The 56,255-nt window shown below is 73.1% G+C and carries 56 protein-coding genes (1 of these 56 running past the window's edge); 12 read left to right on the forward strand and 44 right to left on the reverse strand.

Translation table 11 applies throughout. The annotated features are described in order from the left end of the window. Nucleotides 1-86 precede the first annotated feature (86 nt). The 5 genes from AB0O91_RS15075 to hisI form a co-directional block, all read right to left on the reverse strand. A complete protein-coding gene (locus AB0O91_RS15075) occupies nt 87-362 on the reverse strand; it encodes an HGxxPAAW family protein (RefSeq protein ID WP_363432223.1) in 276 nt (91 codons plus the stop codon). A gap of 147 nt (nt 363-509) precedes the next feature. Continuing rightward, the gene (locus AB0O91_RS15080) at nt 510-1,121 is read right to left on the reverse strand and encodes a TIGR02234 family membrane protein (RefSeq protein ID WP_363432226.1); all 612 of its coding nucleotides are present in this window, start codon (nt 1,119-1,121) and stop codon (nt 510-512) included. A 26-nt stretch (nt 1,122-1,147) separates the two neighbouring features. Next, nucleotides 1,148-1,609 (reverse strand): Uma2 family endonuclease, encoded by a 462-nt coding sequence (locus AB0O91_RS15085; RefSeq protein ID WP_363432229.1) that lies wholly within the window; start codon nt 1,607-1,609, stop codon nt 1,148-1,150. 20 nt (nt 1,610-1,629) lie between these two features. Further along, nucleotides 1,630-3,150: an anthranilate synthase component I gene (locus AB0O91_RS15090; RefSeq protein WP_363432232.1), complete on the reverse strand. Its 1,521-nt coding sequence runs from the start codon at nt 3,148-3,150 to the stop codon at nt 1,630-1,632. Nucleotides 3,151-3,236: 86 nt separating this feature from the next. Then, entirely contained in the window at nt 3,237-3,611 is a 375-nt protein-coding gene (gene hisI / locus AB0O91_RS15095) for a phosphoribosyl-AMP cyclohydrolase (protein ID WP_363432235.1), read from the reverse strand. Nucleotides 3,612-3,706: 95 nt separating this feature from the next. Here hisI and AB0O91_RS15100 point away from each other — a divergent pair, with 95 nt between their 5' ends. Further along, entirely contained in the window at nt 3,707-4,279 is a 573-nt protein-coding gene (locus AB0O91_RS15100; protein ID WP_363432238.1) for a hypothetical protein, read from the forward strand. A 96-nt stretch (nt 4,280-4,375) separates the two neighbouring features. After that, nucleotides 4,376-5,020 carry a TIGR03085 family metal-binding protein gene (locus AB0O91_RS15105; RefSeq protein ID WP_363432240.1) on the forward strand — a complete coding sequence of 215 codons (645 nt, stop codon included), beginning with the start codon at nt 4,376-4,378 and terminating at the stop codon, nt 5,018-5,020. A gap of 63 nt (nt 5,021-5,083) precedes the next feature. Here the strand turns inward: AB0O91_RS15105 and AB0O91_RS15110 are convergent, their stop codons facing one another. From AB0O91_RS15110 to AB0O91_RS15120, 3 genes are all read right to left on the reverse strand, one after another. Continuing rightward, nucleotides 5,084-5,926, reverse strand: a complete 843-nt coding sequence (locus AB0O91_RS15110) for a hypothetical protein (RefSeq protein ID WP_363432243.1) — start codon at nt 5,924-5,926, stop codon at nt 5,084-5,086. Nucleotides 5,927-6,091: 165 nt separating this feature from the next. Further along, nucleotides 6,092-6,652, reverse strand: coding sequence for a hypothetical protein (locus tag AB0O91_RS15115; RefSeq protein WP_363432246.1), 561 nt, complete (start codon nt 6,650-6,652; stop codon nt 6,092-6,094). Nucleotides 6,653-6,836: 184 nt separating this feature from the next. Next, the gene (locus AB0O91_RS15120; RefSeq protein ID WP_363432249.1) at nt 6,837-7,718 is read right to left on the reverse strand and encodes an arylamine N-acetyltransferase; all 882 of its coding nucleotides are present in this window, start codon (nt 7,716-7,718) and stop codon (nt 6,837-6,839) included. Between the two features lie 209 nt (nt 7,719-7,927). Here AB0O91_RS15120 and AB0O91_RS15125 point away from each other — a divergent pair, with 209 nt between their 5' ends. Next, nucleotides 7,928-8,707 (forward strand): VOC family protein, encoded by a 780-nt coding sequence (locus tag AB0O91_RS15125; protein ID WP_363432251.1) that lies wholly within the window; start codon nt 7,928-7,930, stop codon nt 8,705-8,707. A 122-nt stretch (nt 8,708-8,829) separates the two neighbouring features. Here AB0O91_RS15125 and hisF read toward each other — a convergent pair whose 3' ends face one another. From hisF to hisD, 8 genes are read right to left on the reverse strand one after another with little or no spacing between them, the layout of a single operon-like run. Then, complete coding sequence (gene hisF / locus AB0O91_RS15130) at nt 8,830-9,600, reverse strand: imidazole glycerol phosphate synthase subunit HisF (protein WP_363432253.1); 771 nt, start codon at nt 9,598-9,600, stop codon at nt 8,830-8,832. Next, entirely contained in the window at nt 9,597-10,028 is a 432-nt protein-coding gene (locus AB0O91_RS15135; RefSeq protein WP_363432256.1) for a Rid family hydrolase, read from the reverse strand. The genes hisF and AB0O91_RS15135 overlap by 4 nt, the downstream gene beginning before the upstream one ends. Further along, a complete protein-coding gene (priA, locus tag AB0O91_RS15140) occupies nt 10,025-10,750 on the reverse strand; it encodes a bifunctional 1-(5-phosphoribosyl)-5-((5-phosphoribosylamino)methylideneamino)imidazole-4-carboxamide isomerase/phosphoribosylanthranilate isomerase PriA (protein WP_363432399.1) in 726 nt (241 codons plus the stop codon). The genes AB0O91_RS15135 and priA overlap by 4 nt, the downstream gene beginning before the upstream one ends. A 17-nt stretch (nt 10,751-10,767) precedes the next feature. Then, on the reverse strand, nt 10,768-11,403 hold the full coding sequence (gene hisH / locus AB0O91_RS15145; protein ID WP_363432258.1) for an imidazole glycerol phosphate synthase subunit HisH: 636 nt from the start codon (nt 11,401-11,403) through the stop codon (nt 10,768-10,770). A gap of 30 nt (nt 11,404-11,433) precedes the next feature. Next, on the reverse strand, nt 11,434-11,586 hold the full coding sequence (locus AB0O91_RS15150) for a hypothetical protein (RefSeq protein ID WP_188302392.1): 153 nt from the start codon (nt 11,584-11,586) through the stop codon (nt 11,434-11,436). Continuing rightward, nucleotides 11,583-12,176 carry an imidazoleglycerol-phosphate dehydratase HisB gene (hisB, locus tag AB0O91_RS15155; protein WP_363432261.1) on the reverse strand — a complete coding sequence of 198 codons (594 nt, stop codon included), beginning with the start codon at nt 12,174-12,176 and terminating at the stop codon, nt 11,583-11,585. Before hisB ends, AB0O91_RS15150 begins: the two co-directional genes overlap by 4 nt. A gap of 6 nt (nt 12,177-12,182) precedes the next feature. After that, nucleotides 12,183-13,346, reverse strand: a complete 1,164-nt coding sequence (locus AB0O91_RS15160) for a histidinol-phosphate transaminase (protein WP_363432264.1) — start codon at nt 13,344-13,346, stop codon at nt 12,183-12,185. After that, the gene (hisD, locus tag AB0O91_RS15165; RefSeq protein ID WP_363432267.1) at nt 13,343-14,650 is read right to left on the reverse strand and encodes a histidinol dehydrogenase; all 1,308 of its coding nucleotides are present in this window, start codon (nt 14,648-14,650) and stop codon (nt 13,343-13,345) included. The genes AB0O91_RS15160 and hisD overlap by 4 nt, the downstream gene beginning before the upstream one ends. Before the next feature lie 91 nt (nt 14,651-14,741). Here hisD and AB0O91_RS15170 point away from each other — a divergent pair, with 91 nt between their 5' ends. Continuing rightward, nucleotides 14,742-16,319 carry an oxidoreductase gene (locus tag AB0O91_RS15170; RefSeq protein ID WP_363432269.1) on the forward strand — a complete coding sequence of 526 codons (1,578 nt, stop codon included), beginning with the start codon at nt 14,742-14,744 and terminating at the stop codon, nt 16,317-16,319. 201 nt (nt 16,320-16,520) lie between these two features. Here the strand turns inward: AB0O91_RS15170 and AB0O91_RS15175 are convergent, their stop codons facing one another. Continuing rightward, nucleotides 16,521-17,345 (reverse strand): class I SAM-dependent methyltransferase, encoded by an 825-nt coding sequence (locus tag AB0O91_RS15175; protein WP_363432272.1) that lies wholly within the window; start codon nt 17,343-17,345, stop codon nt 16,521-16,523. Nucleotides 17,346-17,528: 183 nt separating this feature from the next. Further along, nucleotides 17,529-17,831 carry a hypothetical protein gene (locus tag AB0O91_RS15180; RefSeq protein WP_363432274.1) on the reverse strand — a complete coding sequence of 101 codons (303 nt, stop codon included), beginning with the start codon at nt 17,829-17,831 and terminating at the stop codon, nt 17,529-17,531. Between the two features lie 328 nt (nt 17,832-18,159). Between AB0O91_RS15180 and AB0O91_RS15185 the strand changes: the two genes are divergently transcribed. From AB0O91_RS15185 to ybaK, 3 genes are all read left to right on the forward strand, one after another. Then, nucleotides 18,160-18,981, forward strand: coding sequence for a hypothetical protein (locus tag AB0O91_RS15185; RefSeq protein ID WP_363432277.1), 822 nt, complete (start codon nt 18,160-18,162; stop codon nt 18,979-18,981). 77 nt (nt 18,982-19,058) lie between these two features. Beyond that, nucleotides 19,059-19,790, forward strand: coding sequence for an LON peptidase substrate-binding domain-containing protein (locus tag AB0O91_RS15190; protein WP_363432280.1), 732 nt, complete (start codon nt 19,059-19,061; stop codon nt 19,788-19,790). Between the two features lie 17 nt (nt 19,791-19,807). Further along, the gene (ybaK, locus tag AB0O91_RS15195; RefSeq protein ID WP_363432283.1) at nt 19,808-20,302 is read left to right on the forward strand and encodes a Cys-tRNA(Pro) deacylase; all 495 of its coding nucleotides are present in this window, start codon (nt 19,808-19,810) and stop codon (nt 20,300-20,302) included. 110 nt (nt 20,303-20,412) lie between these two features. Here the strand turns inward: ybaK and AB0O91_RS15200 are convergent, their stop codons facing one another. The 6 genes from AB0O91_RS15200 to AB0O91_RS15225 all read right to left on the reverse strand — a co-directional run bounded on the left by AB0O91_RS15200 (nt 20,413) and on the right by AB0O91_RS15225 (nt 26,762). Further along, complete coding sequence (locus AB0O91_RS15200; RefSeq protein WP_363432286.1) at nt 20,413-21,186, reverse strand: DUF2567 domain-containing protein; 774 nt, start codon at nt 21,184-21,186, stop codon at nt 20,413-20,415. A gap of 113 nt (nt 21,187-21,299) precedes the next feature. Further along, nucleotides 21,300-22,109: an ABC transporter permease gene (locus tag AB0O91_RS15205; protein ID WP_363432289.1), complete on the reverse strand. Its 810-nt coding sequence runs from the start codon at nt 22,107-22,109 to the stop codon at nt 21,300-21,302. Next, entirely contained in the window at nt 22,106-23,104 is a 999-nt protein-coding gene (locus tag AB0O91_RS15210) for an ABC transporter ATP-binding protein (RefSeq protein WP_363432292.1), read from the reverse strand. The genes AB0O91_RS15205 and AB0O91_RS15210 overlap by 4 nt, the downstream gene beginning before the upstream one ends. Nucleotides 23,105-23,177: 73 nt before the next feature. Continuing rightward, on the reverse strand, nt 23,178-24,452 hold the full coding sequence (locus tag AB0O91_RS15215) for an NYN domain-containing protein (protein ID WP_363432295.1): 1,275 nt from the start codon (nt 24,450-24,452) through the stop codon (nt 23,178-23,180). 278 nt (nt 24,453-24,730) lie between these two features. After that, nucleotides 24,731-25,759, reverse strand: coding sequence for an aspartate-semialdehyde dehydrogenase (locus AB0O91_RS15220; RefSeq protein ID WP_363432298.1), 1,029 nt, complete (start codon nt 25,757-25,759; stop codon nt 24,731-24,733). A gap of 100 nt (nt 25,760-25,859) precedes the next feature. Beyond that, nucleotides 25,860-26,762 (reverse strand): dihydrodipicolinate synthase family protein, encoded by a 903-nt coding sequence (locus AB0O91_RS15225; RefSeq protein ID WP_363432300.1) that lies wholly within the window; start codon nt 26,760-26,762, stop codon nt 25,860-25,862. Nucleotides 26,763-26,903: 141 nt separating this feature from the next. Here AB0O91_RS15225 and AB0O91_RS15230 point away from each other — a divergent pair, with 141 nt between their 5' ends. After that, a complete protein-coding gene (locus tag AB0O91_RS15230) occupies nt 26,904-27,791 on the forward strand; it encodes a LysR substrate-binding domain-containing protein (protein WP_363432303.1) in 888 nt (295 codons plus the stop codon). 78 nt (nt 27,792-27,869) lie between these two features. On the opposite strand, the gene dnaE is transcribed toward AB0O91_RS15230, so the two are convergent. The 5 genes from dnaE to AB0O91_RS15255 all read right to left on the reverse strand — a co-directional run bounded on the left by dnaE (nt 27,870) and on the right by AB0O91_RS15255 (nt 34,396). Beyond that, nucleotides 27,870-31,403 carry a DNA polymerase III subunit alpha gene (gene dnaE, locus AB0O91_RS15235; RefSeq protein WP_363432306.1) on the reverse strand — a complete coding sequence of 1,178 codons (3,534 nt, stop codon included), beginning with the start codon at nt 31,401-31,403 and terminating at the stop codon, nt 27,870-27,872. A 139-nt stretch (nt 31,404-31,542) separates the two neighbouring features. Further along, entirely contained in the window at nt 31,543-32,412 is an 870-nt protein-coding gene (locus AB0O91_RS15240) for a hypothetical protein (RefSeq protein ID WP_363432309.1), read from the reverse strand. An 88-nt stretch (nt 32,413-32,500) separates the two neighbouring features. Beyond that, nucleotides 32,501-33,268, reverse strand: coding sequence for an HAD family hydrolase (locus AB0O91_RS15245; RefSeq protein ID WP_363432311.1), 768 nt, complete (start codon nt 33,266-33,268; stop codon nt 32,501-32,503). 55 nt (nt 33,269-33,323) lie between these two features. Beyond that, nucleotides 33,324-33,902 carry a dienelactone hydrolase family protein gene (locus AB0O91_RS15250; protein WP_363432314.1) on the reverse strand — a complete coding sequence of 193 codons (579 nt, stop codon included), beginning with the start codon at nt 33,900-33,902 and terminating at the stop codon, nt 33,324-33,326. Nucleotides 33,903-34,018: 116 nt separating this feature from the next. Further along, nucleotides 34,019-34,396, reverse strand: a complete 378-nt coding sequence (locus AB0O91_RS15255) for a helix-turn-helix transcriptional regulator (RefSeq protein ID WP_363432317.1) — start codon at nt 34,394-34,396, stop codon at nt 34,019-34,021. A gap of 137 nt (nt 34,397-34,533) precedes the next feature. On the opposite strand from AB0O91_RS15255, the gene AB0O91_RS15260 reads away from it, so the two are divergent. Both AB0O91_RS15260 and AB0O91_RS15265 read left to right on the forward strand, forming a co-directional pair. Continuing rightward, nucleotides 34,534-35,823, forward strand: a complete 1,290-nt coding sequence (locus tag AB0O91_RS15260) for an MFS transporter (RefSeq protein WP_363432320.1) — start codon at nt 34,534-34,536, stop codon at nt 35,821-35,823. A 176-nt stretch (nt 35,824-35,999) separates the two neighbouring features. Next, a complete protein-coding gene (locus AB0O91_RS15265) occupies nt 36,000-36,626 on the forward strand; it encodes a TetR/AcrR family transcriptional regulator (RefSeq protein ID WP_363432323.1) in 627 nt (208 codons plus the stop codon). Between the two features lie 48 nt (nt 36,627-36,674). Here AB0O91_RS15265 and AB0O91_RS15270 read toward each other — a convergent pair whose 3' ends face one another. Together AB0O91_RS15270 and AB0O91_RS15275 are read right to left on the reverse strand one after the other, a co-directional pair. After that, a complete protein-coding gene (locus AB0O91_RS15270; protein WP_363432402.1) occupies nt 36,675-37,478 on the reverse strand; it encodes an ABC transporter permease in 804 nt (267 codons plus the stop codon). Between the two features lie 92 nt (nt 37,479-37,570). Further along, nucleotides 37,571-40,408 (reverse strand): alpha/beta fold hydrolase, encoded by a 2,838-nt coding sequence (locus tag AB0O91_RS15275; RefSeq protein WP_363432325.1) that lies wholly within the window; start codon nt 40,406-40,408, stop codon nt 37,571-37,573. 149 nt (nt 40,409-40,557) lie between these two features. Here AB0O91_RS15275 and AB0O91_RS15280 point away from each other — a divergent pair, with 149 nt between their 5' ends. Next, entirely contained in the window at nt 40,558-41,577 is a 1,020-nt protein-coding gene (locus AB0O91_RS15280) for a mechanosensitive ion channel domain-containing protein (RefSeq protein ID WP_363432329.1), read from the forward strand. A 95-nt stretch (nt 41,578-41,672) separates the two neighbouring features. Here the strand turns inward: AB0O91_RS15280 and AB0O91_RS15285 are convergent, their stop codons facing one another. The 4 genes from AB0O91_RS15285 to AB0O91_RS15300 all read right to left on the reverse strand — a co-directional run bounded on the left by AB0O91_RS15285 (nt 41,673) and on the right by AB0O91_RS15300 (nt 44,395). After that, complete coding sequence (locus AB0O91_RS15285) at nt 41,673-42,137, reverse strand: GNAT family N-acetyltransferase (protein WP_363432331.1); 465 nt, start codon at nt 42,135-42,137, stop codon at nt 41,673-41,675. Between the two features lies 1 nt (nt 42,138). Next, nucleotides 42,139-43,077, reverse strand: a complete 939-nt coding sequence (locus AB0O91_RS15290; protein ID WP_363432333.1) for an RluA family pseudouridine synthase — start codon at nt 43,075-43,077, stop codon at nt 42,139-42,141. A gap of 67 nt (nt 43,078-43,144) precedes the next feature. Then, on the reverse strand, nt 43,145-43,693 hold the full coding sequence (gene lspA / locus AB0O91_RS15295; RefSeq protein ID WP_363432336.1) for a signal peptidase II: 549 nt from the start codon (nt 43,691-43,693) through the stop codon (nt 43,145-43,147). A gap of 234 nt (nt 43,694-43,927) precedes the next feature. Further along, nucleotides 43,928-44,395 carry a TraR/DksA family transcriptional regulator gene (locus tag AB0O91_RS15300; protein ID WP_363432339.1) on the reverse strand — a complete coding sequence of 156 codons (468 nt, stop codon included), beginning with the start codon at nt 44,393-44,395 and terminating at the stop codon, nt 43,928-43,930. 639 nt (nt 44,396-45,034) lie between these two features. Here AB0O91_RS15300 and ileS point away from each other — a divergent pair. Then, a complete protein-coding gene (gene ileS / locus AB0O91_RS15305) occupies nt 45,035-48,163 on the forward strand; it encodes an isoleucine--tRNA ligase (protein WP_363432342.1) in 3,129 nt (1,042 codons plus the stop codon). A gap of 185 nt (nt 48,164-48,348) precedes the next feature. On the opposite strand, the gene AB0O91_RS15310 is transcribed toward ileS, so the two are convergent. The 9 genes from AB0O91_RS15310 to ftsW form a co-directional block, all read right to left on the reverse strand. Further along, nucleotides 48,349-49,728: a DivIVA domain-containing protein gene (locus AB0O91_RS15310; protein WP_363432344.1), complete on the reverse strand. Its 1,380-nt coding sequence runs from the start codon at nt 49,726-49,728 to the stop codon at nt 48,349-48,351. 59 nt (nt 49,729-49,787) lie between these two features. Further along, entirely contained in the window at nt 49,788-50,069 is a 282-nt protein-coding gene (locus AB0O91_RS15315) for a YggT family protein (protein ID WP_030282903.1), read from the reverse strand. Nucleotides 50,070-50,168: 99 nt separating this feature from the next. After that, nucleotides 50,169-50,777, reverse strand: coding sequence for a cell division protein SepF (gene sepF, locus AB0O91_RS15320; protein ID WP_030282899.1), 609 nt, complete (start codon nt 50,775-50,777; stop codon nt 50,169-50,171). A 229-nt stretch (nt 50,778-51,006) separates the two neighbouring features. Further along, complete coding sequence (locus AB0O91_RS15325; protein WP_363432347.1) at nt 51,007-51,795, reverse strand: YggS family pyridoxal phosphate-dependent enzyme; 789 nt, start codon at nt 51,793-51,795, stop codon at nt 51,007-51,009. Next, a complete protein-coding gene (pgeF, locus tag AB0O91_RS15330) occupies nt 51,795-52,526 on the reverse strand; it encodes a peptidoglycan editing factor PgeF (RefSeq protein ID WP_363432350.1) in 732 nt (243 codons plus the stop codon). The genes AB0O91_RS15325 and pgeF overlap by 1 nt, the downstream gene beginning before the upstream one ends. Further along, nucleotides 52,523-53,749 carry a cell division protein FtsZ gene (gene ftsZ / locus AB0O91_RS15335; protein ID WP_363432353.1) on the reverse strand — a complete coding sequence of 409 codons (1,227 nt, stop codon included), beginning with the start codon at nt 53,747-53,749 and terminating at the stop codon, nt 52,523-52,525. Before ftsZ ends, pgeF begins: the two co-directional genes overlap by 4 nt. 361 nt (nt 53,750-54,110) lie before the next feature. Then, nucleotides 54,111-54,884, reverse strand: a complete 774-nt coding sequence (locus AB0O91_RS15340; RefSeq protein WP_363432355.1) for an FtsQ-type POTRA domain-containing protein — start codon at nt 54,882-54,884, stop codon at nt 54,111-54,113. Beyond that, the gene (gene murG / locus AB0O91_RS15345; protein ID WP_363432357.1) at nt 54,877-55,983 is read right to left on the reverse strand and encodes an undecaprenyldiphospho-muramoylpentapeptide beta-N-acetylglucosaminyltransferase; all 1,107 of its coding nucleotides are present in this window, start codon (nt 55,981-55,983) and stop codon (nt 54,877-54,879) included. The genes AB0O91_RS15340 and murG overlap by 8 nt, the downstream gene beginning before the upstream one ends. 6 nt (nt 55,984-55,989) lie before the next feature. After that, nucleotides 55,990-56,255, reverse strand: partial view of a putative lipid II flippase FtsW gene (gene ftsW, locus AB0O91_RS15350; RefSeq protein WP_363432404.1) — the end only. Its footprint extends 1,000 nt past the window's final position; 266 of the gene's 1,266 nt are visible here — the last part of the coding sequence; its start codon lies off the right edge, out of view; it ends in the stop codon at nt 55,990-55,992.

Here is a 56,255-nt window from a genome sequence, read left to right on the forward strand (position 1 = left end):
CGGCCAGGCTGCCGCGTTCCAAGCGCACGTAGTAGTCGACGGACACCCCCGCCAGGTCGTGCGGCCCGGGCCGCACGGGCCGGTGGTCAGGCGGCGACGGCCTCGCGGGACTCCAGGGCCGCCTTGCGGGCCGCGGACTGCTCCTCGACCGACTTGTAGACGTTGGTGCTGGGCTGCGCGCCCATGCCGGCCATCGACATGGCCTTGCCGACGACGCCGCCCGCCAGGACGACCGCCAGACCGGCCCAGACCAGCAGCGGGGACGGCAGGATCATCGCGACGCCCGCGATGCCGAAGCCGACGAACGAGATGACGACGCCGGTCCAGGCGGCGGGGTTGTGGCCGTGCGCTGCTGCTGACATCGATGGTGCTCCTAGGCTCTCGGGGCCCGGCCGGGCCTGCGGGGCCGCCGGCGGGTCTGTCGGCTCCCATTGTGCCGGGCCACACACGGGCGGCCCAAAGCGGGTGGCAGGTCTATCGCGTCACACCCGCCGGCCGGCCCGGACCGCTCAGACCGCGGTCGGGTCCTCGCCCCGGTCCAGCGCCTTCCACAGGTCACCGGGCGTGTCGGCCTTCACCGGGGCCTTGCGGGTGGGCGCCTCGTAGCGGCTGCCCATGGCGGGCCAGCCGCGCCCGTACCGCAGGGTGATCAGCCCGGCCACGGCCAGCAGCAGCCCGCCGAGCACGGCGACCCACGGCCAGCCGGTGTGCGAGACCTCGGTGGCGGTCGAGCCGGCCAGCGCCAGCTTGCCGGAGGCCGCGGAGTCCAGGGCGGCGGTGTCCGAGGAGCCGGCCACCGCGGCGGCGGCCGCGCCCAGCCCGGCCAGCAGGGTCAGCGCGCCGACCGCGAGCCGGCCGACGCCGCGCACCGCGAACACCGCGACGGCCGCGGCCAGGCCCACCAGGGCCAGCCCGCCGGGCAGTTCGGAGATCTTGCCGCCGGTGACGGACACCTCCAGGGTGCCCGCCCGGCCCTCGGACCAGACCCGCCCGGCCGCGGTCAGCACCAGCACGGCGCTCAGCACGGTCAGCAGCAGCATCACGCCGAGGGTGCGGCGGCCGGCCCTGGCCGGAGCGGGGGCGGGAGCGGGGGTGGCGGGGGTCTGGTCTGCGGCGGTCACCCGTCCACTATCCCCCGGCTCACCCGCTACGCCGTACCCGGGGTGGGGAACCCGTCCGTCCGCAGCACCACCGTGCGCCCGCCCAGCGGCAGGAACAGGTCGTTGCCGAAGGGCACCCGCTCGGCCTCCCGGTACGACCCGCCGGGGGACGGCGCGGTGTGCACGGTGCAGCAGGCGGCCGCCGGGTCGACCACCACGTACAGCGGCACGCCGCTCTGCGCGCAGGCCCGCGCCCAGGCGTGGTCGCGGCCCGGGTGCGACACCTCCAGCACCGCCTCCAGGTCGGCGGCGGCGCAGCGGCCCCGGGCATCCCGGACGGCGTCCGCGGCGACCACCACCAGGTCCGGCGCGAGCGGCCCGTGCGCGGCCGGGAAGTCGACCAGGACGCGGGACAACACCCGCCCCCGGCTCCCGAGTTCGTCACTGAGCCGGACGGCGGCGGCGAGCACGACCTCCCAGCGCAGCTCGTCGTACGGCACCTCGGGCATCCCGGCCGCCTCCTCACGCCTCAGGACAGTTCCGGCCTCCGCAGCGTATTGGCGGTGGCGACGGCCCGCAGCACGGCGGCCGCCTTGTTGCGGCACTCGGTGTCCTCGCCGTGCGGGTCGGAGTCGGCGACCACGCCGGCGCCCGCCTGCACGTAGGCCGTGCCGTCGCGCAGCACCGCGGTGCGGATCGCGATCGCGGTGTCGGAGGCCCCGGCGAAGTCCAGGTAGCCGACGCAGCCGCCGTACAGACCGCGCCGGGTGGGCTCCAGTTCCTCGATGATCCGCATCGCCCGGGGCTTGGGCGCGCCGGACAGCGTCCCGGCCGGGAAGCAGGCGGTCAGCACGTCGAAGGCGCTCCGGCCGGGGGCGACCCGGCCGGTCACCGTCGAGACGATGTGCATCACGTGGCTGTAGCGCTCGATCTGCATGAAGTCGACCACCTCGACGGTGCCCGGCTCGCAGACCCGCCCCAGGTCGTTGCGGCCGAGGTCGACCAGCATCAGGTGCTCGGCCCGCTCCTTGGGATCGGCGAGCAGCTCGGCCGCCAGCGCCGCGTCCTCGTGCGGGGTGGCGCCGCGGTGCCGGGTGCCCGCGATCGGGTGCAGCATCGCCTCGCCGCCGGTGACCTTGACCAGCGCCTCCGGGCTGGAGCCGACCACGTCGAACCCGCCCTCGGCGCCGCCGTCCGGGCCGGGGAAGCGGAAGAGGTACATGTACGGGCTGGGGTTGGTGGTGCGCAGCACCCGGTAGACGTCCAGCGCGGAGGCCGGGCAGGGCGCCTCGAAGCGCTGCGAGGGCACCACCTGGAAGGCCTCGCCGGCCCGGATGCGCTCCTTGACCTCCTCCACCGCGGCCCGGTACGGCGCCCCGCCGAACGGCGAGTGCACCTCGCCGGGGCCGGCCGGGGTGAAGGTCGCCAGGCCCGGGTCGACCGGCTTGAGCAGGCCGGCCTCCATCGCGTCCAGACGGGCCACCGCGTCCGCGTGGGCCTCGTCCACGCCGCTGGCCAGGTCGTTGTGGTTGACGGCGTTGGCGATCAGCAGCACCGTGCCGTCCAGGTGGTCCAGCACCGCGAGGTCAGTGGCCAGCAGCATGGTCAGCTCGGGCAGGCCGAGGTCGTCCGGGTTGAGGTCGGGCAGCTTCTCCAGCCGCCGGACGACGTCGTACCCGAGGTAGCCGACCAGGCCGCCGGTCAGCGGCGGCAGGCCGTCGTCGGCGCGGCGCGGGGTGTGCAGCGCCTCCAGGGCGGCGCGCAGCACCTCCAGCGGGTCGCCGCCGGTCGGGATGCCGACCGGCGGGGTGCCCAGCCAGCGGGCGCCGCCGTCCGCGCCGACGGTCAGCACGGCGGCGCTGCGCACGCCCACGAAGGAGTAGCGCGACCAGGTGCCCTGCTCGGCGGACTCCAGCAGGAAGGTGCCGGGCCGCTCCTCGGCGAGGCTGCGGTAGAGGCCGATCGGGGTGAGGCCGTCCGCGAGGAGCCTGCGGGTGACGGGGATGACCCGGGTGTCGACGGCGAGCTTGCGGAAGGCTTCGAGGTCCATGCGGGGCGGCACCTTCTGGGGTCTGGAGTTCCGGGGGTCCGGACTTCTGGAGTTCTGGACTTCTGGACTTCTGGGCGGGGGGGGTGTCAGGACGCCGGGAACAGCACGTCGGCGTCGAAGCAGGTCCGGTCGCCGGTGTGGCAGGCCGCGCCGGTCTGGTCGACCTTCACCAGCAGGGTGTCGCCGTCGCAGTCCAGGGCCACCGACCTGACCGCCTGGACGTGGCCGGAGGTGTCCCCCTTCACCCAGTACTCGCGGCGGCTGCGGCTCCAGTAGGTGCACCGGCCGGTGGTGAGCGTGCGGTGCAGCGCCTCGTCGTCCATCCAGCCCAGCATCAGCACCTCGCCGGTGTCGTACTGCTGCGCGACGGCCGGGAGCAGCCCGTCCTCGGTGCGCTTGAGGCGGGCGGCGATCGCCGGGTCGAGAGCGGTGGTGCCGGGGGCGGCGGGTGTGGTGGACATGGGGCCATTGTGTCAGCCCGGCCGGGACGGCCCGTTCGGGGTCACTTCCGTCAACCGCCTGCCGACCGCCGCCCCGGTGGGCCATCCTCATGGCCATGACCTCCGAGCAGCAGCCGCCCGAAGCCGCCGCCTCCCGTCCGTCCCGGGGCCTGGTGACCGCCGTCGCCGCCGTCCTGGCCGTGCTGCTCGCGGTGGTGGCCACCGTGCTGCTCTGGCCGGAGGACGCCCCCGAGCCCGCCGCCGCCCCGCCCCCGCCGTCGGCGACCCCCACCCCCACCCCGACTCCCACCCCCACGCCCACCAAGCCGCAACCCCCGTACGCCTACTTCCCGGTGGGCACCTGCTTCGACCACCCCCAGCTGAGCCCCGTCATCACCAAGGCCGAACAGCGCCCCTGCACCGCCGACCACGACGGCGAGTCCGTCGCCACCCTCAAGCTCCCCGACAACCTCACCGGCGAACTCCCCATCGCCCTCGCCATGCGCGACGGCTGCAAGGACGCCGAAACCGCGGCCAAGACCCACCAGGCCGACGGAAAGCCCTACTACCCCCGCGAGTTCGGCCCCGCCCTCGTCAACTACAAGGAGGGCTGGCGCGACTACACCTGCACCCTCACCGCGAGCAACAAACAGGGCGGCCCCAAACTCACCGCCCAACTCCACCCCTGAGCCCCACCGGCCCTTCCCAGGAAGTCGACGCCGCCGACTTCCTGCGCCGGTGACGGCCCGGTGCCCCGAGCGGGTGCGGAGGCCTAGGCTGGCGGCATGTCGAACCATGCGCTCGCCGAACGTCACCGTCTCGCCGAACTGCTCCTCGCCGCGGGGCCGGAGGCGCCCACGCTGTGCGCCGGGTGGACGACCCGGGATCTGGCCGCCCATCTGGTGATCCGGGAGCGGCGGGCCGACGCGGCGCCCGGGATCCGGGTCGGGGCGCTGGCCGGGTGGACGAAGCGGGTGCAGGACGGCTACGCGGAGCGCCCGTACGAGGAGTTGGTGGGGCTGTTCCGGGCCGGGCCGCCGGTGCTCTCGCTGTTCGCGCTGCCCGGGGCGGACGAGGTGGCGAACACCGTCGAGTACTTCGTGCACGCCGAGGACGTCGCGCGGGCGGGCGAGGAGTGGACGGCGCAGCCGGTGCCGGCCGGGCGGGCCGAGGCGCTGTGGCGGCGGCTGCCGATGATCGCCCGCTTCGAGGCGGGCCGCCGCTCCCCGGTGCGGCTGGTGCTGGCCCGTCCGGACGGGCAGTCGCTGACGGTCGGTCCGGCCGGCTCCGCGACGGTGCGGGTCACCGGCGAGCCGGGCGAGCTGGTGCTGTTCGCGTTCGGCCGCGGGGCCCGGACCGCGCTGACGGTCGACGGCGCCGCGGACGCCGTCGAGGCCCTGCGGCACGCCCTGCCGCTGCCCGCGCAGTAGTCGTGTGGCGACGGCCCCTCCTCCCGGTCGGGGGCGGAGGGGCCGGTCGCGGGCGCGCGGGGGCTACCCGGTCGCGCCCGAGGAGACGACGGAGTAGCCGCCGGGGGTGCTCGCCGCCGAGACGGTGTAGTCCGACACGTCGCCGCAGGTGTAGATCCCGCTGCCCGGCTTGTCGGTGGCCTGGTGCGAGATCGGCTTGAACGCCACCGGCTTCCCGTCGGCCCGGACGCCGGTGTACGAGACCTTCACCGCCGGGATGTCCGCGCAGGTCTTGATGCCGGAGAACTTCTCGATGAACGCGTTCGCGGTGTCCCGGAAGCCCGCGTAGTCGGCCGGGACGCGCCAGGCCCCGATCGTCCGGACCGTTCCGGTCGTGTCGTCCTTGATCGTCCCGGTGTAGGACACGCCCGCGGTGTCGACCGTCTTCTTCGTCGCGATGGTGTACTTCCGGCCGACCTGGTACGCCAGGTCGTCGATCCCGCAGGTCACCCCGTTGCCGCCGTCCGCGCCGGACCGGCAGTTGGCGTTCAGGGGCGTCGCGCCCTTGCCGAAGAAGGAGAACCGCACCCCTGCCAGGCCGTTCGGGTGCGGTTGCAGCCCGGAGTAGTAGCCGGTGCCGCTGTCCTTCCCGAACAGGTAGTGCGCGTAGTAGATGTCGTCGGTGGCCGCCGGGGTCTCGACCTTGATCGAGTAGACGTACTCGGTCAAGTCCCCCGGCAGGCCGAAGTTGAAGTTGATGAAGTGCTGCGGGTTACCGGCGGTGATCGACGACGGGGCGTCGGCGTGCGCGGCGCCCGGTGGGACGGCGAGCACGAGGGCCAACGCCGCGGCGGCCGTGGCAGCGAGGCGGCCGCGCTGCTCGGAGCGGGTGCGGTGCGGGGCGCGTTTCGGGGAGCGGATGCGCATGGGCGGGCTCCGGTTCCTTCCGGTGGGGTACGGGGGCGACCACTGCCCTTCCCGCGGCCCGCTCCCGCGCCGACGCCCGGTCATCCGGATTCGCCCGGGCGGACGGCTCCGGGCCTTCCAACGGCGGCGCCGTCCGCCCCTCCCCGGAGCCCGGGGGCAGGTGGGTCAGCGCCGTCCGGCCGGCCCGGTGCCGCACTCCGGGTGGCGGACCAGCCACTCCCCCTCGCCGCCCGGCTCGGCCTCGGTGGCGCCGGCGAAGCCGTAGTGGATCGCCCCGCCGTCGCGGTCGCCCAGCCAGCGGGCGTCGGCGAGCTGGACCGAGAGGGCGGTCGGGCGGTGCGGGGCGGGCTGCTCCAGGACCAGTTCGTGGGCGGTCTCGCCGGGGCGGAAGGTCACCGTGGTCTCGGTGCCGGGCCGGCGGTGGAAGGTGCCGTCCGGGTCCGACCAGTACGCGGCGACCGTGACGGCGAGCGTGCCGTCCAGGCTGCCGGTGCCGGGCCGGACGTACTCCTCCTCGGGGATCCAGCGCGCGTGGTGGCGGAGCTCCTCGCCCGCCCTGCGCTCGTCCCAGCGCACCCAGTAGCCCGCGACCCGCTTGACCGTCATGCCCTCACGGACGGCCCGGACGGCGGTCCGCGCCGGGCCGACCGGGGCGCAGGCCCCGAGGGAGACCACCGTCACCTGCTCGTAGGTGATCCCGCCGTCGTCGGCGTACTGCTCCATCACCGGTGAACCACCTTGCCGGATAGTCGAGTTGGTGCGCGGCTGCGGCCGCGTGGAACGAGCGTAGGACGGCGGGGGCACCGCCCGGACGATTGCGCCGTTCCGGCCCCGGGCGCCCGCGCGCCCGGCTACCCTGCCCACCGTCAGACCGTCGGCCCGGCCGTCGACCCGGCCGACGGGCCGACCGTCAGACCGGCAGGGCGGCCGACGCGGCCTGCGCGGGCACGGCCGGCCGGGACGGCAGCCGGTCGAGTGCGATCCCGAAGTGCTCGCGGTAGGCGGCCAGCGCCTCGGCGTCGGCGAGCCGCAGCTCGTCGCGGGTGCCGTCGGGGGCGGTGCGGATGAGCCGGTCGCCGCTGAGGGTGGTGCGGCCGCCGTCCGCCGCCGGCAGGGTGCAGGTGGCCCCCCGGGCGAACGGGGACTGCGGCGAGGTGCTGTGCCACCAGCAGGTGGGGGCGAAGTCGGCCAGCGGATACGGGCGCGGGTCGATCCGGTACTGCGGCACACCGTCCATCAGGACGTCCAGCTCCCAGTGGGTGCCGCCGGGCCGGATCGTGAACGTGCCCTGCGGGTCGGCCTGTTCACCCCGCTCCTCCAGCCGCAGCGGGCGCAGGGCGAACCGGCCGAAGCCCACGTCGACCAGCCAGGGCCCGGCCGCATCGTCCCCATCGGCCCCATCGGCCGCCCCGTCTGCCCCGCCCGTCCCGACCCGCAGCGCGAGGTGGTCGAACGGCGGCCCGAGCCGCTCACCGTCGAAGACCCGGGCGGACAGCAGGCTCACCCGGTACCCCAGCGAGCGCAGCAACTCGGCGAAGGCGCCGTTGAGTTCGTAGCAGAACCCGCCGCGCCGACGGTCCACCACCTTGGCCACCAGCGCCGCCGGGTCCAGCACGACCGGCTCCCCGAGGTGGATGCTCAGGTTCTCGAACGGCACCGCCCGCAGGTGGGCGGACTGCAACCGCGCGAGGTTCGCCGCCGAGGGCGCCCCGGGCTCCGGCACCCCGATCCGTTCCAGGTACGCCGCCCGTACCGCCGGTGCCAGTGCCTCGTCCGCCCGCTCGTCGTCCATCCGCCCATTCCACCCCGGGGCGGCCGCGGCGGACCATCGGTCCTTGGACCTAGGCATCCACGGCCGGGGCCGCCCGGCCCGGGCCCGCCCAGCCGCGCCCCGGCTGCGGATGTCAGAGGCCGGGTGCAGACTCGCAGGTGGCCGGGGAGGGGCGTGTGCGCCCCCGACGGAACCGCTCCGGTCACTCTCCGTCGAAGGGGCACCACCTCATGATCACCACCGACTTCCCCATCGGCTCGCCCTGCTGGATCGACCTCGGCAGCCCGGACATCCCCGCCACCGCGGCGTTCTACGGCGCGGTCTTCGGCTGGACGTTCCAGGAGCTCCCGGAGGCGATGGGCTACGGCTTCCTCCAGCTGAACGGCCGCACGGTCGGGGCGATCGGCCCGCTCGACCCGGGCGACCGGTCCTCCTGGACGACGTACTTCCGCACCGCCGACGTGGAGGCCACCGCCCGGGCCGCCGAGCAGGCCGGCGGCACGGTGCTGGTCCCGCCCTCGGACGTCATGCAGGAGGGCCGGTTCGCCCAGCTCGCCGACCCGCAGGGCGCCCGGTTCGCGGCCTGGCAGGCCGGGGACACGGTCGGCCTGGACACCGTCTCCGAGGACGGCACGCTGGTCTGGGCCGAGCTGCACACCCGGGACCAGGACGGCGGATTCGCCTTCTACCGCGGCCTGTTCGGCTGGCGGGTGGAGAACTTCGAGCCGTCCCCGGGCATGGACTACCGGGTGCTCTCGACCGCCGCGGGCGACCAGCAGCAGGCCGCCTTCGGCGGCGTCGCCCCGACCATGCAGGACGACCAGCCGTCCGCCTGGACGCCGTACTTCGCCGCCGCCGACGTGGACGCGCTGGTGACCAGGGCGACGGCGGCCGGCGGCACGGTGCTGATGCCGGCCGCGGACGTACCGAACGTCGGCCGGATCGCCTGGCTGGCGGACCCGAACGGCGCCCCGTTCGCGCTGATCAAGGGCGAGCCGCAGGCGTCCTGACCCCCCGCGAGGGCCACCCGACGACGGCCGCCCGACGAGGAGCGCCGGACGAGGGACACCGGACGAGGGCCCGCTGCCCGCACGGCAGCGGGCAGCGGGCAGCAGACCCTCGTCACGCAGCGTCACCGCACCGGGTGCCCGGCCTCCCGCAGCGCGTTCTTGACCTCGCCGATCCGCAGGTCCCCGAAGTGGAAGACGCTGGCGGCCAGCACCGCGTCCGCGCCCGCCTCCACGGCCGGCGCGAAGTCGGCGAGCCGCCCCGCCCCGCCGGAGGCGATCACCGGCACCGAGACGGCCTTGCGCACCGCCCGGATCATCTCCAGGTCGTAGCCGTCCTTGGTGCCGTCCGCGTCCATCGAGTTGAGCAGGATCTCCCCCGCGCCCAGCTCGGCCGCCCGGCCCGCCCACTCGACCGCATCCAGGCCGGTTCCCTGGCGCCCGCCGTGGGTGGTGACCTCGTACCCGGAGGGGGTCTCGACGCCGTCCGGGCAGCGCCGGGCGTCCACCGACAGCACCAGCACCTGGCGCCCGAACCGCTGGGCGATCTCGCGGACCAGCTCCGGTCGGGCGATGGCGGCGGTGTTGACGCCGACCTTGTCGGCGCCGGCCCGCAGCAGCTTGTCGACGTCCTCGACGGCCCGGATGCCGCCGCCGACGGTGAGCGGGATGAACACCTGCTCGGCGGTGCGGCGGACCACGTCGTAGGTGGTCTCGCGGTCGCCGGAGGAGGCGGTGATGTCGAGGAAGGTCAGCTCGTCGGCGCCCTCGGCGTCGTAGAGCTTGGCCATCTCGACCGGGTCGCCGGCGTCGCGCAGGTTCTGGAAGTTGACGCCCTTGACCACCCGCCCGGCGTCCACGTCCAGGCAGGGGATGACACGTACTGCGAGGGTCACGGCTGTTGGCCTTCCGAAGTGCTGGCGAACCCGGCCCGGTGGGCGTCGACCTCGACCTCGACGAGCAGGCGGGAGTCGACCAGGCTCTCGACCACCACCAGGGTGGCCACCGGGCGTACGGAGTCGAAGAGTTCGCGGTGGGCGCGGCCCACCGCGTCCACGTCGCGGGCGTGGGTGAGGAACATCCGGGTGCGGACCACGTCGTCCGCCGTCAGGCCGTACGCGGCCAGCGCCTCCAGCGCGTTGGCGAACGCGGCGCGGGCCTGCTCGTAGGGGTCGCCCTCGCCGTGGAGGACGCCGTCCACCAGCGGGCGGGCGCCCGCCACGTGCACCCGGTCGCCGGCGGCGACCGCCTGCGCCGAGCCGAGCACGTCCTCCCAGGGGGAGAACCCGGTGACCCGACCGCGTACGACCTGACGTTCCGTCATCCTGAAACCGCCTCCAGGGCCTCTTCGAGGGTGAACTTCTGCTCGTAGAGGGCCTTGCCCACGATGGCGCCCTCGACACCCTCGCCGGTCAGCGAGGCGATGGCGCGCAGGTCGTCCAGCGAGGAGACGCCGCCGGAGGCGACCACCGGGCGGTCGGTGGCGGCGCAGACGTCGCGCAGCAGCTGCAGGTTGGGGCCGGTCAGGGTGCCGTCCCGGTTGACGTCGGTGACGACGTAGCGGGCGCAGCCCTCCGCGTTCAGCCGGGCCAGCACGTCGAAGAGCTGGCCGCCGTCGCGGGTCCAGCCGCGGCCGCGCAGGGTGGTGCCGACCACGTCCAGGCCGACGGCGATCTTGTCACCGTGCTCGGCGATGGCCTTGGCGACCCACTCGGGGGCCTCCAGGGCGGCGGTGCCGAGGTTGACCCGGGTGCAGCCGGTGGCGAGCGCGCGGGCGAGCGACTCGTCGTCGCGGATGCCGCCGGACAGCTCGACCTTGATGTCCAGCTGACCGGTGACCTCGCGCAGCAGCTCGTAGTTGGTGCCGGTCCCGAAGGCGGCGTCCAGGTCGACCAGGTGCAGCCACTCGGCGCCGGCGTGCTGCCAGGCGAGGGCGGCGGCCAGCGGCTCGCCGAAGGAGGTCTCGGTGCCGGAGGCGCCCTTGACCAGGCGGACGGCCTGGCCGTCCCGGACGTCGACGGCAGGCAGCAGCTCAAGGCTCATCAGAAACAACTCTCAGACGGTCAGAGGGTGTTGACCCAGTTGGTCAGCAGGGCGGCGCCGGCGTCGCCGGACTTCTCGGGGTGGAACTGGGTGGCCCACAGCGGGCCGTTCTCGACGGCGGCGACGAACGGCTGCCCGTGCGTGGCCCAGGTGACCAGCGGCGGGTTGATCCGCGCGCTGTGGGTCTCCAGCTCCCAGTGCCGCACCCCGTAGGAGTGCACGAAGTAGAAGCGGGTCTGCGGGTCCAGGCCGGCGAACATCCGGCTGTCCGCGGCGGCGTCCACCGTGTTCCAGCCCATGTGCGGGACGACCGGGGCGTCCAGCGGCTCCACGGTGCCCGGCCACTCGTCGCAGCCGGGCGTCTCCACGCCGTGCTCGACCCCCTTCTCGAAGAGGATCTGCATGCCGACGCAGATGCCCATGACCGGGCGCCCGCCGGAGAGCCGGCGGCCGATGATCCAGTCGCCGCGGACGGACTTCAGCCCGCGCATGCAGGCCTCGAAGGCGCCCACGCCGGGGACGAGCAGGCCGTCCGCGGCCATCGCGGTGTCGTAGTCGGAGCTGACCGTGACGTTCGCCCCGGTCCGCTCCAGGGCGCGCTGCGCGGAGCGCAGGTTGCCGGAGCCGTAGTCGAGGACGACGACGTTCTTGCCCATGTTCAGGTGTCCAGTCTCTCTACGGCGGGTCTAGAGGCGCATGAGGCCGGAGCCCAGGCACATCACGGCACCGATCGCCAGCACCAGGATGACGCCCTTCGGCAGCTTCTGCTTCCAGAAGGAGATCACTCCGCCGGCCAGGAAGAGGCCGACGAAGAGGAGGATCGTCGCGGTCTTGTTCACAGCGCACCCTTGGTGGACGGGAGGATGCCGGCCGCGCGCGGGTCGTGCTCGGCGGCGTAGCGCAGCGCCCGGGCCAGCGCCTTGAACTGGCACTCCACGATGTGGTGCGCGTTGCGCCCGTACGGAACGTGCACGTGCAGCGCGATCTGGGCCTGGGCGACGAAGGACTCCAGGATGTGCCGGGTCATCGTGGTGTCGTAGCTGCCGATCATCGGCGCCATGCCCTCGGGCTCGGTGTGCACCAGGTAGGGCCGGCCGGAGAGGTCGACGGTGACCTGGGCGAGCGACTCGTCCAGCGGCACCGTGCAGTTGCCGAAGCGGTAGATGCCGACCTTGTCGCCGAGCGCCTGCTTGAAGGCGGCGCCGAGCGCGAGGGCGGTGTCCTCGATGGTGTGGTGGGTGTCGATGTGCAGGTCGCCGTCGGTCTTGACGGTGAGGTCGAACAGACCGTGGCGGCCGAGCTGGTCGAGCATGTGGTCGTAGAAGCCGACGCCGGTGGAGATGTCGGTCCGGCCGGTGCCGTCGAGGTCTATCTCGACCAGGACGGAGGTCTCCTTGGTGGTGCGCTCGACGCGTCCGATGCGGGACATGAGGGGTTACAGCTCCTGACTGGCAGCGCGCGCGGAGCGTGCTCGATCAAGGGTGGGGGTGGGCGACGGGAGGGCGGTGCGGACGGCGTCCAGGAAGGCGTCGTTCTCGGCGGGCGTGCCGGCGGTGACGCGCAGCCACCCGGGTACGCCGTTGTCACGGACCAGGACACCCTGGTCGAGGATGGCCTGCCAGACGGCGTGGGTGTCGGCGAAGCGGCCGAACTGGACGAAGTTGGCGTCCGAGTCGGTCACCTCCAGGCCCATCGCGCGCAGCGCGCCGACCAGCCGGTCGCGCTCCTCCTTGAGCCGTCCGACGTACCCCAGCAGGGTGTCGGTGTGCTCCAGGCAGGCCAGCGCGGTGGCCTGGGTGACGGCCGACAGGTGGTACGGCAGGCGCACCAGCTGGACGGCGTCCACCACGGCGGCGTCGGCGGCCAGGTAGCCCAGCCGCAGCCCGGCGGCGCCGAAGGCCTTGGACATGGTCCGGCTGACCACCAGGTTGGGGCGGCCCTCGATCAGCGGCAGCAGCGAGGCGCGGTGCGAGAACTCGACGTACGCCTCGTCCACCACCACCAGGCTGGGCCGGGCGGCCTGCGCGGCCTCGTACAGCCGCAGCACGGTGTCGGCCGTGACGGCCGTCCCGGTGGGGTTGTTCGGCGAGCAGACGAACACCACGTTCGGCCGCTGCTCGGCGATGACCTCGACCGCGGCGTCCACGTCGATGGTGAAGTCGTCGCGCCGCGGGCCGGAGATCCAGGCGGTGCCGGTGCCCCGGGAGATCAGCGCGTGCATCGAGTAGGAGGGCTCGAAGCCGAGCGCGCTGCGGCCGGGGCCGCCGAAGGTCTGCAGCAGCTGCTGGAGCACCTCGTTGGAGCCGTTGGCGGCCCACACCTGCTCGCGGCCCACGGCGAAGCCGGTGGTGCGCGTCAGGTAGGCCGCGAGGCCCTCGCGCAGCTCGACCGCGTCCCGGTCCGGGTAGCGGTTGAGGCCGCGCGCGGCCTCGGCGACCCGCTCCGCGATCCGGGCCACCAGCTCCTCGGGCAGCGGGTACGGGTTCTCGTTGGTGTTCAGCTGGACGGGTACGTCCAACTGCGGTGCGCCGTAAGGGGACTGGCCGCGGAGCTCGTCCCGGACGGGCAGGTCGTCGATGCGGGTGGTACGTGTGGTCACGAGCCGGGAACCGTCCAATCGAAGCGAGCCTTGATCGCGTCGCCGTGCCCCGGCAGGTCCTCGGCGTCGGCCAGGTTCACCACGTGCGCGGCGACGTCCGCCAGCGCCTCCCGGTCGTACTCGACGACCTGGATCCCGCGCAGGAAGGTCTGCACCGACAGCCCGGAGGAGTGGCAGGCGCAGCCGCCGGTCGGCAGCACGTGGTTGGAGCCGGCCGCGTAGTCGCCCAGCGAGACCGGGGTCCAGCGGCCGATGAAGACCGCCCCGGCGTTGACCACCCGCGCCGCCACCGCGTGCGGGTCGCGGGTCTGGATCTCCAGGTGCTCGGCCGCGTAGGCGTTGACCACGGCGAGGCCCTGGTCCAGGTCGTCGACCAGGATGATGCCGGACTGCCGGCCGCCGAGCGCCTCGGCGACCCGCTCGCTGTGCTTGGTCCGGCCGACCTGGGCGACCAGCTCGACCTCGACCGCGTCGGCCAGCGCCACGGAGTCGGTGACCAGCACCGAGCCGGAGGTCGGGCCGTGCTCGGCCTGGCTGATCAGGTCGGCGGCGACGTCGCCCGGCAGCGCGCTGTCGTCGGCGAGGACGGCGATCTCGGTCGGGCCGGCCTCGGAGTCGATGCCGATCCGGCCGGCGAACAGCCGCTTGGCGGCGGCCACGTAGATGTTGCCGGGGCCGGTGACCATGTTCACCGGCGCGCACTCCTCGGTGCCGAGGGCGAACATCGCGACCGCCTGGGCGCCGCCGACGGAGTAGACCTCGTCCACGCCGAGCAGCGCGCAGGCCGCCAGGATGGTCGGGTGCACCCGGCCGCCGAACTCCTTCTGCGGCGGCGAGGTCACCGCGATGCCCGGCACGCCCGCCGCCTGGGCCGGCACCACGTTCATCACCACGGAGGACGGGTAGACCGCCAGCCCGCCCGGCACGTACAGCCCGACCCGCTCGACCGGCACCCAGCGCTGGGTGACCGTGCCGCCCGGCACCACCTGGGTGGTGTGGCCGGTCCGGCGCTGGTCGGCGTGCACGGCGCGGGCCCGGCGGATCGACTCCTCCAGCGCGGCCCGCACCTTCGGGTCCAGCGTCTCCAGCGCCTCGGTGAGCTGCTCGGCCGGGACGCGGGTCGACTCCAGCCGGACGCCGTCGAAGCGCTCGGTGATCTCGATCAGCGCCGCGACCCCGCGATGGCGTACGTCCTCGGCGATCGGCCGCACCTTCTCCAGGGCGGCCGCCACGTCGAACTCGGCACGGGGCAGCAGGTCACGCGGGTCGTCCAGCGAGCCGCGGAGGTCGATTCGAGAGATCACGCCACCCAGTGTAAGGAGTGGCCGGAACGGGTGGTCCCACATTTCAGTCCGTGATACGAAAGGCGAGACGACCGGGGGGACGGGGAAAGCCATGGCGGAAAGCGCTCCAGTGGGCTGGACGGACGCGGAACAGGAGCTCTGGGAGGCCTTCCGCGAGGGTGCCGTCTTCGACCGCCGATGTGGCCGGAACGACATCGACGACCCCTTCGGGGAGGCTCCCTGGGGGCCCGAGCGGACGGTCAGCGCCGAGGTCCTCGCCCATCTGCTGCTGGCCGGCCCCCAGCCCACCGCCGGTCGGGTCGCCTCGCTGCGGATGAGCGGGGTGACCGTCACCGGCTCGCTCAACCTGGCCGGCGGCCACATCGACCGGTACGTCGAACTGCGCGGCTGCCGCTTCGAGCACAAGGTCCTCATCTCGGAGGCCTCGGCCACCACCCTGCGCATGGTCGACTGCCTGGTCCCCCGGCTGGAGGCCTCCCGGCTCTCCACCACCGGCGACCTCCACCTGGCCCGCTGCCGCATCCCCGAGGGCGTCCGGCTCACCGACGCCAAGATCGGCACCGACCTGCTGCTCAACCTGGCCGTCATCGGCGGCGACCGCTTCGGCCGCGCGGTGTCCGCCGACGGGATCACCGTCCACCAGGACTTCGAGGCCGAACGCCTGGAGACGCACGGCGAGTTGAGCGTCCGCACGGCCCGAATAGGCGGCCGGCTCTCGCTCCGCGGCGCCCAGCTGCACGCCGACCCGCAGAACCGGGTCTGCCTCAACGCCGTCCGCCTCAACGTCGGCCACACCCTCTACCTGACCAGCTCCGCGGACGTCGGCTGGTTCGGCTCCCGCAGCTACTACGGCTCCGGTTACGGCCAGAGCCCCCCGCCCGACGCCCCCAGCACCCCCTTCCGCGCCTTCGGCCAGGTCCGCCTCTCGGACGCCCGCTTCGAGGCCGCCTGCCTGATCTCCGGGGAGTTCCACCTGGAGGGTGACGACGAGCTCTCGCTGCGCCGCATCCACACCCCGGAGCTCCGCTTCACCTGCAAGACCCGGCCCACCGGCATGGTCTCGCTGTCCCGCGCCCGGATCGGCAACCTGGTCGACACCCCGGAGGCCTGGCCGCTCGGCCGGCACCTGCGGCTCACCGGCTTCGTCTACGAGAACCTGCGCCCGGCCGGCCCGTTCAGCATCCAGCAGCGGATCGCCTGGCTGGAGGGCTCGGCGGTGGAGTTCCAGCCGGAGTCCTACGAGCAGCTCGCCACCGCCCTGCGCCGCGACGGCGCCGACGACGACGCCCGGCACGTGCTGTACGCCAAGCAGCGCCGCCGCCAGGAGACCCTGCCGCTACCCGCCCGGATCTGGGGCCGGGTCCAGGACGTCACCGTCGGTTACGGCTACCGCCCCGGCCGGGCCGGCCTGTGGCTGCTGCTCGCCTGGGCCCTCGGCAGCATCTGGTTCGCCACCCATCCGCTGGAGCCGCTGAAGTCCGACGAGAAGCCGCACTGGAACCCGGTGCTCTACACCCTCAACCAGCTGCTGCCGATCATCGACCTCAACCAGGGCGCCTGGAACCCCGGCGGCCTCACCCAGTGGATCTCGGCCGGCCTGGTCGTCATCGGCTGGCTCCTCGCCTCCACCGTCGTCGCCGGCGCCACCCGCCTCCTCCAACGCGGCTGACCCCACCCCGGCCCACCACCGTGCCCCGCTTGCGCAGGAAGTCGGCCCCACCGACTTCCTGCGCCGCGTGCCCACACCCCAGACCAAGACCCGATGCGAACCCCGGCAGCCCCGCGCCGAAGCCGATCAAAGGCTGCCCACTCGTCGCCCAAACCTCCTGCCCTGCGCAGGAAGTCGGCCCCACCGACTTCCTGCGCAGACCTAGAGAGGATGGCGGCAGATCAGGATCCCGCCACGGCATGTGATCTTGAATGACCCCTCGGCCTCGATCGTGGCAGTGACGATCTCGGCTGCCCGGCCGACGGTGTCGTGGAACGGGACACCGCAGTGGTCGGCCCATGCTTCGTAGGAGGCCAGGTGCGCGACGATCGGCGCAGGATCGGTGACCTCGATGGTCCCGGGCAGTTCCCGCACCCGGATGTCCTTGAATGCTGTCCCGAGATAGCCGGGGGCTCTTTCCAGAGAGAATCGGGAGCTGAGCGAAACCCGTGCCGGCCCCTCTGGGAGGCCGAGGACGTCTCCTGCCGCCCGGGCCCAGAGCCGGTCCAACTCCCGCTTGTCGGTGGCGCTGTTGGTCGAGGCCATGAACACGCCGCCAGGCCCAAGGACGCGGGCGAGCTCCTTGATCGTGGCCTCGATGTCGCCTACGTGGTACAGCATGTGCAGGGCGAGTACCGCGTCGGCGCTGTCGTCGGGGAAGGGCAGGGCCTGGGCGTCGGCCACCAGAACCGGCTTCTCGACGTCGGTGAGGATGCCTGCCGAGATGTCCATCCCGACGAGCCGAAAGTCCGGCCGGTCCTTGCGCAGACGGCTGACGAACGTGCCGTTGCCACAGCCGACGTCGAAGACGATCCCGCTCGTACCGGCCAACTCTTCGACGACGAGCCCGGGCAGGTCGTACCGGGGCTGCTGCCAGCGGTAGATCGACTGGCGGGCGGCCAGGTGGCGTCCGTCGGCGTAGGCGCTGTTCGCGAGGATCGCCTTGTCGGCGACTGCGGCGTCCTGTTGTGCGGTGTTGCTCGTCACTGGGGCAGCTCCGAAGGATTTGTCAGTGCAGTTCGAGAGCTTCTACTTCACGCCGCCGAAACCGCGGGCGCACCTCACCGACCTTCTCCGTGAACACCACCACCTCACCCGTGCGTTCCGGCCGAGAACGGCCGGGACGCACGAAGGACACTTGCCAGGACAGCGGCAACGGCCGAGGAACGATCAGTTGTCCCGGGCGGTCACGGTAGGCTCCGGCCACTGCTCGGCGAGCGCTGCGAGATCCGCCGGAAGCAGGGCGACCAGCAGGGCCCGGCCGTCGGAGACTGCCCTCGACGCGGCTTCCTGCGCCTCGTCCTTGGTGTCGAACATGCCGTCGCCCACGGTCTCGTTGTGGGGCGGCTCGCCGACCTCACCGACCCACTGCGAGGCCCCCGGCCATACCCGGATGTGGGTGAGCCGGGAGGGTTCGGGAAGACCCGTGACTCCCCGAGCTGCAGCTTCCTTGATCACGTCTTCGATGGTCATGCTTGGGCTCTCCTCATCTCCGCCGGTGCGGCGTCCAGTCGTGCGGAGCGGACGACGGCGGAAAGGTCGGTCGCTGTGTGGGCGTAGTGCTCGGCTTCCTCCCGGGCGCCTAGGCGGTAGAGCACTGTGGCCAGTTGGGCGGTGTCGATCGCCTTCGAGCGGGCCCGAGGCCGGACCGTAGTGGCAACCACGGCCCGGGGCACGGCTTTTCGCAAACGCTTCGCACGCAGTGTGACTGTCATGCTACGTTGCGCATCGTCAACAGAACAGAGTTGACCCCGGCAGCGCGCCAACGCTCCGGGGTCCGGCACAGGAGCAGACACTCCCAATGCAGATTCATCGTAGCGCCCACGCGTGCTCGTTCACCGTGCTTCCCAACGGCCTTCTCCAGGACCGTCGGCTCAGCTACACCGCCCGCGGCCTCCTCGCCGACCTGCTCTCCCGCCCGAACGGATGGCGCGAGGACGGACGCCACATGGCCGACACCAGCCCACAGGGGCGCGGCGCCGTCCGCCGGGCGCTCAGGGAACTCAAGGACGCCGGGTACTACCGCGTCGACACCGTCCGGCTGCCCGACGGGACCCTCCGCTCCGAGGCCCACGTCTTCGACACCCCGCAGCTCACACCGACTGTCCCCCGCCCGGCCACCGGTGAGCCGGACACCGGCCGCGCTGTCACCCCTTCCGTAAAGGACCCGGGAGAAGAACCCACCCTCCCGGATGAACGGACCCGCACAGCCGTGGCCACGCTGTTCCGCGCGATCCGGCCCGAACCGCGCCTGCGCCTCGGCGAGGCCGAGGCGCTGCACCTGGCGCCCCTCGTCACCGAGTGGCTGGCACGGGGCAGCGACGAAGCCGGATTGGCCCACGCACTGCTCCCCGGCCTGCCGCAGCAGATGCACTCCCCGGCAGCGATCCTGCGCGACCGCCTCCGCCGCAAGCTGCCACCCGAGCGAGCACCCCATCGCCCCTCCCCCGCCGAGTGCGCCGCGTGCCACGACCCCGTGCCCCGCCCCGGCATCTGCCGCCCCTGTGCGGGCCTCGGCGGCGCCAGAACCCCCGCGGTCGGCACCGGCGCCGCCGCCACGCCCGGCGGCGCCGCCCGGGCCCGTGAAGCCCTGCGCGGGGGCGGTCTGTTCGCCACCACGTGAACACGGTACGTGTCCGAGGCGCGGCACTGCGGCAACCGCGCGACAAGCCCGGGCCCCGGGGAACTACGCTGTGCGCCGTGACAGAACGGCTGCCGCTCTTCCCGCTGAACACCGTGCTCTACCCGGGCCTCGTGCTGCCCCTGAACGTCTTCGAGGAGCGTTACCGCCGTCTCGTCGCCGATCTGCTGGAACAGCCCGAGGACGAGCCACGGCGGTTCGGCGTGCTCGCCATCAAGGACGGCCGGGACGTCGCCCCGGTCCGGCCCGCCGAGGAGGGCCCGGCCGGGCCGCTCGACGGCCTGGGCACCGTCACCGGGGACCCGCTGGAGGCGCTCCACCACATCGGCTGCGTCGCCGACGTCTCCTCCGCCCAGCTCCAGCCCGACGGCCGCTACGAACTGCTGGTCACCGGCACCACCCGGTTCCGGCTGCGCTCGGCCGACGTCTCCGGCCCCTACCTGACCGGTGAGACCGAAGCGATCGAGGAGCAGCCCGGGGAGGGGTCCGGTGCCCTCGCCGCCGAGGTCGAGCGGGCCTTCCGGGTCTACCAGAAGCGCCTGGCCGGCGCCCGCGAGGCCAGCACCCACGGCCGCCAGCAACTCCCCGACGACCCCCAGGTGCTCTCCTACCTGGTCGCCGCCGCCTCGGTGTTCGAGACCCCGGTCAAGCAGCAACTGCTCGCCTGCCCGGACACCGCCCAGCGGCTGCGCGCCGAACTCGACCTGCTGCGCCGCGAGAGCGCCGTCCTGAGCTGGCTGCCCTCGCTGCCCGCGGTCGACCTCACCCGCCAGTCGTTCAGCCCCAACTGACCCGAGGCACCCCACCCATGGCCAAGAAGCCGAAGAAGGGCGGCCAGGGCACTCCCGCCACCGTCGCCCTGGAGACCGCCGCCGTCCCCTTCACCGTCCACGCCTACCCGCACGACCCGGCCGCCGCCTCCTACGGCGGCGAGGCCGCCGAGGCCCTGGGCGTGGCCGCCGAACGCGTCTTCAAGACCCTGGTCGCCGACGTGGACGGCACCCTCACCGTCGGCGTCGTCCCGGTGGCCGGCCAGCTCGACCTGAAGGCCCTGGCGACGGCCGTCGGCGGCAAGCGGGCCGCGATGGCCGACCCGGCCGCCGCCGAGCGCAGCAGCGGCTACGTGCTCGGCGGCATCTCCCCGCTCGGCCAGCGCCGCCCGCTGCGCACCGTGGTCGACGTCAGCGCCCTCACCCACCCCACGGTCTACGTCTCGGCGGGCCGCCGCGGCCTCGAGGTCGAGCTCTCCCCCACCGACCTCATCGCCCTCACCAAGGCCCACACCGCCCCCATCGCCCGCTGACCCCGCCGAACCCGCCGAACCCGCCGAACCCAGCGAACCCAGCGAACCCAAGAAACACGAACCCCGCGCCCCGGAAGGGACGCGGGGTTCTTCCCGCACCGCTCACGACCTCAGCCCGGCCGCCGGTCCTCCGCACTCGGCACCACCGGAGGAACCCCGGGAGGCACCTGCCCCACAGCCTCCGGAGCCTCCCCCGCAGGATCCCCGTACGTCCCCGCCGGCACCCCCCAGTACGGCGGCGGGTCCTCCTCCCGCTTCCCGAACGCCGCCGACAGCGCCAGCAGCACCACCATCGCCGCCATCGGCCACACCAGCAGCGCCCCCAGCGCCCCCAGGTCGATGCTCGCGTCGAAGTGCCCGCCGTTGCCGACCTTCCGGGCCTCGCCGATCAGGTCGTCGCCGGGCCCGAGCCAGCGGCCGAGCCGCCAGGCGCCGATCGAGCCGAGCAGTCCGCCGATCGCCAGTCCGAGCGCGATCGCGATCCCGCCGCCGCGCTTGCGGGTCACCAGGAAGGCCCCGAGCGCCGTGAGGATGCCGGCGCCCAGGCCGATCAGCACGAACACGGCGTCCGCGCCGGCCCGCTGCTCGCCCTCGGGGTCCGCGTAGAGGATCCGGTCGCCGTCCACGAGCAGCGGCACCTTGGGCGACAGCCAGGCCCACAGCCCGGCCATCACCAGTCCGACCAGCAGGCACACCAGCACCACCCCGGAGCCGATCCGCAGCTCGGCCGCGATCCGGTGCCCGGCGGCGGGCGGGGCCTCCGGCAGCCCGGCGGGCGACTCCTCGCCGGGGACCGGCGGCGGTGCGAACGGGTCGGGTGCGGCTCCCGGCCCGGCCGGCCCGTCGGCGCGGGCGGGATCCGGAGGTGTGTTCGGTACGGTCACAGGGCCCATCGTTTCACGACAGCCGTCCGAACAGCCCCACCACCCGAGGCTCCGACGGCTGGAGCCGGTCGCCCGGATCCGCCGCGGCCCCGGAGGGATCAGGGGGCCGGGCCCTACCGCGAGACCGCCCGGCGGTACGCCCAGGTGGCCAGCGCCAGCGACACCACGCCCACCGCCGCGCAGACCCCGAGGTCGACCAGCACCATCCCCCAGTCCGGTTCGGGCGCGAAGGTCCGGGCGAAGGCCTCCACCCCGTACGTCGAGGGCAGCAGGTCGCGCAGCCACAGCACCGGCTGCGGCAGGTGGTCGACGGGCAGCACGCCGAGCAGCAGCGCCGCCGACATGCCGAGCTGCCCGAGCATGGTCGCGATCTCCTGGCGCGGCGCCAGCAGCCCGCAGGCCGCGCCGAGCCCGGCCAGCGCCGCCCCGGCCAGCGGCACCACCGCGAGCAGCACCCACAGCTGGCCGAGCGGCAGCCCGAACATCACCGCGCCGATCGCCGCCGTGGCGAGCGTTCCGGGCAGCGTGAACGAGGCGTACGCGGCGGCCGCGCCGAGCACCACCGAGGCGGCCGGGACGGGCAGCGTCGCGTAGTGGTCGAGGCCGCCGGTGGCCCGCAGCTTCCCGAAGTACTGCGCCAGCAGGTTGAGCGCGACGAAGGCCACCACCAGCACGCTGGACCCGGCGACCACCGACCGCGCCGCCGAGCTCTGCCCGGCGTCCACCACGCCCCGCATCATCACCAGGATGCCGACGGACTGGAAGGTGGCCACGAACAGCAGCGGGATCCGGGCCACCTTCGCCCGGGTGAGCTGTGCCCGGTAGACCGCGGCCAGCGCGGGCAGCAGCCGGGCGGCGGGGGCGAGCGGGGCAGCGCCCCCCGTGGACCGGCGGGTCTGCGGGGGCACCGAGAGCAGCGTCACTTGGCCAGTCCTCCGTGGCGGCCGCCCAGCTTGAGGTAGGCGTCCTCAAGGCTCGGGGTGGCGAGGGTGAAGTCGTCGAGGGCGGCGAAGGCCGGGCCGGTGGTGACGGCGGCGACCAGCTCGCGGGCCTCTTCGGGGGTGGTGCGGACGGTCCAGCGGCGTCCGGTGCGCTCGGCCCGTTCGGCCAGTTCGGCGACGGCGGGCACGCCGACCGGCGCCTCGTCCCGCCAGACCAGGTCGAGCCGGACGTGGCCGTCCACCAGGGCCTTGAGCCCGCCGGGGGTGTCGCAGGCGATCACCCGGCCCTCGTCGACCACGGCGACCCGGTCGAGCACGGTCTCCGCCTCGATCACGTTGTGGGTGACCAGCAGCACCGTCGTCCCGTGCTCGGCCCGCCGGCGGTCGACGGCCGACCAGACCGCCCGCCGGGCGACCGGGTCCATGCCGGTGGTGGGCTCGTCCAGGACGAGCAGCGGCCGTTCCCCCACCAGGGTGGCGGCGAAGCAGGCGAGCCGCCGCTGTCCGCCGGAGAGCTTGGCGAGCGGCCGGGCCGCGAGCGGCTCCAGGCCCAGCTCCGTCAGGACGTCCGCCGCCGCGCCGCGGGCCGCGGCGCGCGAGAGCCCGCGCAGCCGTCCGGTCGTCTCGGCGGCCAGCGCGACGGTCAGTTCGTCGAGGGCGGTGGACTCCTGCCCGAGGTAGCCGAGCAGCCGGGCGGCCCGTTCGGGGTGCCGGACGATGTCGTGCCCGAGCAGTTCGACCGACCCGGAGTCCGGCCGCAGCAGCCCGGTGAGCTGGCGGACCAGGGTGGACTTCCCGGCGCCGTTGGGCCCGAGCAGGCCGAAGACCTCGCCCTGCCGGACGGTCAGGCTGATGCCGTCGTTGGCCCGGATCTCGGTGGCGGCGGCGCCGCGCCCCCCGCGGTAGGTCCGGACCAGATCGCGTACGGCGACGCACGGCGGGGTGTCCTGGGGTGCTCGCCCGGCCGTCTCGTTCACGACCGGAGACTTTACGCGCTCACACGGGCGGACCGGACAACGGGGCCCGGTCGCCGCGGCCCGTCGCGGGCCGTCAGTCGTCCACGACCATCGACCCGCCCGGCACCCGGGCCGCCAGCTCCTTCCAGAATCCCGCCCGGATGGCGTAGCGGTCGTGCTCGTCGATCTGGTCGTCCTTGTGGGCGAGCAGCCCGAAGCGGGCGGCGTAGCGCAGCAGCTCGCCGTCGACCCGGTGCGGGATCCGCGGGTAGTCGGGCCAGAGCAGGGTGAGCCGTTCGAGGTCGCCGAGCCGGTCGCTCCAGCGCCGGGCGAAGACCTGCCCGACCTCGTGGGCGTCGCCGCCGATGGTGGTGATGTCCTCCTCGCGGTCGGCCCAGCGCTGTTCGGCGGTGGTCAGCTGGGCCAGGGTCGGCAGGCCGTCCCCGGCGGTGACGGAGGGCTCGGGCGCGGGCCGGTCGACCCAGCCCCGGTCGGAGGACCAGCGCAGCACCGGTCCGCCCACGGGCTGCCCGTTGGCGGTTCCCCCGCCCGCCGCGTGCCCGTTGGCCGCCGGGGTGATCGGGGTGACCGGGCTGACGGCCGAGACCCGACCGGCGAGGTCCTTCGGCGTGGGCACCACCCGCAGGGCCGCGGCCGGCTGCGGCCGCCCGTTCGCGGCGGGCTCCTCGGGGGCGGCCGCGGCGGCGGGACGCACGACCGGGGGCACCACGCTGGGCAGCGAGGCGGGCGGGGCGGCGAGGATCTTGGCGATCTCCTGCCGGGCGCCGCCCGTGCCGGGGGCCGGGAAGACGGTGGAGTGGTCGCGCAGCGAGAAGGACCCCTTGATCCACTCGCGGTCCAGCACCCGCCGTTCGTCGGCCTCGCCGACCAGGTCCTCGGACTGGTTGAAGTCCCCGTCGGCGGCCTGCAGGGCCCACAGGTGGACGGCCACGCCGTGTTCCTTGGCGGTCATCATGCCGGGGAGCAGGTCGCCGTCCCCGGTGATCAGCACGACGTCCGCGCAGGCCCGGTTGCGGGCGAGCTCGGAGAGCTCGGCGTGCATCGCGGCGTCGACGCCCTTCTGCACCCAGCGCCCCTCGGCCCGGGTGAGGGCGCCCAGCCGTACGGTGACCCGGGGCAGGACGCGCAGCCGCCGGTGCTCGGGCATCGGGCGGCGGTCGGGGGCCGCGTCGAACCAGTAGATCCGCAGCAGCGGCAGGCCGGTCTCGGCCTCGGCGCGCTCGCGCAGGGCGCTGATCAGCGCGGTGTGGTCGACGGTGACCTTGGAGCGGGAGGGATCGCCGGCGAGCAGGCTGGCGGCAGCGCCCAACAGGTATCCGGCGTCCACCAGGACGACACAGCGGTCCATCCGCGCACCTCTTTCGCTCGCCCTCGAAGGTCGGTGTGGGTGGGCCGGGCTGCCCTTCGGCCGAACGTGCGGGGTGAGGGGCCCCCATGACCGCCCGATCGTTGGGTCACCTTTTCCCCCTGGTTCGCGGCCCGAACCTCGGCGGATGTCCCGGTCCCGCAACAGCCGCCCCAATGAGTCGCAAAGAAACACGAAGGCGGGCCCCGTTCAACGACGGGGCCCGCCAAACGTCACGTGACGCTACGCCGGGGTGGCGGCCGGCACTCCGACCTGCGGTGTCAGCCCTTGAGCTCGGCGGCCACCAGCTCGGCCAGCTGGACGGCGTTGAGCGCGGCGCCCTTGCGCAGGTTGTCGTTCGAGACGAACAGCGACAGGCCGTTCTCCACGGTCTCGTCGACCCGGATGCGGCCCACGTAGCTGGGGTCCTGCCCGGCGGCCTGGAGCGGGGTGGGGATCTCGGACAGCTCGACGCCGGGGGCGCCGGCGAGCAGCTCGACGGCCCGCTCGGGGCTGATCGGGCGCTCGAAGCGGGCGTTGATCTGGAGCGAGTGGCCGGAGAAGACCGGGACGCGCACGCAGGTGCCGGCCACCTTGAGCTCGGGGATGCCGAGGATCTTGCGGCTCTCGTGGCGGAGCTTCTGCTCCTCGTCGGTCTCGTTGGAGCCGTCCTCGACGATGGAGCCGGCCAGCGGCAGCACGTTGAAGGCGATCGGGCGCTTGTAGACCTTGGGCTCGGGGAACTCGACCGCGCCGCCGTCGTGGGCCAGCCCGGCGGCGCCGTCGATGACCTTGGCGGCCTGGCCGGCCAGCTCGGCCACGCCGGCCACGCCGCTGCCCGAGACGGCCTGGTAGGTGGAGACGACCAGGGCGGCGAGCCCGGCCTCCTGGTGCAGCGGGCGCAGCACCGGCATGGCCGCCATGGTGGTGCAGTTGGGGTTGGCGATGATGCCCTTGGGGCGGTCGGCGATGGCCTCCGGGTTGACCTCGGAGACGACCAGCGGGACCTCGGGGTCACGGCGCCAGGCGGAGGAGTTGTCGATGACGACGGCGCCGGAGGCGGCGACCTTGGGGGCCAGGGCCTTGGAGGTGGAACCGCCGGCCGAGAAGATCACGATGTCCAGGCCGGTGTAGTCGGCCGTGGCCGCGTCCTCGACCGTGACCTCGGTGCCCTGCCAGGGCAGCGTGCGCCCGGCCGAGCGGGCCGAGGCGAACAGCCGCAGCTGCTCCACCGGGAAGTTGCGCTCCGCCAGGATCTCGCGAACCACGGCGCCGACCTGGCCGGTGGCCCCGACAATGCCGATCTTCATTCCGACTACTCCTCTGAATCGTGCCGTCCACTGCCGCACTCTGCCCATCATGCCTTGTCCACGGGCGGCGGAGGCCTGGTATTCCACGGTTTGAGAGTGCTTACTGGTCCAGACCACTCACGAGGGCCAGGGCGGCCGCCACCTCGGCCCCGCCGGCCGGCAGCAGCGGCAGCCGCACGTCCGGGGTCGGGATCCAGCCCTGGGCGTGCAGGACTCCCTTGGTCACCGTCGGGTTCGGCGCCGTGAACGCGGACAGCGCGAGCCCGGTCAGCCGGTGCCCGAGCTCCCGGGCCAGCTCGACGTCCCCGGACCGCCAGGCCTCGTACAGCTCGACGAAGCGGCCGGTCGCCAGGTGGGCGGAGGCCAGGATGCCGCCGGCCGCGCCGATCGCCAGCATCGGCGCCAGGAAGGCGTCCTCGCCGGTCAGCACCGCGAAGTCGGCGGGGGTGTCGGCGAGCAGCTCGGCCGCCGTCTGGTCCAGTCCGCCGGTCGCGTACTTGACGCCCACCACGCCCTCGATCGCGGCCAGTTCGCGCAGCGCGGCGGTGGAGAGCTGCTGCCCCGTGCGGTACGGGATGTGGTAGACGACCAGCGGCAGCGGGCTGCCCGCGGCCAGCGCGCGGAAGTGCGCGACCGTCCCGGCCTCGCCCGCCCGGACGAACGCGGGGGTGGTGACCAGCGCCGCCGCCTGCGGCACCCGCGCGCCGAGCGCGGCCAGCGCCTCGCCGACGGCCCGGGTGTCGCCGCCGGAGGCCCCGACGATCAGCTGCTTGCCGCGGTCGGCGCAGGCGGCCGCGGCCACGTCCACGACCGCGTCCCGCTCCTCGGCGGTCAGCGCGGCGGGCTCGCCGGTGGTGCCGAGCGCCACCAGACCGGCCGCCCCGGCGTCCAGGACCTGGTGCGAGAGCTTCTCCAGCGCGTCGAGGGCGACCGAGCCGTCGGCGGCGAACGGGGTGATCAGCGGGACGTAGATGCCCTTGAGTTCCATGTTCCTGAGTTCCATGTTCCTGGGTTCCGTGTTCCTGGGAGCCGTGTTCCGGAGTGCATCCCGGAGTGCGCTCCGGAGTGCCGTCCCGACGATCCTGCGGCCCGGTGATCACACAGGTCCAGTTCACATTTCCGACGCTTCTCGTAAGCTGAACCGATGCTCGACGTCCGACGCCTGCGCCTGCTGCGCGAACTGGCCCACCTCGGCACCATCGCGGCCGTCGCCGAGGCGCTGTCCTTCAGCCCCTCGGCGGTGTCCCAGCAACTGTCCGTCCTGGAGAAGGAGGCCGGCGTCCCGCTGCTGGAACGCACCGGGCGGCGGGTCACCCTCACCCCGGCCGGCCGCAACCTGGTCCGGCACGCCGAGTCGGTGCTCGCCCAGCTGGAGCAGGCCGGCGCCGAACTCGCCCACGCCAAGCAGGGGTTGGCCGGACCGCTGCGGATCGGCACCTACCCCTCGGCGGCCCGCGCGATCATCCCGGCGGTCCTCGGCGGACTGGCCGCCTGGCACCCCGGACTGGAGCCGATGGTCACCGAGGTGGACCCGGTGGCGGTCGGCGCGGCGCTGCGCGCGGGCGAGCTGGACGTGGCGCTGGTGCACGAGTACGACCTCGTCCCGGCCGACCCGGAGCCGGGCCTCGCGGTCACCCGCCCGGTCTTCACCGAGCCGATGTACCTGGCCGCCCGGGCCCCGGGGACGGTCGCCGAGCAGCGCGCCGCGCCGTGGATCATGTCGCCGCCCGGCACCCTCTGCCACCGCATGGCCGTCCGCGCCTGCGAAGCGGCGGGCTTCGCCCCCCGCGTCCGGCACCAGATCGACGACTTCACCACGGTGCTCGCGCTGGTCGCCGCGGGCCAGGGGGTGGCGCTGGTCCCGCACCTGGGCACGGCCGAGTCCCCGCCCGGCGTGGTGCTCACCCGGCTGCCGATGTACCGGCGCACCCGCGCCGCCTTCCGGGCCGGCGCGGGCTCCCACCCGGCCATCTCGGCCTTCGTCTCGGCCCTGCACACCGCCGTCCCGCCGGGCCTGGGCGGCGGGGTCTGACCCCACGGGCCGCACGGGTCCCAGGGGCCCCGGGAACCCCGGGAACCCCACGGACCCCGGGACCCGCCGGAACGCCCGCTACCCCGCCAGGCAGCTCGGCCCGAGCAGCTGCTTGAGGTCCCCGAACAGCGCCGGATCCGACTTCACCCGGTGCCGGTCCAGCCGCAGCACCGTCGTCTTGGTGCGGCCCTCCAGCCGCACCCGGACCTCGGTGGTGCCCTTGTGGTGGGTCAGCACCTCGCTGAGCCGGGCGACCAGCGGCGGGGTGACCTTCCCGGTCGGGATGTTGATGGTGATCGGCGCCTCGGCGTGCGCGTTCGACAGGTCCGGGATGGCCAGCTCCATGCCCATCAGCCGCGGCACGTCCTCCCGCTTGTCCAGCTTGCCGCGGACGAACACCACCGCGTCCTCGACGAGTTGGGAGGAGACCAGCTGGTAGCTGGCCGGGAAGAACATGCAGTCGATCGACCCCGCCAGGTCCTCGACGGTGGCGATCGCCCAGGCGTTGCCCTGCTTGGTCATCTTCCGCTGGAGGCCCGAGATGATGCCGCCGATGGTGACGATCGTCCCGTCCGGCCGTTCCGCGAGGTCGGCCACCGCGCAGTCCGCCTTGTCGGCGAGCACGTGCTCGATGCCGTGCAGCGGGTGCGAGGAGACGTACAGGCCGAGCATCTCCCGCTCCTGGGTGAGCAGGAAGGACTTCTCCCACTCCTCCTCGGAGAAGACGACGTCCAGTCCGAAGCTCGGCTCGTCCGAGGTGGTGTCGCCGCCGAAGAGGTCGAACTGCCCCTCGGCCTCCTTGCGCTTCACCCCGACGACGTTGTCGATCATCGGCTCGAACTGGGCGCTGAGGCCCTTGCGGGTGTGCCCGAGCGAGTCGAAGGACCCGGCCTTGATCAGCGATTCGACGGTCCGCTTGTTGCAGACCACCGACTCCACCTTCTCCAGGAAGTCCGGGAAGGAGGCGAACTTCCCCTTCGCCTTCCGGGTGCGGATCATCGACTCGACCACCGGCCCGCCGACGTTGCGGATGGCGGTCAGGCCGAACCGGACGGTCTCGCTGCCGTGCGGCGTGAAGTCCGAGTCCGACTCGTTGACGTCCGGCGGGAGCACCTGGATGCCCATCTTGCGGCACTCGTTGAGGTAGACGGCCGACTTGTCCTTGTCGTCCTTCACCGAGGTCAGCAGCCCGGACATGTACTCGGCCGGGTAGTTGGCCTTGAGGTACGCCGTCCAGTACGAGACCAGCCCGTACCCGGCGGTGTGGGCCTTGTTGAACGCGTAGCCGGAGAACGGGACCAGCACGTCCCACACCGCCTGGATGGCCGCGTCGGAGTAGCCGCGCTCCCGGCAGCCCTTCTGGAAGGGGACGAACTCCGCCTCCAGGATCTCCTTCTTCTTCTTGCCCATGGCGCGGCGCAGCAGGTCGGCCTGGCCGAGCGAGTAGCCGGCCAGGATCTGCGCGGCCTTCTGCACCTGCTCCTGGTAGACGATCAGGCCGTAGGTGGGCCGCAGCACCTCCTCCAGCGGCTTCTCCAGCTCCGGGTGGATCGGGGTGATCTCCTGCTGGCCGTTCTTGCGCAGCGCGTAGTTGGTGTGCGAGTTGACGCCCATCGGGCCCGGCCGGTAGAGCGCCAGGACGGCGGAGATGTCCTCGAAGTTGTCGGGCTTCATCAGGCGAAGCAGCGAGCGCATCGGCCCGCCGTCGAGCTGGAAGACGCCCAGCGTGTCGCCGCGGGCGAGGAGTTCGTAGGTGGGCTTGTCGTCGAGCGGCAGCTCGAGCAGGTCGATCTTGATGCCCTTGTTCTTCTCGATCGCCTTGACGGCGTCGTCCATGATCGTCAGGTTGCGCAGGCCGAGGAAGTCCATCTTGAGGAGGCCGAGGCCCTCACAAGTCGGGTAGTCGAACTGCGTGATGGTGACGCCGTCGGTGTGCCGGGTCCACACCGGGATGTGGTCGGTCAGCGGCTCGGCGGACATGATGACGCCGGCGGCGTGCACACCGGGCTGGCGGATCAGGCCCTCGATGCCGCGCGCGGTGTCGATGACCTTCCGCACGTCCGGGTCGTTCTCGTACAGCCCGCGGATCTCGCCGGCCTCGCTGTAGCGGGGGTGGCTGCTGTCGGTGATGCCGGACAGCGGGATGCCCTTGCCCATCACGTCCGGCGGCATCGCCTTGGTGATCCGGTCGCCCATCGCGTACGGGTAGCCGAGGACCCGGGAGGAGTCCTTGATGGCGGCCTTCGCCTTGATGGTGCCGTAGGTGACGATCATGGCGACCTTGTCGGATCCCCACTTCTCGGTCACGTACCGGATCACGTCACCGCGCCGGCGCTCGTCGAAGTCGATGTCGACGTCGGGCATCGAGATGCGCTCGGGGTTGAGGAAGCGCTCGAAGATCAGGCCGTGCGGGATCGGGTCGAGGTCGGTGATGCCCATCGCGTACGCGACCAGCGAACCGGCCGCCGAACCACGGCCCGGGCCCACCGCGATGCCCTGGCTCTTCGCCCACATGATGAAGTCGGCGACCACGAGGAAGTACGCCGGGAACCCCATCTGGATGATGGTGTCCATCTCGTACTCGGCGAGCTTCTTGTGCTCCTCGTCGTACCCGCCCGGGAAGCGCCAGTCCATGCCCTCCCAGACCTTGGACTTGAAGAAGTCCGCCTCGGACTCGAAGCCCTCCGGGATCGGGAAGCGCGGCATCAGGTTCTTGAACTTGAACATGCCCTCGGTGTCGACCCGGGAGGCGACCAGCAGTTGGCTGTTGCGGCAGCCCTCCTGCCAGGCGTCCGAGGAGTCCAGGGCGTACATCTCGGCGGCGGACTTGATGTAGTAGCCGGTGCCGTCGAAGCGGAAGCGGTCCGGGTCCGAGAGGTTCTTGCCGGTCTGCACGCAGAGCAGCAGGTCGTGGGCGCCGGCGTCGGCCTCGGTGGTGTAGTGCGAGTCGTTGGTGACCACCGGGGGGATGTTCAGCTTCCTGCTGATCTCCAGCAGCCCGTCGCGGACCCGCTTCTCGATGTCGAGGCCGTGGTCCATCAGCTCCAGGAAGTAGTTCTCCTTGCCGAAGATCTCCTGGTAGTCGGCGGCGGACTTCAGCGCCTCGTCGAACTGGCCGAGCCGCAGCCGGGTCTGCACCTCGCCGGACGGGCAGCCGGTGGTGGCCATCAGGCCGCCGGACAGCTCGGAGATCAGCTCCTTGTCCATCCGGGGCCACTTCACCAGCCAGCCCTCGGAGTACGAGCGCGAGGTCAGCTTGAACAGGTTGTGCAGGCCCTCCTTGTTCCGGGCCCAGATGGTCTTGTGGGTGTACGCGCCGGACGCCGAGACGTCGTCCCGCTTCTGGTGCGGCTGGCCCCAGAGGATGCGCTTGGTGTTCGAGCGGGACTCGGGGGCGACGTACGCCTCGATGCCGATCACCGGGGTGATCCCGGCGTCGGTCGCCTGCCGGTGGAACTCGGCGGCGCCGTACATGTTCCCGTGGTCGGTCATCGCGACGTGGGTCTGCCCCAGCCGCTCGACCTCCTTGAACATCTGCTTCAGCCGGGCGGCACCGTCCAGCATCGAGTACTCGGTGTGGACGTGCAGATGCGCGAACGGCTGGTCGCTCAAGGCGGGGCCTCCGGAGGCTCTGGTGCTGATCGGGTGGGCCGGCGAACGCGGAGGTCACGGGGCAGAGGGCCGGGAAACGAATGCGGCCCGGAACACCTCTCGGGGTCCGGACCGTCACTCACGCGTTCACGGGTCCACTCTAGCCCTCTTCGAACGCCGTCCCCGCTCGCTCGAAAGCCGTCCAGCCCAGCCCGGCGAGTCGCTCCCCGGCGGCGTCCCTGACCCCCGGCAACTCGATCGGATCGTCCACCAGGGACACCAGCCGGGCCCGGACGTACGGGGTGTCCGGGGCGTGCCGCACCCCCAGCAGTCGGGCCCGCGCCTCGCAGTCCCGGAGCGACTCGGTGAAGGCCTCCCCCGTGCCCGCCGACCCCAGCGCCGCCAGGGCCTCCAGGTACCCGGCCCGCTCGGACGAGTGCGGGGTGTACAGCCAGAACCGGCGCAGCAGCGAGGCCGCGTCGGCCGCCTCCGGGCCGAACCGCGCCAGCCGGCGGGCCGTGAGCGCGGGGCCGCACCAGCTGCGGTCCACCCAGGCCCGCTCCAACTCGGCGACCAGCGCCGCGAGGTCCGGCTCCGCGCCCTCCTCCTCCGGCTCCGGGTCCCGCCGCTCACCGTGTTCCGGCACCGCGCCGCCCGCCGGAGCGGGGCCGGCCGAAGGCCCCCGCCCGCCCTCCCGGGGACACGCCCGCAGCGCCTCCCGGGCCTCGACCGAGCCGCCGAGCGCCAGCAGCTCCAGCACCCGGGCGGCCCGCCCGCGGACGGCCTCGCCCCCGGCCAGAAGCTCGACCACCGGCCCGAGCGGCAACTCCAGGTCCCGGACCAACCGGGCCAGGTACCGGTGCCGCTCGTCGACGGTCGGATCCCAGCGCCACTCCCACCGGATGCAGCCGTACACCAGCTCCGCCGCCGCGGCCGGGTCCTCCGCCGCGATCAGCGCACCCTGCCCCCGCCCGCGCTGGAGCAGCCCCGGCAGGGTGCTCGCCGGTGCGTACTCGTATCTCCGCTCCACCACCCCATCCTCACAGAGGCTCCCGCCCCGGGCCGCCGCCGGCCCGCCCGGACCCCGCCCGACCCGGCCCGCCCGGACCGCGCCGCCCTCAGGACGCCAGCAGCCCCGCCACCCGGCCGATCTCCGCCGCCACCGCCCCCGGCTCGGCCGCGACCGTCACCCGCGCGACCCCGTCCAGCCCCGGGTGCCCGCCGACCCGGACGGACCACTCCGCGTTCCGCAGCAGGTCGAGGTCGTTGATGTCGTTGCCGAAGGCGACGTACTCCTCGATCCCCAGCGAGCGCAACGCCTCCCACTTGTTGGTGGCCCCCGGCGCGAAGTCGATGATCGCCTCGTCCAGGTGGTGGTTCACCGTCAGGCCGAGCCCCCGGCCGGCCTCGGCCAGCCCCTCCGGGTCCGCGCCCCCGACGACCAGGAACTTGACCACCTCGGGCAGTTCCGCCAGCGCCACCCGGCGGGCCAGCCCGCCCTGGTCCACCCGGGCGCGGATCGGGTGGTCCGCCGGGCCGGTGTACGCGTAGTCCCAGGGCCCGTCGGCGAGGTACGTTGCACCGTGCCGCCCGACCGCCTCCATCAGCGCCCCGAACCCGGCGGCGCCGAACGCGGCCCGGGCCCGCACCCGCCCGTCCACCGACACCAGACTGCCGTTCCCGCCGATCAGCACCGCCCCGGGGAACGCGCCGCCCAGCACCGGCAGCAGGTCCCGCACCGGCCGGGCGGACGCGAAGACCGGCCGGGCGCCGGCCCGCTCGCACTCCCCGATCGCCGCCAGGACGCGTTCGTCGATCGTCCGCCCGTCGAAGCAGAGCGTGCCGTCTATGTCGAAGACCACCGTGCGGGCGCGAAGTTCAGCCATTCCCGGATGATATCCACCCCACGGATCGCACCCGCACGGTCGTCCGGCGCCGGGGTCACCCGTCCAGGTCCGCCAGGAAGTCCAGCGCCGCCGCCCAGGCCTGCTCGGCGGCGTCCGCGTCGTAGTCGTCCAGCTCCGGGTCGGTGAACAGGTGCCCGGCGCCCTGGTAGCGGTGCACCTCGACCTCCGCGCCCGCCCGCCGCATCCGCAGGTACCAGGCGTTCAGCCAGTCCTCCGGCTCGAACGGGTCCGGCTCGGCCATGTGCAGCTGCACCGGGATCGAGGTCGCCGCGTCCTCCCGCAGGTCCGAGGTGCCGTGCAGGAGCAGCAGCCCGCGCGCCTTCTCGTCCGCCAGCGCCAGGTTCTGCGCGATCGCGCCGCCGAGCGCGAACCCGGCGTACACCAGCCCGTGCTCGGACAGCGGGGCGGAGACGGTCACCGCGCGGCGCAGCAGCTCGTCGGCGCCGCCGATCTCCTCCTGGAAGGCCTGCGCGGCGTCGGTGTCGTCGAAGGTGCGCCCCTCGAAGAGGTCCGGCGTGTGCACGGTGTGCCCGGCGGCGCGCAGCCGGTCGGCGGCGGCCTGCACGGCCGGGCGCGGGCCGTGGGCGGAGTGGAAGAGGACGATCTGGGCCACGGTTCGGGTCCTTCGACGAGCGGGTTCAGGGGTACCCACCCATGATCCCGCACCCGGCCCCGGATCCCCTCGCCCCGCTCCGCCCCGCCCCCGCCACCGCCCCGGGCCGGCCGGGGTCAGCCCTGCGGGCTCCAGGAGGCGACCAGGTCGAGCAGCCCGGGGAAGCGGGCGTCGAGGTCCTCGACCCGCACCCGGCTGCGGCGTTCCAGCCCGTACTGGCGCTGCCGGGTGATCCCCGCCTCCCGCAGCGCCTTGAAGTGGTGGGTGAGCGAGGACTTCGGCCGGTCGAGGCCGAACCAGCCGCAGGAGTGGTCGAAGCCCTCGGACTCCAGCAGGAGCTTGCGGACGATGGTGAGCCGCAGCGGGTCGCTGAGCGCGCCCAGCACGGTCTCCAGCCGCAGCTCGTCGACGCCCGGTTCGGGCAGTGGCTCGGGTAGGTCGGACGGCTCGGGGAACACCGTGAAGGCGGTCGTACCGGTCCTGCTCGCGGGCATGGGCGACTCCTCAACTCCTCGTGACTCCACGGCCGCTGACCGTCGGCCATCAGTACGACTCCAATCGTACTTCATGCTAGGTTCGACTCGACTCGTACTGCTGCGGCGCCCGCCGCACGCCTCGGGAGGGAACAGTCATGCCCATCACCCGGACCGCCGCCGCCCGGCCCGTCGCCCGGCCCGCCCCCGCACCCCTGTGGTGGATCTGGCTCGCCGCCTGGCCGGTCACCGCCGTCTTCGTCCTGTCCAACGCCGCCACCCCGCTGTACGTCCTGTGGCAGCACGACATCGGCTTCTCCAAGGGCACCCTGACCGTGGTGTTCGCGTCCTACATCGTCGGCCTGATCGGCTCGCTGCTGGTCTCCGGCGTGGTCTCCGACCGGGTCGGCCGCAAGCCGGTCCTGCTGCCCGCCCTGGCACTGGGCCTCGCCGCCTGCCTGGTCTTCGGGACGGCCACCGGCGTCGCCGCACTGATCACGGCACGCCTGTTCACCGGCATCGCGGTCGGCGCCGTCGTCTCGGCCGGGATGGCCGCGGTCACCGACGTCGCCGGGCCGGAGCGCAAGCGGACCGCCGCCCTGCTCGCCTCCTGCGCGATGGTCTTCGGCGCCGGCCTCGGCCCGCTGCTCGCCGGCCTGCTCTCCGAGCTGGCACCCGCCCCCACCCGCACCGTGTTCGTGGTGGAGGCCGTGCTCCTCGCCGCCGCGGTCCTGGTCGTGCTGCGGATACCGCTGCCCGCCCCGACGCCCCGCACCCCTGAGTCCGGCATCCCTGAGTCCAGCACCACGGAGTCCGCCGGTCCGGAGCCCCGCCGCCGGGGCGCCTGGATCCGGGTGCCCGGCGTCCCGCGCGGCAACGGCCGCCGACTCGCCCTCGGCATCGCGGTGTTCGCGCCCGGCATCACCGCGACCTCGTTCGTGCTCTCGCTCGGTCCGTCGCTGCTGTCCGGCCTGCTCGGCACCTCCAACCGGATCGTCGCCGGCGCCACGGCCTTCGTGATGTTCCTCGCCGCGACCGGAGTGCAGTTCGCCGTCCGGCGGCTGCGCCGCCGCACCATCCTGACGGCCGGCGCGGCCGCCACCGCGCTCGGCACGGTCGCCCTGGTCGCCGCCGTGCACACCGGCGCGGTGGCGGTGCTGGTCCTCGCGGCCCTGCTGGCCGGCGCCGGCCAGGGCATGGGCCAGCTCGGCGGCCTCTCCCTGCTGAACGCCGGCATCCCGCCGCGGCGGCTGGCCGAGGCCAACGCCGCGCTCAACGTGGGCGGTTACCTCCCGGCCGGCCTGCTGCCGGTCTCGGCCGGCTACCTCAGCGACGCGGTGGGCCTGACCACCGGCGCCACGGTCTTCGGCGCCGTCCTGCTGGGCCTGGCCGTCCTCGGCGGCCTCCTGGTCCTCGCCACCGGGCGCGAGGTGACCGACCCGGCCTGACGCGTCCCGCCCCGCCCGCTCCGCTCAGATGTTCGTAACATTCCTTCCTTTAGGTATGTTTCCTTCCCTGGTCAGTGGAGGCCGACTTGAGCGGATTTTTCTGCTGCGGGAACCATTGCAGCAACATTCCATCCCGATGGTATGTATGGCCTTGGTCACCGACGAAGGGCAGGGGCATGGCAAAGCAGGAGCGGGCGCGACGCACGCGGGAGAAGGCCCTGACCGCGGCGGCCGAGATCTTCGCCGCCCACGGCTACGAGAGCACCACGCTGAACACGGTGGCCGACCGGATCGGTATGACCAAGGGCGCCCTCTACGGCCACTTCCCCTCGAAGGGATCACTGGCCCGGGCGCTGATCGACGAGTCCCGGACCACCTGGACGAGCCTGCGCGCCGAGTACGACACCCCGGGTGCCGACGCCGCCGAGGTGCTCGAAGCCGTCGTGGTGGGCTTCGCCGACCGACTGCGGTCGGACGTACGGCTGCGGGCCGCGCTCCGGCTCGCGGCCGACTGCCCCGGGCTGGCGCAGTCCCCCGCCGACGTCCTCGCCGAGATGCACGTCGGACTGACCGAGCTGGTCCACCGGGCGCAGCGGGACGGCGGCTTCCCCGAGCACAGCCCGTCCCTGGTCGCCGAACTGCTGCTGGTCGTGATCCGCGGCCTGCTGAACTCCCGCCCCGCCTGCGGCGACAGCGCCCCCGCCCCCGGCGGCGAGCCGCTGTGGCAACTGCTCTTCACCGCCCTGACGGGAAGCGCCGGTTGCACCGGGAGCGCCGGACGCCCGGCGCTCCCCCGCCCCTGACTCCGCTCCCCCCGGAGCCGCCGCTCCCCGGCGCCGGCCCCGACCCCGTTACGACACCACGTCCTTGCGCGCGAACCCGCGGAAGGCCAGCGCCAACAGCACCACCGCGTACGACAGCGACAACGACACCCCCTGCACCATCCCACCCCACTCCAGCTGCGGTTGGAGGGCGTCCGCCCACGCGTACTGCCAGTGCGCCGGCAGCCACTCCCGCAGGTCCCCCAGCGCGGTGACGGCGTCCAGCACCCCGGTGATGATCGACACGAACACCGCCCCGCCGACCGCCCCCAGCGGCGCGTCCGTCGCCGTCGACAGCCAGAACGCCAGCGCGGCGATCACGAGTTCGCTCAGGAACACGAACGCCACCGCGATCGCGATCCGGGGCAACGCCTCCCCGGCCGGCAGGCTGGCCCCGGCCGGCAGCTTGAGGTCCCCCCAGCCGTACGCCACGGTCCCCACGACCAGACCGATCGCGGGCAGCATGACCACCGCCACCGCCGAGAAGGCCAACCCGACCAGGAACTTGCGGGCCAGCAGCCGGGCCCGCGGCACCGGCGCGGCCAGCAGGTAGCGCAGCGAGGACCAACTGGCCTCCGAGGCCACGGTGTCCCCGCAGAACAGCGCGACCGGGATCACCAGCATGAAGCCGGTGCCGACGAACAGCATGGTGACGGCGAAGTTGGCCCCCGAGGCGGTGGCCAGGTCGATGAAGGTGGTCCGGTCCGGGCGCCCCGGGGTGCCGCCGATCTGGAACGCCGCCAGGATGACGAACGGCATCGCGGCCAGCACCCCGCCGATCACCAGCGTGCGGCGGCGGCGCAGTTGCCGCATCGCCTCCACCCGCAGCGGCAGCGTCCGGCTCGCCCGGTACCCCTCGGCGTGGTCCGCCGAAGCACCACCCGCCGGGCCACCGGCCCCCGAACCACGGTCCGTAGCAGCGACGTTCACGCCGCACCTCCGATCAACGACAGGAACGCGTCCTCCAGGCGCCGCTGCGGCCCGGCGCTCTCCACCGGCACCCCGAGCCGCACCAGCTCCGCCACCAGCTCGCTCGCCGCCAGCCCGTCCAGCCGGACCAGCAGCCCGCCCTCGACGGCCTCCGCCGCGCCGACCCCGGCCAGCGCGCCGACCTTCTCGACCACCGACTCCGGCTCGAAGGGCTCCGCCACGCCGATCATCAACAGCTCGCCGGCGCCGACGATCTCCCCGACCGGCCCGGCCGTCACCAGCCGCCCGCGGTCCATCACCACGAGGTCGGTGCAGCTCTGCTCGACCTCGGCCAGCAGGTGGCTGGACACGATGACGGTCCGCCCGGCGGCCGCGTACCGGATCATCACCTCGCGCATCTCGCGGATCTGCGGCGGGTCCAGCCCGTTGGTCGGCTCGTCCAGGATCAGCAGGTCCGGCATCCCGAGCATCGCCTGCGCGATCGCCAGCCGCTGCCGCATGCCCTGCGAGTACGTCCGCACCGCCCGGTCGAGCGCCTCGCCGAGCCCGGCGATCGCGAGCGCCTCGTCGAACCGCGCGTCGGCCTCCGGCCGTCCGGTGGCCTGCCAGTACAGCCGCAGGTTGGCCCGTCCGGTGAGGTGCGGCAGGAACCCCGCGCCCTCGACGAACGCCCCGACCCGCGAGAGCACCGGCGCCCCGGGGCGGATCAGGTGCCCGAAGACCCGGATCTCCCCGGCGTCCGGCCGGATCAGACCCATCAGCATCCGCAGCGTGGTGGTCTTGCCCGCACCGTTCGGCCCGAGCAGGCCGAGCACCTGCCCCTGCTCCACCCGGAACCCCAACTCCCGCACCGCGTAACGGTCCTGGGAGCCCTTGTAGCGCTTGCTCAGCCCGCTGATCAGCAGCGGTACCCCGGCCAGCTCCGGATCGAACTCCGCGCCCGACTGCCGGCCGGCCGCCGACCGCCGCCGTCGCACCAGCGGCAGCAGCACCAGCCCGGCGGCCACCACCACCGCGACCACCGGCAGCAGCCAGGTCCGCGCGGGCAGCGGCGCCGACTCCGTGACCAGCTCGTCGACGGTCGGCACGGTGAGCGCCCCGGCCACCGCCACCCGGTAGGTGGCCGGCTCGGCTGGCGAGGCGTACGCCAGGTCGGTGGAGGCCAGCACCAGCCGCAGCCGGTGCCCGGCCGGGAAGTCGTGGTCCACGGCGGGGAGCCGGACCGTCACCGTCCGCCCGCCCGTCGCGTCCGCGCCGGTCACCCGCAGCGGGGCCGCCAACTGCTGCGGCAGCACCGCCTTGCCGTCCGGACCGACGTCGTACAGCTTCGCGAAGAGCACCGCGTCCGGCCGGTCCGCCGTCACCCGGACGGACACCGTCGGCTGCCCGGTGAGGTGCACCGACCTGTCCAGCGGCGCCGACTCGAAGGCCGCGTTCTGCCCGGGGAAGTCCAGCGACAGCCCGGCCCCCAGCGACGCGGCCTGGCTGAGCGCCCCGATCCCGGGCAGCGTCGAGATGCCCGGCGGCGCCCCGCCGGGCGGATTGGCGACGGTCCGCTCCCCGCCGGCCAGGTCGATCGAGCGCGTCCCCGTGCCCCCCAGGCCCGGGTACCGGTCGGCGTCCGCGCCGCGCAGCACGGCCTGGAACCCGGTCGAGTCGACCCCGCCGGTCCGGGTCACCCGGAACTGCGGCCCGGTGTCATTGCCGCGCCCCCGCAGGTAGTGGTCGAACCAGGCGGTCACCCGGTCGTCCACCCGGGCGCTGGTGTCCGTCCCGCCGTCGTGGCCGCCCGCGAACCAGTCCACCGCGACGGGTGCGCCGTTGGCCGCCACCGCCTTGGCGATCTGGTCCCCCTGGTCCAGCGGGAACAGCGAGTCCTGCTGCCCCTGCACCACCAGGGTGGGCACCTTCAGCTGCGCCGCGACCGAGGACGGGCTCGACCTGTCCAGCAGCGCGACGGCCTCCGGGTCGGCGTGCCCGGCGGTCGCGACCCGGTCGTACATCTGGCAGAGCGACTCCAGGAACCGCCCGCAGCCGACCGCACCGGCCGCACCGCCACCGCCACCGGCCGCACCGCCACCGGCCGCATCCGACCCGGACGAGCCCGCCCCGGCCCCACCGCGCGGCGCGCCGCCCGAAGGCCCGAGGTCCCCCGCCGAGCCGGTGGTGAAGAAGATCCCGGCCCACAGCTTCTTGAACACGCCGTCCGCCGCGCCCGACCCCTCCACCCCCTGCGGGAACAGCGCGTCGGCCAGGTTCCACCAGGTGATCTGGGTGGCCACCGCGTCGATCCGGTGGTCGTACGCCGAGGCCAGCAACGCGATCGCCCCGCCGTAGGAGGCCCCCGTGATGCCGACCCGCGGGTCTCCCGGCGCGTCGAGCTGCACCTCGGGCCGCTGGGCCAGCCAGTCCACCAGGTGCTTGACGTCCTCCACCTCGCGGTCGGGCGCGTTCAGGCCGATCTTCCCGCCGGAGTGCCCGAAGCCGCGCGCCGACCAGGTCAGCACGGCGTAGCCCTGCCGGGCCAGCTGCTCGGCGCGGTCCCGCTCGCCCTCCTTGGAGCCGCCGAAGCCGTGCGCGAGCAGGACGGCCGGCCGCGGGCTGCTGCCGGTGGTGAAGAACGAGGTGTCCAGCTGGACCTGCTGGGTGCTGCCGGGCGTCTCCGGCATGGAGAGGAAACGATCCTCTTGACGGACCGCCTGTTCACCGCCGGACGCCACCGCCGCCGTCCCGACCCCGACGACCGCCACCAGGGCCACCGCCCCGGCCACCAGCCTGCGCCGCACCGACGTACCCCGGCCGCGCCATCGGCGCCATGCCCCACCGAACTCCATGAGGGCTGATCGTATCCGCCGTCCGGGTAGGTGCCCGATAAAGCCACCAACCCTTTTCACCCGGTTCGCCCCGTTGAACGCCGGTATCGTACGGCTCATCCGCCTCCCGCTCGCCTCCCCGCCCACTCCCCACCCCCGAGAAGGTCCCCGTGCTCTGGCCGCTGATCACCCTGCTCGCCACCGTCGCCGCCACCCTGGCGGTCGGCTGGATCGTCGACCAGGTCCTCCAGCGGATCAGCGCCGACCACCCCGGGGCACCGGTCTGGGCACTGCTCCGGCGCTGCCGTATCCCGCTCCAACTCGCCCTGGTGTCAGCCCTGTTGCTCGCCGCCGACCCGCTCAGGCGGATCTTCCACCTGACCGGGGACGAAGGCGCCCACCACCTGGTCCTGCTGCTCCTGCTCGCCTCGCTCGGCTGGCTCGCCGTCCGCGTGGCGGCCGCCCTCCTGGAGGCGCTGCTCCGCCGCTACGAGACGGTCACCGACGACCCGGCCCGGGTGCAGCGGGTCCGGACCCAGTTGAGCATGCTGCGCCGGGTGGTCAGCGCGGTGATCGTCGTGGTCACCGCCGCCGTGATGCTGCTGACCTTCTCCGCCATGCGCACCGTCGGCGCCAGCCTGCTCGCCTCGGCCGGTCTGATCGGCATCGTGGCCGGCATCGCCGCCCAGAGCACCCTGGGCAACTTCTTCGCCGGCCTGCAGATCGCCTTCGGCGACACCGTCCGGATCGGCGACACGGTGGTGGTGGACGGCCAGCAGGGCACGGTCGAGGAGATCACCCTCTCCTACCTGGTGGTCCGGCTCTGGGACCAGCGCCGGCTGATCGTCCCGGTCTCCTACTTCGTCAACAAGCCCTTCGAGAACTGGACCCGCCGCGACCCCGGCCTGCTCGCCGCCGTCCTGCTCCACCTCGACCACACCACCCGGGTCGACGAGCTCCGGTCCGCCCTGCACGTCCTCCTGGCGAAGCACCCGCTCTGGGACGGCGCCGAGTGGGCCCTCAACGTCACCGACACCACCCCCAGCACCATCGTCGTGCGCGCCACCATGACCGCCCGCACCCCCGACGACGCCGCCCAACTCCGCTTCGACGTCCGCGAACAGCTCATCGCCCACCTCCGCGACGAGCACCCCCACGCCCTCCCCCGCCTCCGCACCACCGACGGCTGACCCCCGCCCCCGCCCTCCCCCGGACGACGAAGTCCCCGCGCCCGACAAGGGCACGGGGACTGCTTCGTCCAGGCCGATGGAGTCCTGGTGGAGTCCTACAGGACCCTGGTCATCGTCCGGTGCGGAATCCCGGCATCGTCGTACACCGGCCCCTCCGCCAGGTACCCCAGCCGCTCGTAGAACCCGAGCGCCTGCACCTGCGCGTGCAGCTCGACCTCGACGCCCCCGCGCGCGGCCCCCGCCGCCTCGATCGCCCGGACGAGCTCGGCCCCGAGCCCCGTCCCCCGGCTCGCCGCCAGGACGGCGAGCCGCCCGAGCAGCACCCGTCCCGCGACGCCCCCGGTCAGCTCGGCCGCCTGGTCGCCGAAGATCAGCCGCCCGGTCCCCAGCCCGGCCCCGTCCGCGCCCACGGCGAGCAGGTGCACCGAGGTCGCGTCGTACTCGTCGTACTCCAGCTCCTCCGGCACGTTCTGCTCGACGACGAACACCTCACGCCGGACCGCCCGCACCAGCTCCAGGTCCGCCTCGCCCTCGGCGACCCGGATCGCGAAACCCGTCACCTCAGCTCTCCGAGGCGATGATGTCCAGCGCCTTCTGGAGGTCCGCCGGGTACTCGCTGCTGAACTCGACCCACTGCCCGTCCGCCGGGTGCTCGAAGCCGAGCGAGACGGCGTGCAGCCACTGCCGGGTGAGCCCGAGCCGCTTGGCCAGCGTCGGGTCGGCGCCGTAGGTCAGGTCGCCCACGCAGGGGTGCCGCAGCGCGGACATGTGGACACGGATCTGGTGGGTGCGGCCGGTCTCCAGCTTGATGGCCATCAGCGAGGCCGCCCGGTACGCCTCGATCAGGTCGTAGTGGGTGACGGACGGCTTGCCGTCGCGGGTCACCGCCCACTTCCAGTCCGCGCTGGGGTGGCGCCCGATCGGCGCGTCGACCGTGCCGCTCAGCGGGTCCGGGTGCCCCTGGACCAGCGTGTGGTAGCGCTTGTCGGTGATCCGGTCGTGGAACTGCCGCTTGAGGTCGGTGTAGGCCCGCTCGGACTTGGCGACGACCATCAGTCCCGAGGTGCCGACGTCCAGCCGGTGCACGATGCCCTGGCGCTCGGCGGCGCCCGAGGTGGAGATCCGGTAGCCGGCCGCGGCGAGCCCGCCGATGACGGTGGGGCCGGTCCAGCCGGGGCTCGGGTGCGCGGCGACGCCGACCGGCTTGTCGATCAGCACGATGTCGTCGTCGTCGTGGACGATCCGCATGCCCTCGACCGCTTCGGCCACGATCTGCACCGGCGAGGCGGGAGCGGGGATCTCGACCTCCAGCCAGGAGCCGGCGGTCACCCGGTCCGACTTGCCGGCCACGGCGCCGTCGAGCGTCACCTTGCCCTCGGCGGCCAGTTCGGCGGCCTTGGTCCGGGAGAAGCCGAACATCCGGGCCAGGGCGGCGTCGAGGCGCTCGCCCTCCAGGCCGTCGGGAACGGGGAGGCTGCGGATCTGCGCTGCGGTACTCACCCGTACGAGTATGCCGGAAACGCGCCGCACCCCCTCCCCCTGCCGGTCCGGCCGGAGGACGGCCCCGTTACTTCGCGGCCTTCTCCGGCTGCTGGTGCACGGTCCCGTCCGGGTTGCTGCCCCGGAAGGAGAGCAGCACCACGAGGATCCCGCCGCAGACGATCGCCGAGTCCGCGAGGTTGAACACCGCGAAGTGCTGGACGGAGATGAAGTCCACCACGTGCCCGCGGAAGACGCCCGGCGCCCGGAACAGCCGGTCGGTGAGGTTGCCGAGCGCGCCGCCGAGCAGCAGCCCGAGCGCGATCGCCCACGGAAGGCTGTACAGCCGCCGGGCGATCCGCCAGATCACCACGATGACGGCCGAGGCGATCATCGTGAAGACCACGGTCAGCGCCTGGCCCATGCCGAAGGCCGCACCGGAGTTCCGGATCACCTGGAAGGTGACGACGTCGCCGATCACCTTGATCGCCGCGTGGTTCTCCAGCTTGGCGACGACCAGCAGCTTGCTGGCGAGGTCGATCAGGAAGGCGAGGACCGCGACGACCAGCAGCACCCCGACCCGACGCGGGCCCTTGGGCTTGTCCACCGCCGTGGCACCGCCCACCTGGGCCTCCACGTCATCGGCGGGGTTCGGGACGGCGTCGTCCCGGGTCTGGGGGGAACCTTGCGTACTGATGATCCGCTCCGCTGCCGATGTGGGCCGGTGAGGGCCTGAACGCGTCCGTGCCGACGGGTCAGGCGAGGTTACGGGGTCGAGCGTACGGCAAGCCCGACCCCCCGCGTCGCTCCGGTCACCCGACCGAGTCGCCCGACTGGGCCGCCCGTTCGGACCACCCGCCCGGCGCCCCGCTCAGCGGCGTTCCTGCTTCGCCTTGCACTGCACGCACAGGGTCGCCCGGGGGAAGGCCTGCACCCGGGCCTTGCCGATCGCCTGCCCGCAGGACTCGCAGATGCCGAAGCCGACGCCCTCCAGCCGCTCCAGCGCGCGCTCGGTCTGGGCGAGGCTGTCCCGCGCGTTGTTGGCGAGCGCCAGCTCGCTCTCCCGCGAGATGTTCTTCGTACCGGCGTCCACCTGGTCGTCGCCGGCTCCGTCGTTGGAGTCGCGCATCAGCCCGGAGATGGCCGCCTCGGCGGCCTCGATCTCGCCGCGCAGCCGCAGCAGGTCGCCCTGCAGCTCGTCGTGCAGCTCGTGGACCTCCGCCGAGGTCCAGGGGTCCTCCCCCGGTCGGACCGGCAGGGTCGCCGGGTCCACCGACTCGGCTCCGCGCGGCACGGTGACGGTGTCGGTACTGGTGTTCTGAGGTGCGGTAGTGGTCACGGTCCCCTCCCCTGGATCGGCCGCCACGGCCTTGCGTGCCCGCTTGGTGGCGGTACCCGCGCCGGTTGCCTTCTCAGCCATGGCTTCGACCCCATCTACGAACGAATCGAGCCGCCGGTTCCCGGCGGCCTCCAGTGCCGGAACGATAATCCCGATCAAAACCGGTCACAACCTGACATACCGGCGCCCCAGAGTGATCCCACCCAGGCAGCCGCCCCAGCCGCCACGCCCCGCGCACCGACAGAACTTGTGCCCACCCCGCCCCCGCCTAACCGCCCCCGCCGACCGGCCCGGACCACCGTCCCCGGCCCGCTCCCCCGAATCCCTTTGGACAAACCGTCTCGCCCGGCCGATACACTGACCCTGCAAGGCGCAGATGGGACGAGTACCGACGTACGCAGCCACCAGCGACCCGGGGACGGTGTGAGCCCGGGGGCGTGCACGACGGGAAGATCACCCCGGAGCCGCCGGAAGAACGGCCACCGCAGCGACGGCGGCCCACTAGACCCGGCAGCAAGCCCAAACAAGAGGGCCGCGACGCAGCACCGCGGCCAAGGAGGGTGGTACCGCGGGGCGGCCCGGCCGTCTCGTCCCTCCGGAGGATCCAGTCCCAGCATCCGCCGGAGGTAGACGCCCGCGATGAGCACCTACAACCCCGTTCCCGCGCAGGTGGACCTGCCTGCCCTGGAGCACCAGATCCTGTCGTTCTGGCAGGACAACAAGATCTTCCAGCGCAGCCTGGAGCAGTCCGAGGGCCGCCCCGAGTGGGTCTTCTACGAGGGCCCGCCGACCGCCAACGGCATGCCCGGCGCCCACCACATCGAGGCCCGCGTCTTCAAGGACGTCTTCCCGCGCTTCCGGACGATGAAGGGCTACCACGTCGCCCGCAAGGCCGGCTGGGACTGCCACGGCCTCCCGGTCGAGCTGGCCGTCGAGAAGGAGCTGGGCTTCTCCGGCAAGCAGGACATCGAGGCGTACGGCATCGCCGAGTTCAACGCCAAGTGCCGCGAGTCGGTGACCCGCCACACCGACGCCTTCGCCGAGCTGACCACCCGCATGGGGTACTGGGTCGACCTCGACGAGGCCTACCGGACGATGGACCCGTCGTACGTCCAGTCCGTCTGGTGGTCGCTCAAGCAGATCTTCGACAAGGGCCTGCTGGTCCAGGACCACCGGGTCGCCCCCTGGTGCCCGCGCTGCGGCACCGGCCTGTCCGACCACGAACTCGCCCAGGGCTACGAGACCGTGGTCGACCCCTCGGTGTTCGTCCGCTTCCCGCTGACCAGCGGCCCGCTGGCCGGCCGGGCCGCCCTGCTGGTCTGGACCACCACCCCGTGGACCCTGGTCTCCAACACCGCCGCCGCCGTGCACCCGGAGGTCACCTACGTGGTGGCCACCGACGGCACCGAGCAGCTGGTCGTCGCCGAGCCCCTGCTCGGCAAGGCCCTCGGCGAGGGCTGGGAGGCCACCGGCGAGTCCTTCACCGGCGCCGAGATGGAGCGCTGGGCCTACCGGCGCCCCTTCGACCTGGTCGAGATCGAGAACGCCCACTACGTCCTCAACGCCGACTACGTCACCACCGAGGACGGCACCGGCATCGTCCACCAGTCCCCGGCCTTCGGCGCGGACGACCTCGCGACCTGCCGCAGGTACGGCCTGCCGGTGGTCAACCCGGTGCTCGGCGACGGCACCTTCGCCCCCGAGGTCCCGCTGGTCGGCGGCCAGTTCTTCAAGAAGGCCGACGAGGCCCTGGTCGCGGACCTCAAGGAGCGCGGCCTGCTCTTCCGCCACCTGCCGTACGAGCACAGCTACCCGCACTGCTGGCGCTGCCACACCGCGCTGCTCTACTACGCGCAGCCGTCCTGGTACATCCGGACCACCGCCGTCAAGGACGCGATGATCCGCGAGAACGAGGCCACCAACTGGTTCCCGGAGACGGTCAAGCACGGCCGCTTCGGCGACTGGCTGAACAACAACATCGACTGGGCGCTCAGCCGCAACCGCTACTGGGGCACCCCGCTGCCGATCTGGCGCTGCGAGGAGGGCCACCTCACCTGCGTCGGCTCGCTGGCCGAGCTCAGCGAGCTCACCGGCACCGACCGGAGCGACCTCGACCCGCACCGCCCGTACATCGACGAGGTGACCTTCGCCTGCCGCGACTGCGGCGGCACCGCCACCCGCGTGCCCGAGGTCATCGACGCCTGGTACGACTCGGGCTCGATGCCCTTCGCCCAGTACGGCTACCCGTACCAGAACAAGGAGCTGTTCGAGAAGCGCTACCCGGCGCAGTTCATCTCCGAGGCGATCGACCAGACCCGCGGCTGGTTCTACACGCTGATGGCCGTCGGCACCCTGGTGTTCGACAGGAGCAGCTACGAGAACGTCGTCTGCCTGGGCCACATCCTGGCCGAGGACGGCCGCAAGATGTCCAAGCACCTGGGCAACATCCTGCAGCCGATCCCGCTGATGGACCAGCACGGCGCCGACGCCGTCCGCTGGTTCATGGCGGCCGGCGGCTCGCCCTGGTCCGCCCGCCGGGTCGGCCACGGCACCATCCAGGAGGTGGTCCGCAAGACCCTCCTCACCTACTGGAACACCGTCGCCTTCCAGGCCCTGTACGCCCGCACCTCGAACTGGGCGCCCTCCGCGAACGACCCGGCCCCGGCCGACCGTCCGCAGCTGGACCGCTGGGTGCTCTCCGAGCTGAACACCCTGGTCCGCGAGGTCGACGCGGCCTTCGAGGCGTACGACACCCAGCGCGCCGGCAAGCTGCTCTCCGGCTTCGTCGACGACCTCTCCAACTGGTACGTCCGCCGCGGCCGCCGCCGCTTCTGGCAGGGCGACGCCGCCGCGCTCGCCACCCTGCACGAGGCGCTGGAGACCGTCACCCGGCTGATGGCCCCGCTCACCCCGTTCATCACCGAGCGGGTCTGGCAGGACCTGGTCGTCCCGGTCGCCCCGGAGGCCCCGGCCTCGGTGCACCTGGCGACCTGGCCGGTGGCCGACGAGGCCCTGATCGACACCGAGCTCTCCCGGCACATGGCGCTGGTCCGCCGCCTGGTCGAGCTGGGCCGGGCCACCCGCGCCGAGTCCGGCGTGAAGACCCGCCAGCCGCTCTCCCGCGCGCTGGTCGCCGCCCAGGGCTGGGCGGAGCTGCCGGCCGACCTGCGCGCGCAGATCGCCGAGGAGCTCAACGTCTCCACCCTGGAGTCCCTGGCGGAGGTCGGGGGTTCGCTCGTCGACACCAGCGCCAAGGCCAACTTCCGCGCCCTCGGCAAGCGTTTCGGCAAGGGCGTGCAGGACGTCGCCAAGGCGGTCGCCGCCACCGACGCCGCCCGCCTGGCCGCCGAACTGCGGGCGAACGGCGAGACCTCGGTCGAGCTGAACGGCGAGACGGTCACCCTCTCCCCCGACGAGGTCATCATCACCGAGACCCCGCGCGAGGGCTGGGCGGTCGCCAACGAGTCCGGCGCCACCGTCGCCCTCGACCTGGCCATCACCCCGGAGCTGAAGCGCCTCGGTGTCGCCCGCGACGCCATCCGCCAGATCCAGGAGGCCCGCAAGAACTCCGGCCTGGACGTCGCCGACCGGATCGTCCTGCGCTGGCGCGCCACCTCGGAGGAGACCGCCGAGGCCATCGCCGAACACGGTCCGCTGGTCGCCGAGGAGGTCCTCGCCACCGACTTCGCCGCCGGCGCGGCCGACTGGAACTCCGAGACCTTCACCGACGAGTCCCTCGGCCTGGCCTTCCAGCTCCGCAAGGCCTGACCCGCCCCGAAGCCGCCGTCACCCCCACCGGGGCGACGGCGGCTTCGCCGTACCCCCGGCACTCCGTCCGCCCCCGCTGCACCCCCGCGCGCCGGAGCCCGCACGCCCGCACCCGCACGAAAAGGCGCCCCCTGCCCGACCCGGAGGTCAGGAAGGGGGCGCCCTCGAAGAGCAGTGCTACAACCTCAGTTGTCGCCGTCCTCGTCGATCAGGAAGCCCCGCATCGGCGCCGGAGCCTGCTGCATCGGCTGCGGCGGCTGCGGACGGACGGCCGCCATCGGCTGGGTCATCCCGGCCGGCTGCATCTGCGGAGCCCCGGTGTTGCCACCGGCACCCTGCCCGCCGAAGCTCGGCGCCGGCACGTTCCCACCGAAGGAGCTCTGCCCGCCGAAGGACGGCGCGTTGCCGCCGAAGGACGGCTGGTTGCCACCGAAGGACGGCGCACCGGAGCCCATCGCACCGGCACCGGCCGGCGCCATCGACGAGGCCGCCGGCGGCAGCGACGCGGTGGCGGGGATCCGCGGCGGGGCGAGCGAGTCGTCCGCCTGCGACTCCAGCTGGCGCAGCTGGGTCTCCAGGTACGACTTCAGACGCGTGCGGTACTCACGCTCGAACGCCCGCAGGTCCTCGACCTTGCGCTCCAGCGTGGCCCGCGCCGACTCCAGCGACCCCATCGCGACGCGGTGCTTCTCCTGCGCGTCCCGCTCCAGGGCGTCGGCCTTGGCCCGGGCGTCGCGCTCCAGACCCTCGGCCCGGCTGCGCGCCTCGCCGACGATCTTGTTGGCCTCGGAACGGGCCTCGGAGATCGCCTGGTCGGCGGTCTGCTGAGCGAGCGCCAGCACGCGGGCGGCACTGTCGCCACCGGGGCCCTGCTGCTGCTGCATCGGGCCGCCGAGCGGGCCGCCCATCTGCTGCGGGCCGCCCATCGGGCCGCCCATCGGCTGCATCTGCTGCTGCTGGCCCATGCCCTGGCCCATCGGGTTGCCCATCTGCTGCGGCCCACCGGGACCGCCCATGGGCTGGAGCATCTGACCGCCCATCGGCTGGACCAGCTGCTGCTGGCCGCCCATGGTCTGGCCCATCTGCTGCTGGCCCATCTGCTGCGGACCGCCGGGGCCCATCGGGCCGCCCTGGCCGGCCGGGAGCTGCGGCGCGCCGGACGGCAGGCCGAGGGGCTGGTTGCCCATCTGCTGCTGCGGACCGCCCGGGCCCATCTGCTGCGGACCGCCGGGACCCATCTGCTGCGGGCCACCCGGGCCCATCTGCTGCGGGCCGCCCGGGCCCTGCTGGCCGGGGACCGGCGGGCCGGATATGGCAGCCGGAACGGGAGCGGCCGGACGCTGGGCGTCCTGCGGCGGTTCCTTCCGCATGTTGGCCTGGTTCTGCGCGGCGGCGCGAGTCGCGGCGGCCAGCTTGGCCCGCAGGTCCTCGTTCTCCCGGAGGAGGCGGGTCAGCTCCGCCTCGACCTCGTCGAGGAAGGCATCGACCTCGTCCTCGTCATAGCCTTCACGCAGGCGGACGGTCGTGAACTGCTTGTTCCGAACGTCCTCGGGGGTCAATGGCATCTCTTCACCTCAACGTGATCGTCGGCACACCGGCATCCTGTCGCATCGCTCACCTACGACTAGGGGTGCACAAGCGAGATCAGGACATACACAATGATCATCAGTACGAAGAAGGACAGGTCGAGCGCCACGCCCCCGAAACGCAACGGCGGGATGAACCGCCGAAGAAGCTTGAGCGGCGGATCCGTGACAGTGTACGTGGCCTCCAGGACCAGGACCATGGCCTTGCCCGGCCGCCACGAACGCGCGAACTGGAAGACCCAGTCCATGACCAGTCGTACGAGCAGGAACACCAGGAAGACGGTCAGGGCGTAGTAGAGCACCGCCCACACGATGTCCATCGCGTTTTCCCTCTCCCCGGTCCTGGCCCTGAGGGCCTACCGCTCGTCACCTGTCGCCAACCACTGTCGATCAGATCCACACGAAAAGTCGTGGCCGGGTCAGCTCTGGTTGAAGAACCCACCCTCGGCGATCCGAGCCTTGTCCTCCGCCGTGACATCGACGTTAGCAGGCGACAGCAGGAACACCTTCTGTGTCACGCGCTCGATACTGCCGTGCAGACCGAAGACGAGTCCAGCGGCGAAGTCTACGAGCCGCTTCGCGTCCGTGTCGTCCATCTCGGTCAGATTCATGATCACGGGAGTCCCGCCACGGAACTGTTCCCCGATGGTACGGGCCTCGTTGTAGGTCCGGGGGTGCAGCGTGGTGATGCGGTAGGGCTCTCGTTCGTTCACTACCTTGGGCATGATCACCGGGGCGCTCTTCTCCAGGTTGTGGCGGCGTTCGGGTGTGATGGACGACACGGGGGCCATCCTCGGCGTCTCCTGCCGGATCGGCACCGCCGCCGGGACCGGCTGCGGGGTGATCGAGGAGACCGGTGCGGGCGCGGGGGCGGCTGCCGGCCGGGGGATGTCCTCGGTCCGCTGCCCGGTACGGATCGGCTCGGGGTCCGCGTCGTAGTCGTCGTCGGGGTCGTACCCCTGGCCGTCGTACGTCTCGTCCTCCACGAGGCCGAGGTAGACCGCCATCTTGCGCATTGCGCCGGCCATGCTCCTGTCTCCTCCGCTTGTGGTGGACCGGCTCCGCCCCGGCGGCCAGGCCGTACGGCCCTGCGCGCGGATTCCGCGGTCCGCCCACGACGACCCGTCAAGGCGACGCGCCGTCAGAGTTCGTGGGGTTGGGGCCGCGGAGCTGCGATCCACGGTTGGCTAGCACTCCGGAAAGCTGCTAGCTTCTGTCCTATTTTGTCCTGCAGTGTGATCTAACTACCCGGTGACGTTACCTGAGGGGTGACCTCACTCCGAGTACCGCCGTTCCGACGCGCACATGTGTCGCTCCGGCAGCAATCGCCTGCTCAAGGTCACCGCTCATACCTGCGGAGACCATGGTGGCAGCCGGATGGGCCGCCCGTACGGCGGTTGCGATTTCCGTCAGCCGCTCGAAGGCCCGGGCCGGGTCCCCGGCCAGCGGGCCGGCCAGCGGAGCGACGGTCATCACACCGTCCAGCCGGAGGCCGGGCGTGTCGGCGATCGCGTCGGTGAGTTCCGCCACGTCCTCCGGGGCGACCCCGGCCCGGTGCGCGCCCTCGCCGTGCTCCTTGTCGAGCGCCACCTGCACCAGGCAACCCAGTTCGGGCCGCTCGGACTTGAGCACGGCCGCGGAGAGCGACTCGACCAGCCGCAGCCGGTCCACCGAGTGCACGTGGTTCGCGTACCGGACGACCGAGCGGACCTTGTTGGTCTGCAGCTGTCCGACGAAGTGCCAGTCAAGAGGAAGGTTTCTGCACTGTTCCGCCTTGGGCGCGGCGTCCTGGTCGCGGTTCTCCGCGACATCCGTCACACCCAGTCCGGCCAACAGCGCGGTGTCCTCGGCCGGGTAGGTCTTGGTGACGACGATCAGGGCGACGGACTCGCGCGGGCGCCCGGCGGCCGCACAGGCGTCCACGATCCGGCGCTCCACCACGTCCAGGTTGGCGCCGAGCTCCTCGTACCGGGCCCGCTGGCCCTCCGTCAGCGCCTGGAGGAACTCCGGGGCACCCGGGAACGGTCCGTAGATGTCGTTCGTCATCAGTGATCAGAGCCCAACCAGACGTAGCTCGCGAGCCGGCCCGTGCGCTGCTCGCGGCGATAGGAGAAGTGATCGGCGGACTCGAGGGTGCAGACCGGTGAGCGCACCAGCTCGGTGACCCCGACGGCGGCCAGTTGGGCCGCGACTCCCGCCGGAAGGTCCAGTGCCGGGGTGCCCCAGGAGGTCTCGGCGTGGGCCGCCGGGACGAGCCCGGCGACCTCGGCCCGCAGCGCGGACGGCACCTCGTAGCAACGGCCGCAGACCGCGGGGCCGGTGGCGGCGGTGATCCGCGCCGGCTCGGCCCCCAGTTCGACCATCGCCGCGACGGCGGCGGGCACCACTCCGGCCGCCAGCCCGGGCCGGCCCGCGTGGGCCGCGCCCACCACACCCGCCACCGGGTCGGCCAGCAGCACCGGGGTGCAGTCCGCGGTCAGCACCGCGAGCGCGAGCGGCCGGTCGGTGACCACCGCGTCCACCGTCGGGGCCTCGCCCGGCGACTGCCGCTCCGTCACCACGGCCACCGCGGCGCCGTGCACCTGGTTCATCCAGACCACGTCGGCCGGGTCCAATCCGAGCTCCCGGGCCGCGCGGGCCCGGTTCTCCCGGACGGCCCCCGGGTCGTCGCCCACCGCGCCACCGAGGTTGAGCTCCCCGTACGGCGAAGTGCTCACCCCGCCCCACCGATCGGTGAAGGCGAAGTGAGCACCCGCGCGGACCGCGTGATCGATCACTTAAGGAAGTCCGGCACGTCGAGTTCCTCGGCCGGGCTCTCCACGTACGGCTGCCGGACCGGCTGCACCTGCGGCGGCACCGGGGCGGCGGTCGTGGCGACCGGGGTCTCGGCCGAACGCGACGGGGAGGAGGCGGCCTCCTCCGAACGGGACGTCACCGAGCCGATGCCGCCGTACGACGGACGGCCGGCCGGGCGCTCCGGGGCGGCCGGCGGGGTGGCCGGGGCGGCGGGGGTGGTGGACTTCACCACCGGGTCGCGGACGATCGCCGGCGGCTGGCCGCCGTCGAAGCCGGCCGCGATGACGGTGACCCGCACCTCGTCGCCGAGCGCGTCGTCGATGACCGCACCGAAGATGATGTTCGCCTCGGGGTGGGCGGCCTCGCTGACCAGCTGGGCCGACTCGTTGATCTCGAACAGGCCGAGGTCGGAACCGCCCGAGATGGACAGCAGCACGCCGCGGGCGCCGTCGATCGAGGCCTCCAGCAGCGGCGAGGAGATCGCCATCACGGCGGCCGCCTTGGCACGGTCCTCACCACGGGCCGAACCGATCCCCATGAGGGCCGAACCGGCCTCCGACATGACGGACTTGACGTCGGCGAAGTCGAGGTTGATCAGACCCGGGGTGGTGATCAGGTCGGTGATGCCCTGGACACCGGAGAGCAGGACCTGGTCCGCCGAGCGGAACGCGTCCAGCACGCTGACCTGGCGGTCCGAGATGGACAGCAGCCGGTCGTTGGGGATCACGATGAGGGTGTCGACCTCTTCGCGCAGGGCGGCGATGCCGTCCTCGGCCTGGTTGGCCCGGCGGCGGCCCTCGAAGGTGAACGGACGGGTGACCACGCCGATGGTCAGGGCGCCCAGCGAGCGGGCGATGTTGGCGACGACGGGCGCGCCGCCCGTGCCCGTCCCGCCGCCCTCACCGGCGGTCACGAAGACCATGTCGGCCCCCTTGAGGACCTCCTCGATCTCCTCGCGGTGGTCCTCGGCGGCCTTGCGGCCGACCTCGGGGTTGGCGCCGGCGCCGAGGCCCCGGGTGAGTTCACGGCCCACATCGAGCTTGACGTCGGCGTCGCTCATGAGGAGGGCCTGCGCATCGGTGTTGATCGCGATGAACTCGACGCCCTTGAGACCGACCTCGATCATCCGGTTGATGGCGTTGACACCACCGCCGCCGATTCCGACGACCTTGATGACTGCGAGGTAGTTCTGCGGTGCTGCCACGTCGAAGGCCTCTCGCCTCGAATTTCCGGGTCGGCCCGGCCCGACGGGGCCGACCGACGGATGTCGATGGGTAGGGAGCCTGGTTTCTGACTGAATGTCCGAAATGCCGACCACCGACCCCAACCCTAAACTTGACGTTTAGGGTTAGTCCTGTGTCTCCGTCACATCACCAATGGACACAGTCTGGTGACACAGGACACTAGGTGGCTCCAGGCACGCGTTTCAACGAACACGCCGAGCTTCCCTTTTTCTTTTGAGCCTATGTGATCATCGGCCGGCAATGGAAACCGGGGGTGACCACCAAGGGTCAGGCCGACACTCCGAGGCGTCAACCCCTCCCCCCGGCAATGAATCTAGCGGATCAACCGGACACCGCCGGCGCCTCCGGCGCCGTCACGTCGAAGGTGGTGCCCTTCTGCTTCATCAGCGCGAGCAGTACCCGGGCCTTCCGGTCGGTCTCCTCCGGGCTCCCCCACCGCACCGTCGCACCCCCGCTGAGCTGCAGTTCGATGTCGTCGTACGAGTGCACCAGAACGGATCCGGCCCGCTTGGTGATCTCCGGCGGCAGCCCGGCGGCCACCGTCACCGCACCCTGCACCAACTGGGCCCGGGAGATCACCCCGTCCACGTCCTTCGCAGGCTGACCGAGCCGCAGTTCCACCACCGGCACGCCCTGCGGCGGGGCCGCCTCGGTGGCGAAGCTCACGCCGGCGGCATCCACCTGGGTGAACTGACCGTCATCCCCCTTGACGGCGGCCACCGCGGTCCGCTGCACCACCTTCACCTGCAGGGTGTGCGGCCAGCCCCGCCAGACCTCGGCCTTCGCCACCCGGGGGATCGCCTCCACCCGGTGCCGGACGCCGTCCAGGTCGACCCGGGCCAGCGGGCCGTCGGCCAGCCGGCCGACGGCCTCGCGGACCTGGTCGGACGTCAGCTTGTCGTCCGTCGGCCCCTGGACGGCGACGTCGCGCACGTCCAGCAGGGAGGAGAAGAACACCACCCAGGCCAGCCCGCCCAGCACCGCGGCGCCGAGCACGCTCAGCACCGCGATGCCCCGCCGGGAGAGCCGGAGGCGGGGAGCGGACCCCTCCTCCAGCTCCTCGTCCAGAGGGTCGGCGAGCCGGCCGTCAGCCACGTCGGCGACCACCCCGGTGCGCCTGGATCGCCTCGTACACCATGCCCACCAGCAGGTCGTCCGCGTCCCGGCGGCCGAACTCGGCGGCGGCCCGGCTCATGTCCCACAGCCGCTGGGGGTCGGTGAGCACCGGCAGCACGTTCTGGAGCACCCAGTCCGAGGTCAGCTCGGCGTCGTCGACCAGCAGGCCGCCGCCGGCCTTGACCATCGGCTGGGCGTTCAGCCGCTGCTCGCCGTTGCCGATCGGCAGCGGCACGAACGCGGCGGGCAGGCCGACCGCGGCCAGCTCGGCCACCGTCATGGCACCGGCCCGGCAGAGCATCAGGTCGGCGGCGGCGTAGGCGAGGTCCATCCGGTCGATGTACGGCACCGGGCGGTACGGCGGCATCCCCGGGACGTCGGCGACCTGCGGCAGCTCGTTCTTCGGGCCGACCGCGTGCAGGATCTGCACGCCGTACTGCTGGAGCCGCGGGGCGATCGCGGTGATCGTCTCGTTGAGCCGGCGCGCGCCCTGGGAGCCGCCGGAGACCAGCAGGGTGGGCAGCCGCTGGTCGAGGCCGAAGTGGTGGCGGGCCTCCGGCCGGGTGGCGTTCCGGTCCAGGGTGGCGATGGTCCGGCGCAGCGGGATGCCGATGTACCGGGAGTCGCGCAGCTTGCTGTCGGGGGTGGAGACCGCGACGAAGTCGGTGTAGCGGGCACCGATCTTGTTGGCCAGGCCCGGGCGGGCGTTGGCCTCGTGCACCACGATCGGCACCCCGGCCCGCTTGGCGGCCAGGTAGGCGGGCATCGCGACGTAGCCGCCGAAGCCGACCACGGCATCGGCGTTGACCCGCTCGATGATCTCCTGGGCGGCCCGCACGGTGCCGCGCAGCCGGCCGGGGACGGTGATCAGCTCGGGGGTGGGCTTGCGGGGCAGCGGGACGGCCGGGATGAGCTCCAGCTGGTAGCCGCGCTCGGGTACCAGCCGGGTCTCCAGCCCCTTCTCGGTGCCCAGCGCGGTGATCCCGACGGACGGGTCGTGCCTGCGGAGTGCGTCCGCGAGGGCCATGGCCGGCTCGATGTGACCGGCGGTCCCCCCGCCGGCGAGTACGACATGCACCGAAATTCACCGCTCCCTGCGTGCCGGTCCGGGGACCGGGCGCGCTGTGGTTCGTCGTCGTGGCAGCACCCGGGCCAGTCGCTTCCTGACCCGGGAGTTCTTGCTCCGGGCGGCCAGGGCCGCCTTCGCACCCGAGGAACTGCGTGCCAGGCACAGCAGCACCCCGATCGCGGACATGGCCGACAGCATGGCGGAACCGCCGTAGGAGAACAGCGGGAGCGGGACGCCCGCAATGGGCAGCAGTCCCAGCGCCGACCCCAGGTTGATCATGG

This window comes from Kitasatospora sp. NPDC089797 (assembly GCF_040684795.1).
Classification (GTDB): domain Bacteria; phylum Actinomycetota; class Actinomycetes; order Streptomycetales; family Streptomycetaceae; genus Kitasatospora.

Bases quoted from the DNA above. Each gene is read 5' to 3' on its own strand.
- AB0O91_RS15075 (WP_363432223.1), bottom strand. From the start codon at position 362: ATGTCAGCAGCAGCGCACGGCCACAACCCCGCCGCCTGGACCGGCGTC.
- AB0O91_RS15085 (WP_363432229.1), bottom strand. From the start codon at position 1,609: ATGCCCGAGGTGCCGTACGACGAGCTGCGCTGGGAGGTCGTGCTCGCC.
- AB0O91_RS15090 (WP_363432232.1), bottom strand. From the start codon at position 3,150: ATGGACCTCGAAGCCTTCCGCAAGCTCGCCGTCGACACCCGGGTCATC.
- hisI (WP_363432235.1), bottom strand. From the start codon at position 3,611: ATGTCCACCACACCCGCCGCCCCCGGCACCACCGCTCTCGACCCGGCG.
- AB0O91_RS15100 (WP_363432238.1), top strand. From the start codon at position 3,707: ATGACCTCCGAGCAGCAGCCGCCCGAAGCCGCCGCCTCCCGTCCGTCC.
- AB0O91_RS15105 (WP_363432240.1), top strand. From the start codon at position 4,376: ATGTCGAACCATGCGCTCGCCGAACGTCACCGTCTCGCCGAACTGCTC.
- AB0O91_RS15110 (WP_363432243.1), bottom strand. From the start codon at position 5,926: ATGCGCATCCGCTCCCCGAAACGCGCCCCGCACCGCACCCGCTCCGAG.
- AB0O91_RS15120 (WP_363432249.1), bottom strand. From the start codon at position 7,718: ATGGACGACGAGCGGGCGGACGAGGCACTGGCACCGGCGGTACGGGCG.
- AB0O91_RS15125 (WP_363432251.1), top strand. From the start codon at position 7,928: ATGATCACCACCGACTTCCCCATCGGCTCGCCCTGCTGGATCGACCTC.
- AB0O91_RS15135 (WP_363432256.1), bottom strand. From the start codon at position 10,028: ATGACGGAACGTCAGGTCGTACGCGGTCGGGTCACCGGGTTCTCCCCC.
- hisH (WP_363432258.1), bottom strand. From the start codon at position 11,403: ATGGGCAAGAACGTCGTCGTCCTCGACTACGGCTCCGGCAACCTGCGC.
- hisB (WP_363432261.1), bottom strand. From the start codon at position 12,176: ATGTCCCGCATCGGACGCGTCGAGCGCACCACCAAGGAGACCTCCGTC.
- AB0O91_RS15170 (WP_363432269.1), top strand. From the start codon at position 14,742: ATGGCGGAAAGCGCTCCAGTGGGCTGGACGGACGCGGAACAGGAGCTC.
- AB0O91_RS15180 (WP_363432274.1), bottom strand. From the start codon at position 17,831: ATGACCATCGAAGACGTGATCAAGGAAGCTGCAGCTCGGGGAGTCACG.
- AB0O91_RS15185 (WP_363432277.1), top strand. From the start codon at position 18,160: ATGCAGATTCATCGTAGCGCCCACGCGTGCTCGTTCACCGTGCTTCCC.
- ybaK (WP_363432283.1), top strand. From the start codon at position 19,808: ATGGCCAAGAAGCCGAAGAAGGGCGGCCAGGGCACTCCCGCCACCGTC.
- AB0O91_RS15215 (WP_363432295.1), bottom strand. From the start codon at position 24,452: ATGGACCGCTGTGTCGTCCTGGTGGACGCCGGATACCTGTTGGGCGCT.
- AB0O91_RS15220 (WP_363432298.1), bottom strand. From the start codon at position 25,759: ATGAAGATCGGCATTGTCGGGGCCACCGGCCAGGTCGGCGCCGTGGTT.
- AB0O91_RS15225 (WP_363432300.1), bottom strand. From the start codon at position 26,762: ATGGAACTCAGGAACATGGAACTCAAGGGCATCTACGTCCCGCTGATC.
- AB0O91_RS15230 (WP_363432303.1), top strand. From the start codon at position 26,904: ATGCTCGACGTCCGACGCCTGCGCCTGCTGCGCGAACTGGCCCACCTC.
- AB0O91_RS15245 (WP_363432311.1), bottom strand. From the start codon at position 33,268: ATGGCTGAACTTCGCGCCCGCACGGTGGTCTTCGACATAGACGGCACG.
- AB0O91_RS15255 (WP_363432317.1), bottom strand. From the start codon at position 34,396: ATGCCCGCGAGCAGGACCGGTACGACCGCCTTCACGGTGTTCCCCGAG.
- AB0O91_RS15260 (WP_363432320.1), top strand. From the start codon at position 34,534: ATGCCCATCACCCGGACCGCCGCCGCCCGGCCCGTCGCCCGGCCCGCC.
- AB0O91_RS15265 (WP_363432323.1), top strand. From the start codon at position 36,000: ATGGCAAAGCAGGAGCGGGCGCGACGCACGCGGGAGAAGGCCCTGACC.
- AB0O91_RS15275 (WP_363432325.1), bottom strand. From the start codon at position 40,408: ATGGAGTTCGGTGGGGCATGGCGCCGATGGCGCGGCCGGGGTACGTCG.
- ileS (WP_363432342.1), top strand. From the start codon at position 45,035: ATGAGCACCTACAACCCCGTTCCCGCGCAGGTGGACCTGCCTGCCCTG.
- AB0O91_RS15310 (WP_363432344.1), bottom strand. From the start codon at position 49,728: ATGCCATTGACCCCCGAGGACGTTCGGAACAAGCAGTTCACGACCGTC.
- AB0O91_RS15315 (WP_030282903.1), bottom strand. From the start codon at position 50,069: ATGGACATCGTGTGGGCGGTGCTCTACTACGCCCTGACCGTCTTCCTG.
- sepF (WP_030282899.1), bottom strand. From the start codon at position 50,777: ATGGCCGGCGCAATGCGCAAGATGGCGGTCTACCTCGGCCTCGTGGAG.
- AB0O91_RS15325 (WP_363432347.1), bottom strand. From the start codon at position 51,795: ATGACGAACGACATCTACGGACCGTTCCCGGGTGCCCCGGAGTTCCTC.